A 43,990-nucleotide genomic window follows, 5' to 3' on the forward strand; every position below is an offset into this window, starting at 1 on the left:
TTGATCCAGCTGCCGTTTGTCGGAGCGCTGGCGTACCTGGTCACCAAGCTGGTGCCGGGCAAAGGGGACGAAATCGAGTACAAAGCCAAGCACCTCGACCCAATCTTTATTCAGCAGTCCCCGGCGATCGCGCTCGACCAGGCGAAGCTCGAAACCCTGCGGATGGCGGAATACGCTGAAAAAGGTTTGAAGCAAAGTGAGTCCTATCTAGAAACCAAGAACAAAAAAGACGCGGAAAACATCGTCCGGTACGAAGAAGCCGTAAACAATCTGGACAAAAACATTACGGATTATTTAACCCGCATTTCTTCTAGATCTCTTTCATCCGAAAGCTCACGTCAGCATTCGGTTCTGATGGATACTACGAGAGACATTGAACGTGTGAGTGATCATGTAGAAAATCTGATGGAGCTCGTGGATTATCAGGTCACTAATAAGGTAACCCTCTCCACTGAAGCATACAAGGACTTGAATCAGATGTACGAATTAACCATGAGCACATTTTCTCAATCAATTGAAGCACTCGGGCAGGATAACCACGAAATTGCCAGTCAGGTACTGCAGCAGGAAGAAGAGATTGACCGGCTTGAACGGCAGCTGCGCAAAAAGCACATTCTGCGCCTTAATGAAGGCCAGTGCTCCGGTTCCGCCGGCATTGTATTTGTGGACTTCCTAAGCAACCTCGAACGGATCGGTGATCATGCTGTAAATATTGCTGAAACCGTGCTCGATGATGATCACAAAATGAAAGAAAGCAATTAATAAGCAGGCAGCGCCCTTACAGTTTGGGCGCTGCTTTTTTCGCGCAAATAACCACTTTCAATAAACCCCTTTCTTTCTTCGTGAAGTGTACTACCTTTATTCCCTTGCATATTTACCATTTTTAAACAGGTGAACCATATATCATCTATTTACCTATTGTAAAAGCTATAAAAATCCAACATACTGAATTTAGTGATAACTATTAGAAAGAGGGGCTTGAAATGAAAAAGAAAAATAGTACAGATTGTCCAAAAGTATTGGCCGAGCTGGATGAAAAACAAGCGCGTCTCGATAAGTATCGGAAAGAAATCAGGGAAGGCAACAATAAAGATGTGAAAGACCTTGATGATTTAAACAAAACTCTTCAAAATAAAAAAAGTTGAACGAAATTTTATATACCACTGTAAATTCAGCGTCTTAAATATAGAAGCGTTTAATTGATACAGCTTTCGATTAAAAAGAGCAGGTCTGCTTCTTCTGGGCAGGACCTGCTCTTTTTGGTATTATTATTTTTATATGCTCTGTCTGCACTCTGTTTCATCCCTGTGATTTTTTATTAAAACCTTTCACAGCAGTAACATTCACCTTTCCTTTAAAAGGAGCGATCAAAGCTATGTGGCATTTTATCAAGTTGTATTTTGGCCTTGCAGTCGGGCTCGCGGTCTTTTTTGCTCTTGTGCTGTTAGCTGCCGGTGCCTACGGATAAACCCCCCTTTTAAAATTTCCCCGCCCAGGCTACGTAGAAAAGCCTTTTAGATGTCTCCCACAGAGCTCTAAAAGGCTTTTTTCTAATGATTGTTCGCTTAAGCATTAGTCCTGCTTATGCAGCTCCATCTCAATATTAATTTTCACATCTTCGCCAACAAGCACCCCGCCTGTTTCAAGCGTAGCGTTCCATGTTAAACCGAATTCTTTCCGGTTAATGGTTGTCTGGCCGCTGAAGCCGGCTACTATGTTTCCGCTCATCGGATCTTTACTTTGGCCTTCAAACGTAACATCGACCGTAACTTCTTTGGTTGTGCCTTTAATCGTAAGATCTCCGGTCACGTCATATTCACTTTCTCCCGTTTTTTTAATTTCCTTGCCGACAAACGTCATGTTGGGATAGTTTTCAGCATCAAAGAAGTCTGCCGACCGTAAATGACCATCACGGTTTTCATCACTGGTATTAATACTCGCTACATCGATTACCACTTCGATTTCTGCGTCTGTTAAGTCTTCCACGTCCACCTTTAACGTAGCGTCAAATTTGTCAAACGTGCCTTTCGCTTTTGAGATCATCATGTGCTTTACTGAAAATCCAATTTCACTGTGTACAGGGTCCACGGACCAGACTGTTTTTGCCATAAGTAACTCCTCCTAAAAATTCATTCAATTAAATCCATGAAGCTACAACTAGTATAAAGGTATCAAGTCTTTAAATCTAGTATCCTGCTTTGAAAATAATAAATATTCCGTCATTTTCAAATGATTTTTCTTTATCTATCAAGACTATTTTTGTCTTTTATTCTCATTATGTTTTACACTAATTGTGAAGTCAGTCGTATATTTCATCTCAGATATAATGGCACTTCGCAAGCCTTTTTCGTATGAAACACCCTATATTAATATCGAGAGGAGACTTTACGATGAAATTTTCTGTATCAGCCCTTTTTCTTGCCTCATTTGTTTTTCTGACCGGTTGCGGCGGCAGTGACGGAGGAAATGGATCCGAAAGCACCAGTGAAAACGCCGAGGCTCAAACAATGGAGGTCACCGCTACTGACTTTGAATTCGACCAGGAGGAATACACCGTTAACGCCGGAGAACCTGTAAACGTCAGCTTAACGAGCCAGGAGGGCGGACACGGTCTTGCTATTGACAACTTTGATGTAGACATTCAGGGGGAAGGAGAAGCAACGTTCACCCCGGAAGAACCCGGAGAGTATAACATTTACTGCAGCGTTCCATGCGGTGAGGGACATGCAGATATGACCGCCACCCTAATTGTTCAGTAAGCCGGAGCTTACCGGCCTATTTTTACTTTTTCTGCAAAAAAAGCCGCCGTGCCTAAATATAGGCACGGCGGCTTTAATTTTAACCATATTTATTCTTTAATTGGAAGCGGCGCTTCAGGGGAAACCAGCTTCTCTTTACGCAGTTCCTGCCAGAAAGCTGCAGGAATATCGGCGTTTAATGCTTCGAGATTGTCCTGAATACGCTGCGGACGACTTGCTCCTGGTATAACAGCCGCCACTGCCGGATGAGCGGCTGAAAACTGCAGGGACGCTGCAATCAGGCTCACATTGTGACGTTCAGCAATGGATTTCATCTGCTCGACACGGGAAGCAATTTCCGGCGGGATATCCGAGTATTCGTACGTGGAACCGCCGGCGAGCACGCCTGATCCGTAAGGTGCTCCGACCACAATGCTAACATCCTGCGCCTCCGCTTCCGGCATCAAGCGCTGAAGCGCACGTTCGTGGTTAAGCAGCGTATAACGGGTAGCCTGCAGGCTGATATCCGGATTGGAATCTTCAAGGTCGAGAGCGAGCTCAATCGGCTCCGTCCGGTTTACTCCAATCCCCCAGGATTGAATAACGCCCTCTTCCCGTAGTTTGGTCAGCTCACGGAATGCGCCTGTTCTTGCCTCTTCAAATTTAGCGAGCCATTCGTCTCCCTGAAAATCCGGAGAAATGTCATGCACATACACAAAATCAATCCGGTCCATCTGCAGGCGCTCAAGGCTCTGCTCAATCGACCGGCGTGTGCCTTCCGCAGTATAATCATCAATTACTTTATTTTGGCGGCCATTGGCAAACAATCCTTCTTTTTCTTCCGTTTCTTCAGAAATATAGCGGCCGACTTTCGTACTTAATACAAAATCGTCGCGGTTATGCCTGGCCAGCGCTTTGCCTAAGCGCAGCTCCGCAAGCCCTGCTCCGTAAAAAGGTGCAGTGTCAAAATAACGGATGCCGTGTTCCCATGCTGTTTCAATTGTTTTTAAAGCTTCCTCTTCTGGAATATCACGGTACATATTCCCAAGCGGCGCGGTGCCGAAGCCGAGTTTTCCTTCCTGCTTCAAATTAATCATAAATTTTGTCCTCCTCTATAAAGGTATATTCATTATTTGCAATTAAGTGGCCGCTCCAACGTATCTCACCTGTAACGACCCAGGTTCCTGCCAACGATCACTCTATTTTAGTTACCTTTCACAGTAAGATTTAAACATCGATGCCCAGATAGATATTATACGTATCCCGATATCAGATTTTCATCCAAAATTTCTCATGAAACACTTGAATACATAGTTCTTCAGCCGATATTATTATTAAAACGACATCATTTGGAGGTCATCTATGAAGAACGGTTGCGACGTTTGCATGCCCGGCCATCAGGGCTATACGTTTATTTTTGAAAACGACCAGTCTCCTGCCCTGCTCACCCCTTACTTTAGTGAATACGGCGAAAACCAATGGCAGGAAGTAAATAATCGTATGGTATGGATGGATGAAACCATTGCTTTTGATTTGCTGGATTACCTGGAAGTTCATTATAATCCCGAAGAAATTTTTATTTTTCCGGCAAAAAAGAATAATCCTTTGGAAGATGAAGCGAACAAACAGCCGCTTCGCTCCCTCCACGCTTACAAAGAAGCAGGCTGGATCGATGATATTATCGATCAGGAACAGATACAGTCACATTATCAGCCTATCGTCCGGCCAGATAACGGAAGCTATACTATTGTTGGGCACGAGCTGCTTTCCCGCGGAAAAGCATCAGACGGAAGCATGATTGCCCCATTCTTTTTGCTCGAGGCGGCGCGCATCCGCCACCGGCTGTTTGCGCTTGACCGCGCCTGCCGGATCGTTTCTGTCAAAAATGCAGCCATCATTAAAGACAAGCTCATTTTTATCAATTTTATTCCGACCGCTATTTATGTGCCTGAACACTGTTTATCGACCACTATTTCCCTCATCAATGAAATGGGCATTGCACCGGAAAACGTAGTATTTGAAGTTGTGGAAAGCGATGAAGTGCAGGATATTGATCACCTGAAAAGTATACTCAATTATTACCGGCATCACGGTTTCAAATATGCTTTAGACGACGTAGGCACCGGGGCCAATGACCTCAAAAAGCTATCTTACCTTGAGCCGGATATTGTTAAACTGGCCAGAGAATATTCCGACGGCGTAAGCCGGGACCCCGAAAAACAAAAAATCGCAGCGTCGCTGCTGCAGGTAGCTGCCTATACCGACTCTCAGCCACTTGCTGAAGGAGTCGAACATAAAGAAGATGCCGATTACTTAGCCGACATGGGCTACGAGCTGTTTCAGGGATATTATTTCGCTAAGCCGCAGGAGCAGCCTCTGGATTCCCTTTCTCACACCGTTAATACAAACCATTGATCTTACAAAGCATGTGCCCCGCACGTGCTTTTTTCTGTTTCTGGCACTAATGAGTCTTTAGATGCGGAAACCACCAACACATTTTCGCTGCTGTTTTAATTCTTTAGACACAGGGAAGAGCATTGGGCGAGTCATTTTATAAAATAAACCCTCACATGGAAGGAGTGCTTTTCTCATGAAAAGACTGGAAGGGTATACGTCTATAATTACTGGTGGAGCAGGAGGCATCGGCAAAGCTACTGCTAAGAAATTTCTTCAGGAGGGCGCCAATGTGATGCTCGTTGATATGAATCAGGAGGCGTTGGACAGCGTTAAAGCTGAACTCGATGAGTATGGCCCGGTAGAAACAACGACGGCCGATGTTACTAATGAAGATGATGTGAAAAATTATGTAGATCAGACAGTGAATCAGTTTGGCACGGTAGATGTCTTTTTTAACAACGCAGGCATCGAAGGCAAAGTAGCTCCTATTCCGGAACAGACCGCAGAAGATTTTATGAAGGTAATGAACGTTAACGTCCTGGGAAGCTTTCTCGGATTAAAATACGTTATGCCCGTCATGGCGAAACAAAACAGCGGCAGCATTATTAACACCTCTTCGGTTGCCGGTTTAATGGGGACGCCGGGCGTCAGTCCTTATACTACCTCTAAACACGGTGTGGTTGGGCTGACTAAAACGGCGGCTCTTGAAGTGGCAGATTCCAATGTGCGCGTAAACTCCATCCACCCGTCGCCGGTAAACACCAGAATGATGCGTTCGCTTGAAAAAGGATTTAATCCGGACGATGCCGAGTCCGCCCGTACCGAGCAGGAGCAGGCTATTCCAATGAACCGCTACGGAGAGTCTGAAGACATCGCAAACCTTGCTTTATTCCTTGCCTCTGACGAATCAAGCTTTATCAGTGGTTCCCAGTATCGTATTGATGGCGGTATGGCCGCCCAGTAAAAAAACCTTTCTCTATACAAATGGACCCTCCGGCTTCAGTGCCAGGGGGTCTTTTCATATTAATACCATTTGGATAGCTTATGACCAGGCTTAAATTATACATCAATAAAGCGGCTGCCCTTTTCTGTCACCACCGGATCCACATATTCCACTTTTTCTTCCTCGTCTGTTACTTTTTCTGCTTCTAGCATCGCTTCTTTGATCAAATAATCAAAATGCGCTTCTTCATTGGGGTCATCCGGGGAAATTGTCCCCTGTTCTTTAGCGGCAATGCGGGCAATCAGCAGCAGCTCTTTCAGTAAATCGTTATCCATACAGACCCTCCTCCTTTATCTCCGTGTTGGATGAACAGAAATTCTCCGTGCGTCTGTCTTAACTCTGATGTTCTTTTTGTTCGATGTTTAATTGATGCACCGTGCGCACCAGGTCATTTTTTTGATCGTTAGCTTCGTCCGGGAAAAAGACCCCGTACATGCAGCCGCCGTTTTGTTTTTCCTTTCGTTTTATATGACCGTGAAGGACAAAATTTTTATGAAGAGAGCGAAAGGAAAAAGTCAAAAGCACCCGGTCTGTGACCGGCAAATTCAAACGGGAAAAGAAACGCATGCCCCCGCCGGATAGATCATGGATCGTCATGTCACCTGCCGCGCTGTTCACGATAGTATTGTCCATCCGGTAAATGAAAAAGGTTCCGTGGAGTGGATGATCTTCGAAATAGTAGCGTAGGTTTTTTCTTGATTCCGGCATACCCTTCTCCTTTATCTTTGCGTGAAATAAGTGCGGTATTAATAGTATATAGGCTCTGTCTTTCGATTTCAAAAATGTTTTTAGTGCAGTATGCCGGGCCGTTCACCTTCCATTCAGTCCTGCTCTTCTTTGAAATAAAGATTGACTTTATCTATGCTCCGGAATATGATTAATATAGAATAAAAGGGGAGTAGCTTTCCTGCATCTGCATCGTCATGACGGGCTTTAACGCCCCGGTGCTGATGGTAGTTACCAGACTATAAGCGAGACCTTTTCTTCTCCGCAGCAATTTCGGGGGAGGGAAAGGTTTTTTTGATGCCTTTTCCTTCGAATCAATCAGGGAAAAGGCTTTTTCCATGCCTTTTCTCATAAGGGGAGAAAAGAAATGGATATAGGTTTATTGATGGAATACAGCTGGGTTTTGGTTATTCTGGTCCTGCTTGAGGGTGTACTGGCAGCTGATAACGCGATGGTTTTGGCGGTAATGGTTAAGGATCTGCCTGAAAAACAGCGTAAAAAAGCTCTTTTTTACGGGTTGTTTGGCGCTTTTCTTTTCCGGTTTGGATCGCTGTTTATCATCAGTTTTCTGGCGGGGGTATGGCAGGTGCAGGCTATCGGTGCGGCCTACCTTCTTTATATCGCTATTAATCATATTATTAGGCATATGGTCCGCCACCGCCAGCAGCAAAACGTGACTGCTGACGCACAGGAAACTAAATCGCCCGGCTTCTGGAAGACTGTTTTTAAAGTAGAGCTCGCAGATATTGCGTTTGCCGTCGATTCGATTCTTGCAGGAGTTGCTCTCGCTATTACTCTTCCAGCCTCCGGTCTTCCGGCAATTGGCGGTCTTGACGGCGGAATCTTCGCGGTGATTTTATTCGGCGGATTAATTGGAGTCGTCATTATGCGTTTTGCCGCCGGTAAATTTGTTACCCTGCTTGAAAAACGTCCAGGCCTTGAAATAACCGCCTTCGTTATCGTAGGGTGGGTCGGTGTCAAACTCGCAGTTTACGCTTTGAGTCACCCTTCCCTGCACATTATTCCGGAAGCATTCTCTCATTCACCGCTGTGGAAGGCTTCCTTTTATATTGTCCTCGTTGTGATCGCGGTCAGCGGTTGGTTTTTATCCAGTCCGAAATCAGCAGATGAAACGGTGAAAGAACGTTAAACATTAATGAAGTACAGCTTCACACACAACCTCAGGCCCCTTTAAGCAGATGAAAGCTTAAAGGGCTTTTTTTAATAGCCCTCTTCCATTTCTGAAGTTTAGTTATATAGACTGAAGGTAAAAAGACAGATAGAATGGAACTTTTAATTTTACGGCTGACGAGAGCCGAAGGAGCCTGTTTATGCCATATTTCACTTCAAAAAACACATCACTCTATTATGAACAGCGGGGCCAGGGGCCCGTGCTTGTGTTTATTTCCCCTCCCGGTCTCGGCTGCGCGGCTTTTGAGCAGCAGCACCCGCTGGAAGACCAGTTTCGGGTTGTTACCTTTGATCCACGGGGAAACGGCAGAAGCGAACGCAGTGAAGCCGCTGACGGCACCATCAGACAGTGGACGGAGGATATTTACGCCCTTATATCTCATCTTGGGGCTGACCAGGTTATTCTTTGCGGCTATTCCTTTGGCGGCCTGCCAGCTCAGGAATTTGCTTACAAATATCCCGAAAAGACGAAAGCGCTCGTATTAATCAGCAGCTTTCCCAAAGTACGAACGTTTCTGTTGGCCGGAAAATTCCGCCTTGGCATTTGGAGCACGTATGAAAACCTGCTCGGTACACTTGGCAAAGGCCTTGCCTTTTCTCATACCAAAAAGCAGGACCAGCAGGCACGCATCGAAAAAAATATTGAGAACAGCGATCCCGGCATTATGGAGCAAATGTACTTGAATGGCAGGCATTATGACAGCACCGGCTTTCTCCCTCATATTACCTGCCCCGTGCTTACGATATTTGGCAGCAACGATGTGTTTGTAAAAAAGCATCAGCATGATTTTAAATCCCGGCTCCCTCACATGCAAAATGTGCATATTCAGGGAAAGGTACACCAGCTTCCTACCAGAGCTGCCGGCGAAGTGAATGCCATCATCAGAAATTTTGTTAACAACAATGTCTATGCAAAAACTCAAAAGGATGTTTATTGAAAAAGCATAAAGGATATATGTTTATAGTTCATTCTTACTTTGAATATTGAGCACGGCGGTAATGGTTGGATAATAAGCTAACCCATGAGCCAGCAGAAGAAAGCTTTTTCTTTGCTGACTCTTTTTTTAATTTCCTGAACCATTGCTTCCATATTTTAAACAAAAAGGAGTAGATATAATGAGTAACACATCATCCAGAAAAACACTGCCGATTATTGCCCTATCAGCCGCTGCTATCGGGGGAGGCGTCTACTGGTATACGAAAGGCTCAGGAAGTACCAGCAACAATGATAGCAGCAGCGAAGGCATTAAGGATAAAGTAAACAAAGCGAACCAGGAAGTCGACACAGAGGAACTGAAAAGCCGCTTTCAGCGCACAGTGGAGCTTGCTAAGCAAGTAACGACCCAGCTGCAGGAGATTTACAATGATTACGGCAAAGACATCATTGAACAAATCCAGCAGGTGAAAAAAGACTCTGAAGGCGTCGTATCTACAGCTAAAGAAGCTGGCGATGAGCTGAAGGATGTAGCTGACACAGCTAAAGAAGCCGAGCAGGAGCTCGAAGGAGTCAAGGATCAGGCAAAACAGGGCGCAGAGCAGGTTTCTTCTTCTGATTCTTCCTCTAATAATTCCAGCGCCTCTTCTTCTGAAACTAGTGGCAGCCAAAATATCCAGGAGTCTCCGGAAGAAGAAATTAAGCGCAAAGACAACCAGGCCGATATTGAGCCGCAGGAAGAAGGAAAAAACCAGCGTGACCCAAATAGCAATAGCTAAGCTTTTCTCCGCGGAGAAAGCAAAAGATTTTCTAAAACGAGTTAAACCACCGGGTACGGCCCTGGTGGTTTTTTTATGCCCCGCTCATATATCAGTTTTTTCCGCATACTTTCCGTCGTCTACATGCGTAACACCAAATGGCTCTTTTCCGTGGCCGTTATAGTATACATCCAGATCATGAAATATACGGTGAATCGTTTCTGCCGTTTGCTCTTCTTCTAAATCAGATTGCTCTTTCTGCTGAAAGCGTTCATTCCAGCCGGCAGCATTGCGAAGATCCCTCGCTAAATCCCGATTGTCTGTCTGCGCAGCCAGTGACTTCAGCTTTTCTATTTTTTCTTCAGGCTCCTGAATGTTTTCTGCATCCACCATTTTTTCACCACCGTAGCCCGTCAGGTCATTCCATCGGTCATGCCGGGCAGCAATATAATTTTTCATTTCCCCTTCCCGCTGTACTTTCTTTTCTGCTTTTGTCAGCTGGTGCTCCTTGTCTGCCTCTTTTTCCGAGTTATTTTCTTCCTCCTGCTCTGCTCCGGCTGTCTGTTTTTCCATTTCTTCAAGCCATGGATACACTACATAAATGCTGAGCACTGCGGTGAAAATGAAGATCCCGGCTGCCAGCAGCGTGACACGTCTTTTCATAAAATTCCCCCTGCTGTATCTGTACATAAACAGAATAAAACCGCCGGATATAATAACATCCCGCGGTTCCAGTATTATGTATTCATATTTATTTTATCATACATAAAATACCATTTTAAGGATTCGTTTTTCACCCAAGAAAAAACAGGCAGAGTTTCTGCCTGAAGACTTTTGGGACTACTCCCCGGCCTGCTTAGCATTCTTTAGGAGGATAGTCTTTTTAAAATACTCCATTTATCCCGTTTGGAAACGTAGGCCCGCTCCTTAAACACCTGGTAGTTGTTTTTCCGTACTGATTCCAAAATGGCCTGATACATATAAGCAGCGCCTTTGACGGGATACCTTGCATCCTTTGGATACTGTTCAACAGATTCAAGTGCCTCTGTATACAGCTCTTCTGCCCGTGCGGCAGTATCCTCCCACGCCCGGACAAATGAGGAATCAAGGCGGTGCTGGTGAAGATCCCTGGTGGTATAGCCATGCTTTTCGAGTATTTCAACCGGAAAATATATGCGCCCCCGCTCCAGGTCTTCACCTACATCGCGAAGGATATTGGTCAGCTGCATCGCCTTTCCAAGGGCGATAGCGCCCGGCTTCAGATGTTCAAAACGCTCGGGGGAAAGGATCGGCAGAAGCATCAGCCCTACAGTGCCTGCTACATAATAGGAATACCCTTCAACTTCTTCCAATGTGTAATAAAAAATTTTTTCCAAATCCATATACTGGCCCTGAATCATATCTATAAAAGGCTGTACTTCCATATCGAATCGTTCGAAAGTATCCCTCAGGGCAATCCATTGCAGGGACGGCTGATAGAATGGATCGCGGAGAAACTGATGAAACATCGTTTCAAATTCCTTTAATTCCTGCTCCGGATTTTCCCCTTCATCCACAATATCATCGACGGCCCGGCAAAAAGCATAAACGGCCCAGACGCCCTGTCTTTTTTCAAGCGGCAGAATATCAAATGCCTTCGAAAAAGTTTTACTGTGCATTGCAATAATACGATGACATTCTTCGTATGCTTCTTCTAACGTTGATTTCATACTTCTCATCCCCTCTCCCGCGTTTCAGAAGCCAAGCGATGGCTGGTCCCCTGCCGAGTGTATATCAGAACATATCCTGCTTTCTCCCTGTCCCGAGATGCTCCGCTAACAGTTTTGCTCCCTGCATGACAATTGGGACACCGCCACCGGGGTGCGTAGAAGCACCCACAGCGTATACGTTGCTGTAGGAGAACGGCTTAAGCTGCGGCCGGAATGCACCTGACTGGGCAAAGCTCGGAGCTATGCCAAAGCTGCCTCCTTCATACAACCCGTATCTGCCGGCGTCCTGAGGCGTCCGGACCTGCATCCACTGAATCGAAGAACGTAGGTGCGGGAATCCTTTTTTCTCGACCGTCTCTAAAACAGACTGAATAAACTCTTCCTGCACCTCCCAGTCGATGTTATCTCCTGATGGTACGGGAACGAGCAGATACAGTACACTCTTACCTTCCGGGGCGAGGGCAGAGTCTATTAAAGACGGGTGGAATGCATAAATACTTGGCTCTTCTGGTAATTCCTTAGTTTCAAAAACCTGCTTCATTTGGTGGTCAAAATTGCTGCCCATAAAAAACTGGTGAATAGATGCCTTTGTATATATTTTGTCTAATCCTAAGTAAATTAGCAAGCATCCTGATGAAGAAGTATATTTTTTTTGTGATTTATTTTCCACCAGCTGTTCTGCTGCCGGCAGCTCGCAGTTGCAGATGAGCCGTTCTGCCGGCTCTACCCGCTTATCCGTTTTCAGAGCAGTAAAAGTCTTTCCCTTCGCCTGAATGCTTAATGCTGTTTCTTCAAACCGAAAGATCACTCCGCGACGATCCAGCTCTTCTTTAATTTTTTCAATCAGCATCGCATAGCCTCCGTGGATATACCAGATGCCGTGATACTGCTCGCTGAAGGAGACCAGGGAGTAAATACCGGGAGTGGCGGCAGGGTTGCCGCCAATGTAGAGCGTCTGCAGGGAATAGGCGTCCCGGAGCCGGGGATCGGTAAAGTAATCGGCCACCTGGGTTCTAACCGACTGATAAGCTTTCATCTGCCACAGGGAACGAATATTGGCCGCCGTGAAAAACTCGCGTTTGCGCATAAATGACCGGGATAAAAAATCCTTTTCCCCCTGGAGAAAATTTCTCTTCATATCGTGCATAAACCTTTCAAAATTCTCTTCTTCCCCCGGAAAAGTCCGGGCCAGCTCTTCTTTCTGTTTTTCAGGATCACTCCATTTGTAAAATTCCGTGCCATCGGCGAAAACCATCCGGTACAAAGGGTCAATCCGCTCCATTTCAAGCACTTCCGGGTCCATCCCTGCTTCAGCAAGTATCCCCTTAATAGTTTCGGGCAAAAGAACGATGGTCGGTCCTTCATCGACTTTAAACCCGTCCTGCTTCACCCATTTGATTCTTCCGCCTGCTTCTTTATCTTTTTCCACTATTGTTACTTCTTCGCCTGCCTGAGTTCTGTAGAGAGCTGTCACAAGACCGCCGATACCGCTTCCCACGATAATATTTTTCATTGCGCCCGCTCCCTGGAATATTTGGCCGTCAGTGCCTGAGCAGTAATCCTGCCGGATACGATAATCGTCGGCAGACCGCTTCCGGGATGCGTACCTCCACCCACCAGCCAGCAGCTTCCAACATCCTCGAACTTGTTATGAGGACGGAAATACATCATTTGATTTAATCGGTGGGATAAATTGAATACAGCCCCTTCGTATACGTTACTGTCGAGCTGCCAGTCTGTAGGCGTATAAATTTTTTCCACCTCAATGTGGTCCCGGAGTCCCTTAAACGGCGAACGGCTCTCCACCTGATCAAGCACCAGGTCCCGGAAGCTGTCTTTGTTATTCTCCCAGTCGATGCCGCTCTGGTTGTTCGGAACCGGGGCAAGCATATAAATTGGCGATTTTCCGGCAGGCGCCAGCGTGTCGTCGGTAACAGCCGGATTATGAATATAGATTGACGGATCGTCCGAAACAATTTTTTCATGAATCATTTCTTCCACATTTTTTTTATAATCATTAGAAAAGACGATAGAATGGTGGGCCGCGTCCGGATAAGTAGTGTCAACACCGGCATAAAGCATAAACGCGGAGCAGGAATAGTCTTTTTTAGCCACTTTTTCTTTTTTCCACTTCTTCAAAGGCTCATCGAACAATTCGGTAGCTGCATAGGCGAAATCCGCATTCACCACCACCTCGTCTGCTCCAAACACTTCTCCGTTTTCAAGCTCTACACCCACCGCCTGCTGTTTTTTCGTACGGATTTTTTTAACTGGCGTGTTCAGGTAAAGATGGCCGCCGTCTTCTTCAAATGCTTTAGCCATTGCTTTTGGTATCTGGTTCAATCCTCCAGTAGGATGAACAATACCGTATTCATGCTCCATATAGGAAAGAATGCTGAAGGCCCCCGGGCAGTCCCACGGTGACATTCCTAAATATTTGGACTGAAAGGTAAAAGAAAGCTTCAGCCGCTCATCGGAAAAATACTGGCTCAACACGTCATACACAGACTTGCCGAGCGCCAGGTGCGGCAGGGCTTTAAGCGTTCGGGGCTTCATATAGTCAAGCAGCGACCCGTGCTCATGCTCAAGTACCGGCAGAAGCGCATCCCACCGTTTACCCAGATCATGCATAAAACGGTCATATCCCTTTTCATCGCCCGGAAAGGAAGCAGCGATCCTTCGCTTCATTTCCTGCTTATCGGAAGTCGGCCGGAAGCTTGAATCTTCGAAAAATAATTCATACATCGGATCCAGGTAGTTCCACGAAATATAGTGAGCCAGATCCTTTCCGGTTGCCGAAAAAATTTCCTCAACAATATGAGGCATACTTAAAAATGTCGGACCCTTATCAAAGCGGTAGCCGTCAACGTCCACGTGGGACGTGCGTCCGCCTGGCTTATCATCCTTTTCGAACACACTTACCTGAAAACCCTGACTCTGCAGCAGCATGGCAGCGGTAAGTCCTCCGGGGCCCGCTCCAATCACCGCAATTCGTGTCTCTCTCACTCCAAAAAGCCCCTCTCTGTCAAAACCTTATATGCATGTCCAAAGTTTTATTCCCGTTTTTTTGCATTCTCAACCTGCCCAAAAGCCCGGGAAAATAGACATTGTAAAAGCATAAAAAAAGACCTTTCAGAAAGAAAGGCCCCGTTCAACTGCTTCTGCTGTATAATGCAAGCACCCGATCCACCTGCGCCCCGTACATTTCCCCGAACACGTTTAAATGGACGAGCAAATAATATAACTGATAGAGAGGCATCCGTTCTTCAAATTCAGCTTCCACCGGCTGGATGGTTTCATATGCTTCATACGTCCGTTCAGAAAATCCTCCAAACAGCCGTGTAAAGGCAAGATCAAATTCGTAGTCTCCATACCAGCAGGCGGGGTCAATCAAATATGGACGCCCTTCTTCTCCTGTGAGCCAATTGCCGGCCCAAAGATCTCCGTGCAGCTTAACCGGCTGCCGGTCGTCGGGTATCCATTCTTCGAGATGGTCCAGAATATAGCGCAGGCGGCGGGACCGTTCGTCAGTCAATTTGCCCAGGGATCTGGCGATTTCCATCTGCGGCCGCAGGCGGTGATCCCTTACAAAACGCACCCAGCTTGTTTCCCAGGAATTCTCCTGCGGCAGCTCCCCGATAAAGTTATCCTCCTCAAGGCCGAAATAATATCCGGAGGATTGATGAAGATTGGCCAGGTCGATGCCCAGCCACTCGTCCGTGCGGCTGTCCCCTCTTCCCTGAATAATATCCATAATAATAAATTTCTTCGACCAGTGTAGTACATCAGGCACATGCACCGCTTCCGATTCACGCAGAAATTCGAGCCCGCGTTTTTCCTGGCGGAAAAAATCATACGGCGCCTCTTCATTCCATTTCAAAAAATAGGAGCGCTTGTTTGTATCCACCCGGTAGGCAGAGCTGATGCTTCCCCCGGAGAGGCCTGCTATATTGGTTACTTCTGCCTGCGGATCCACGTATCGTATCGCTTTTTGAATATGCTCCATTATACATTCTCCTGCTCTCTGATCCATTGTAATAAATGAAAGGTACTCGTATTAACCAGTTCAAACACGTGGTCGAAATTATTATCGAAATAAGGGTCAGGGACGTCTTCACTCCGACGCTCAGGGTGAAAGTCCAACAGTTTCCATACCCTGCCGTCTTTAGTGGAAACGTGAAAGTCCTGAAGCATCTCAAGGTTCTGTTCATCCATAGCTACAATATAGTCGGCTTCTTCTCCGGACTGCACGACCCGGGCGGTTCCCGGACCGGCATGAATACCATGCTGTTCGAGCACACCAATCGTTCCTTTATGCGGAGGCGAGCCTGCATGCCAATCACCGAGACCGGCTGAATCCACGCTGATTTTATTTTCCACTCCTGCTTCCTGCAGGTGCTTTTGCAAAAGCGCTTCTGCCATTGGCGAACGGCAGATGTTTCCTAAACAGATGAATAAAACCTTTATACTCATAGATGCCCTCCTTTATCCGTAGAGATGTATAATCATGCCTTTTATTTCCCCGGTCATATCGAGAAGGGAGAGGGGCTCCTGTTCCTGCTGCAGCATCTGGTCTGTCATTTCCACTAATTTTTTATCAATCTTTTCAATCAGCTGATGGGTTTTGAGCCGTCCGTCGCTGCCAAACGACCTTTCTTCATGCAGGTTCAATCCGTAGTCCTTGAGCTCTGTAATAATTTCTCTTACAAGGCGTTTATATTCTTTTAACTCTGGAATGGTCTGGTGCTCCATCAAACGCCTGCCCTGCTGATCGAGCTGTTCGAGCATGATACCCATCTGCCGGTTGAAAGTTTTGGACTGTTCGGTCTGCATCATTTCCGAAAACGGATTCTTTTCGGCTTTTCTCTCCTTTACACTGGGGAGCGGTGATTTAATATTTCCCTGAAGACGATGAATATCCACGCGTATACTGTCCTCCTTTACGCGTCTTCTGCCGGTCCAGTTACAATGGCCGCCATAAACGCTGGTACTTTCACAAATTCTTTTATAAGCAGCCGTTCTTCCGTAGTGTGGATATTTTCATACCCGACGCCCAGATTGATGGTAGGTATGCCGTAGCCGGAAATCACGTTGGCATCGCTGCCGCCTCCGCTCTGTACAGTTCTCGGCTCCACATCGAGCCGGTTTGCGGCCTGCACAGCACGCTGCACCACATCATCTGATTCAGCCAGCACGTATCCTTCATACATTGGCTGTATGTCAATAGATGCCTCGGCGCCCATTTCTTCTGCTGCTTCTTCGAAAGCCCCGCGCATCGCAGCTATCTGTCTGCTCAGCTTATCCGGTTTAAAGGAGCGTGCTTCAGCAGAAATCACGACTTCATCACATACGACATTTGTCTGCGTGCCTCCGGCAAAGCTTCCGATGTTGGCTGTTGTTTCTTCATCAATTCGTCCAAGCGGCATCTTAGTCACTGCTTTAGAAGCAACACTGATGGCTGAAATGCCTTTTTCCGGCTCCACACCTGCGTGCGCTTTCTTTCCGTAAATAGTCGCGTGCATTTTCGTTTGGTACGGCGCTGACGTGACGAGCGTGCCAACCGGTCCGTCACTATCAAGCGCATAACCCATATCGGCGTGCACAAGCCCGGTATCAAGATGCTTTGCGCCCACAAGGCCGGACTCTTCCCCGACTGTGATGATAAACTGAACATCACCATAAGGCTCATCTTCTTCCTGAAGTACTTTTATCATTTCAAGCATCGCCGCAATCCCTGCTTTGTCATCAGCTCCGAGAATGGTTTCCCCGCTTGAAACGATATATTCATCCTGCACTTCGGGTTCAATACCTTTCCCCGGTTCGACTGTATCCATGTGAGAGGTGAAATAAATTGCCGGCTTTGTGCTGTCTGTACCTTTTAACGTACAGACCAGGTTTCCTGCTCCGTGTCCTGTCAGGGCTTTGGCATTATCTTCTTTTGTCTCGAGGCCAAGCTGTTGGAATTTGCGTTTGATGACATCTGCGATTTTGGCTTCATGCTTCGTTTCCGAGTCTATCTGCACCAGTTCGATAAATTCCTGTATTAAACGTTCCTGATTTGCCATCACTATTATAACTCCTTTGCGGGTTGCTTAGGTTTATTATATATTTTTTTGCCTGCTGTGTTATAATTTGAGCATCAGTTTTTATTGAAAGCGGGGGTTAGAATGCAGAAAGTCATTATTTACATTATGATCTTTGCGCTTGTCGGCAGCAGCCTGTTAATGGGCGGAGCGGTGATGTTTTAAATAAACGTCAATCCTTGTATGTATCGGATAAAGCAGAACTTGCGGGTTTTCATACCTACTTGTTCTGCTTTTTATTTGTTTCTGCGTGCCATCTGTCTGTTTAATCGTTTGCCCGATATTGTATGCGTACGCTTCGGATCGGGCTTAAACATTTTTTTAATGAGCAGGTATTCTTCAATTTCATACAAAATATAAAACAGAGAGGAACGTATTTCGAATTCATGCCTTGTTTTAGGCAGCTCCATCTGCTGAATTTCATACTTCATTTCGTCAAGACGGTATAAAAAATAGCCGGCAGTATTACCCGGGGAAACAGCGTCGCTTAATTCATCCATATAATCAGCCATTTTATGGCCCTGAGGCACTGACTGATCAATCGAAGAAATAAACGGCAGGATACTCTCGAGTACCGAGAACTGTTTTTCCCTCATACGGAAATAGTGATAAAAGTAGTCGTCATCCCGGAGGAAGTGGTTGTCTATATCTCTCAGGGCTTTTCCTTTAGCTTCATCAATAATCTTCGCTGCATCCGAAAATTCTGCCCCGTCCCAGATATTATCTCCAAAACGAAGGTAGTTTGCGTATTCCTCCCAAATTTTGCGAAAAGCGTCTTCAAGGCTTAATTGGTCCTGGGCCAGACTTTTTTCACTGCTCGGCATATAAAGGTTCATAATTAAAGCTACCCCAATGCCGATAAAAATAATCGCGAGCTCGTTCATCCAGATACCTGCGCTTACCTGTTCTTCTGTATAAAGGTGCAGGACGATAACACTGCTTGTGACGATACCCCGGGCAGCGTTTGCTGCTACGCTGAGTGGAATACTGATGAGAAAGAGTGCAGCGATGGCCACCGGATTATAGCCTATCAGTTCAAAGAATACACTAGCGACCCCAAGCCCAATCACACAGGAAACGAGTCGTTCAATGCTGACAGTCAGAGAGCCCCTTTTAGTCGTTGTAATACAAAGAATGGTAATGACACCTGCTGATATGTAATAATCCAGCTGCAGCAGCTGGGCAATGTATACGGATATAGCCGTGCCTACTGCTGTTTTCAGCGTCCGATATCCAATTCGGAATCTCCCCATCTAAAAAACCTCTCAGTTTATTCATTCGTTCTTATATTATATCGTAAACACAGGCAGAGGGAAACTGACTGGCGCCTTTCATCCCGGCAGCGCCCTCTTCTGCATTCGTACCAGCCTAAAAACAAATAAAAAAGCAAAGGAATAGCTCCTTTGCTTACACATTTATTCATTGGTGCGCCTACCAGGACTCGAACCTGGAATGCGAGAACCGGAATCTCGAGTGATATCCCTTTCACCATAGGCGCTTTTGTCATATGTTTTAACAAGACAATGAATACTATACCAATGAACGAATATGAAAGTCAACCCATTTTTTAATTACACTTCCCCGGGAGAGCCTTCGAGCATTTTTTCAAACTGTTCGTTGATATCCTCTTCACTGTACCCTGCTTCCTGAAGTCTTTTAGTAAAATGCTGGGAATACACTCTGGAACGTTCCTGCATCTTTCCGAACTTCTTGGACTCCTGCTTTTTTTTCGTCCGCTTCTGGCGGTCTTCCGCATTGGACATGATGCTCTCGGTAATAAACAAGGCCTTCCACACCTGATCTTCTTCATAGCCGGATGCGTTTGCATCAAGTTCATCGATGACGTTTTGGTAGTAATCACGGAACTCTTCGTACGAAATCTCTTCATTCATGTTTAAGTATTCCTGAATTTTTTCATAATGCGTCTGAATCATTTGTCTCCGCCCTTTTCATTTATGTATTCCGAAACAGTATACCACGAATATAAAGCTGAGCGTCAAGGCACTTCCCTGCCATTTCTTATTTTTGCAATTGACGTTTAAATCAAAAGCTCCAGAGGGAAGAATCCTTAATAGATCTTACACGAAGAAAGAGGGATAGCATATGGCAGAAGTAACATTTAAAGCTAACGTAGGAGAACCGCAGACAACAATCGCTTCTAATGGCAAAACACTATGGTACAGTGTGACAAAAGAGGAAGGCCCTTCAACAAAAAGTAATGACTATCGGGTTGGTTTTGAAACTTCCCAGGAATTCGAGCCGAAAACAAGCGAAATTGTATTTCCGGATGTTGATACTACTGTAGAGCAGGACGGCAACATCTATCATTTGGAAAAATAAATTCTACAGGCTCCTTCTTTAGGAAGGAGCTTTTTTTTACAAAAAAAAGCGCCCCCGGAGGGCACTTTTTATTTTGTGCAGTATTGATCGAAAGCTTCTTCGAGTTTTTGAACAACCTGAATCGGCTCGTGGCCTTCAATTTCATGACGCTCAACCATGCGCACCAATTCTCCGTCTTTTAAGAGCCCAAACGATGGGGACGACGGCGGGAATCCTGTAAAGTAAGAACGGGCCTGCTCGGTCGCTTCTTTATCCTGACCTGCGAACACGGTCACAAGCCGGTCCGGCTTCGTATCATAATTTGTCATGTAAGCTGCTGCCGGACGGGCAATGCCTCCAGCACAGCCGCACACGGAGTTTACCATAACAAGTGTCGTGCCTTCCTTGTTCAACACTTCATCAACTTCTTCCGGGGTACGAAGAGACTGGTAGCCCGCTTCTTCGATTTCATCCCGGGAAGCTTGTACTATATCATTAACGTAAAAATCAAAATTCATTAAAATCCTTCCTTTCCTTCACCGAATACCTATATTGTAGCGGATAAGAACAGGAAATCACAAGTGAGAAGCTTGAAAAGTTATTCGTTCAATGCTTTTTCAAGGTTATCGATATTTTGATTCATTAATGATACGTAGCTCGCGCCATCAGCAATCTCTTCATCGCTGGCTGATTCGAGATTATTCAGCGTATACACTTCTGCTCCGATTTCTTCCTGAAGAACATCTGTGGTGTCAGAAGGGATGTTTTCCTCCACCATAATGGCGTTCAGGTCATTTTTTTCTGCTGTGTCGATGATATTGTTAATTTCCTGCGTGGAAGGTTCACTCTGGGCGTTTACGCCGTTAACAGCAATTTCTTCCAATCCGTATCGTTCTTCCCAGTACCCATATGCTGCATGGGAAACAATAAATTGATTTTTACTGCTTTCATTCACAAGAGTCTGGAACCGCTCATCTAATTCATCGAGCTCCGCCGACAGTTCCTCATAATTACTTTCATAGGCCTGCTCATTATCTGGATCCGCCTCTACCAGCTGGTCTTTAATCACGCCGGCTGCTTCTTTCGCCTGAACCGGGTCGATCCATACGTGAGGGTCCGTACCGCTGTGGTCGTGCTCTTCCCCGCTGTGGCTTTCTTCAGCATGCTCAGCGTGTTCTTCTTCAGATTCGCCCTCCTCATGATCATGGGCTTCCTCCTCGCCGGCCGCCTCTGCCACCCTGGCTATCTGTACATCCTGATTACCAATAGTACTCTCCACTTCGTCGGCAAACCCTTCCATCCCGTTTCCAGTCATAACAAACATATCTCCCTCCGCAATGTTTGTTAGTGTCTGCGGCGTTGGGTCATATGTATGCGCATCCGACCCTGCAGGTACGACGTTTTCTACATTCACATGATCGCCGCCGATCTGTTTTGTGAAGTCTTCCCAGGCAAAAAGTGTGGTGTACACTTCGAGCTTTTCCTCACCTTCTGTTCCCTGTTCTTCCTGAGTATCTGCTGAACCACATGCGCTTAAAGAAATAAAGGCTGCCCCAGCTGCCCCTAAAACAAATAGTTTTTTCATCATTGCACCTCTTTATCGTAATGATTACGTTTTGTATGTACATTGATTTTAGCGCAGAGGAGTCCGTTTGTAAATAAGAACGATTCTTTTTTATGCCCAAAAAAGAGGGGCTCCCTCGGGGAACCTCTCTTAAATGTTTTCGGTGCCTTTATAATTTTCAAGCCGCTGCTTTAAATCAGCTAAAAACCGTCCGCACAGCAGGCCGTCCAAAATCCGGTGATCCAGGGAAAGACACAGGTTAACCATGTAGCGTATCGCTATCATATCCCCCTGCATGACAACCGGTCGTTTTACGATCGATTCCACAGAAAGAATGGCTGCCTGCGGGTGATTAATAATCGGCATGGACTGCACCGAGCCGAATGAACCAGTGTTGTTCACCGTGAACGTCCCGCTTCTCATTTCTTCTGCCTTAATGGTCCCCTGGCGGACTTTAGTGGCCAGAGACTGCATATCCCGGGCGAGACCTCGGATGTTTTTTTCGTCTGCCCGTTTGATGACCGGGACATAAAGAGCTTCCTCGCTGGCCACAGCCATCGACAGATTCACTTCCTTGCGCTGAATAATCCGGTCCCCGTCCCAGGTGGAATTAAGACTCGGAAACAGCTGCAGGGATTCGGACACAGCCTTCATAAAAAACGGCAGATACGTCAGCGAAAAGCCTTCTTTTTGTTTAAACTCGTCCTTCACACTGTTCCGGTACGCTACCAAATCCGTCACGTCTACTTCAATCATTGTCCAGGCGTGTGGAATTTCCTGCTTGCTTTTCACCATGTTGTCTGCAATGGCTTTTCTTGCTCCGGTTACCGGAATAATAGTGTCGCCTTCACGCTCCTCCTGATTTTCAGAAGGCTTTGTTGAATAGATTGGAAATGGCGAAGGTGCAGCTTCTTCCTGTTTGGTTTTTTCTGCTCCTTCCCGGATCGCTTTTTCAACATCTTTTTTTGTAATGCGCCCCTGTCTACCGGAGCCTTCAATCTCTTCAAGCTCCAGACCGTTCTCCTGGGCGAGACGCCATACCACCGGCGAATACCTTTTTTTCATCGACTTCTCGTCCTCCCCGGCTGTTTGTTGTGCCGGAGCCGTTTGTTCCGTTTTTGCAGAAGGCTTCTCAGTTTCTTCTGCCGCGGCCGGCTGTGCTTCTTCTGTTTCCACGTAGCATATGAGCGTGCCCACAGCCACTGTTTCGTTTTCTTCAGCGACGAGTTCGCTGATTTCGCCTGTATAAGAGCTCGGGATCTCTGCACTCACTTTATCCGAAAGTACTTCTGCGATGGGGTCATATTTTTTTACTTTATCGCCCGGTTTTACAAGCCACTGGGATAGCGTGCCTTCGGTGACACTTTCCCCGAGCTGCGGCATGGTTACTTCTTTGCGCATCCTTGATACCCTCCTAAAATTCCGCCAAATCTCGTATCGCTGTCGTGATTTTATCCGTGTTCATTAAAAATTCTTTTTCAAGTGTCGGAGCGTAAGGCATGGCCGGAACATCGGGAGCAGCCAGTCTCCGGACCGGGGCATCGAGATCAAATAAATTGTGTTCGGAAATGATGGCCGACACTTCACTCATGATGCTTCCTTCGAGGTTATCCTCGGTGACAAGCAGCACCTTTCCTGTTTTAGCTGCGGCTTCTTTGACTGCTTCCTGGTCGACTGGATAGACGGTTCTCAGATCCACCAAATGCACATCAATGCCTTCTGCGGCAAGTGTATCGGCGGCCTGATTGGCCAGATGCACACACAGTCCGTATGTAATCACGGTGACATCAGTGCCTTCCCGTTTGACCGCCGCTTTTCCGATTGGCACCGTGTAGTCTTCTTCCGGTACCTCGTCTTTAAGCATCCGGTACGCACGCTTATGCTCAAAAAACAGCACCGGGTCGTTATCCCGGATCGAAGCCTTCAACAGCCCTTTCGCGTCATAAGGGGTGGACGGAATCACGACTTTCAGTCCCGGCGTGTTTGCAAACAGCGCCTCTACTGACTGGGAATGATATAGGGCGCCGTGCACTCCGCCGCCAAACGGTGCCCGGATCGTAATCGGGCAGTACCAGTCATTGTTGGAACGGTACCGGATTTTCGCTGCTTCGGACACAATCTGGTTGACTGCCGGCATAATAAAGTCTGCAAACTGCATCTCCGCTACCGGGCGGAGGCCGTACATCGCAGCTCCTATGCCCACTCCTGCGATCGCTGATTCGGAGAGCGGAGTGTCGATGACGCGCTGGTCTCCGTAGGTGCTGTGCAGTTCTTCGGTGGCACGGAAGACCCCGCCCTTCAGACCGACATCCTCGCCCAGTACGAACACATTTTCATCACGCGCCATTTCTTCTTTCATCGCTGTATTGATTGCCTGAATATAAGACATGACTGCCATATTAGTTCCCTTCTTCCTCGTAAACATACTGCCCAAGCGTCTCGACAGCCGGGTATTCTGCTGCTTCAGCGGCATCCGTGGCGGCATCCACTTCCTCGCGAATCCGCTGCTCCATCGCCTGCTCTTTGTCTTCGGTAAGTATCCCTTCTGTCCGCAGGTAATCGGCAAAAGCTACAACTGCATCGGTCTGCTTTTCCTCATCCATTTCTTCGACACTACGGTACAGTTTGTCGTTATCATCGCTTGAATGAGGTGTGAGTCTTGCCACAAGCGCTTCCACAAGGCTCGGACCTTTACCGTCCCGCGCACGGTCCACCGCTTCTTTCATTGCCTTATACACCTCAAACGGACGCGTGCCCTCCACGGTTACTCCCGGCATGCCGTAGCCCTTTGCACGGTCAGCAACATGCTCGCAGGCGAGCTGTTTACTGAGTGGCACGCTAATAGCGTATTTATTGTTTTCACAGAAAAACACGACCGGAAGATCATGAACGCCAGCAAAATTCATACCTTCATGAAAATCTCCCTGGTTGGAGGAGCCTTCGCCAAACGTGACCATCGTAACAAAATCCTTGTTTTTCATTTTAGCTGCCAGTCCGAACCCGGCAGCATGTGGAATCTGAGTAGTTACCGGAGAGGACTGGGTCACAATACGGTTTTTCCGCTGGCCGAAATGGCCCGGCATCTGCCTGGATTCAGAGTTGGGATCTCCCTGTTTAGCAAAAGCTGCCAGCATCAAGTCCTTTGCAGTCATTCCAAATGCCATGACGAGACCAAAATCACGGTAATACGGGAGCAGGTAGTCCTTATCACGGTCAAGTGCCATAGCTGCAGCCGCCTGCGCCGCTTCCTGGCCCTGGCAGGAGACAACAAAAGAAATTTTGCCGGCACGGTTCAGCAGCCACATCCGTTCATCAAGACGTCTCGCCTGCAGCATAATTTCATACATTGTGAGCGCTTCTTCGTCGCTTAAGCCTACTTCCCGGTGAGTACTGTATTCCTGAATCATTTTCGTTCCTCCTCGTTATTTCACCCGTGGTGAATAGCTTTTCCGTCTACAGCCAGGGCACCTTCAGCATAAATTTCCGCCAATGTCGGATGCGCATGCACGGCTCCCTGTATTTCAAGGTGTGCAGCATTCATATAGACTGCAAGTGCTCCTTCATTGATCAATTCGGTCGCTTTTTTTCCAACAATATGAACGCCGAGCACGTCTTCAGTGTCTTTATCTACAATCATTTTCATAAATCCTTCCGGATCACTTTCTATTAGCGCCTTGCCTATCGCCTGAAAAGGAACGGTGCTTGTTTTAATATCCAGCCCGGCATCTTCGGCTTCACGCTCTGTCCAGCCTACGGAAGCCATTTCAGGATCCGAGTAGACACAGGAAGGAACGTGCTTATAGTTAAGGGGCTCAGGGTGATTTCCGAGCATATGCTCTACAGCAATGATGCCTTCCCGTGAGGCCACGTGAGCGAGCTGCATGCCGCCGATAACGTCGCCGATAGCGTACATATGCGATTCCTTCGTCTGGTACATGTCGGACGTCTGGATGAAGCTGTTCTGTACTTCGACTTCTGTATTGTGGAGCCCCAGATCTCCCGTGTTGCCGTTTCTTCCGACAGCGACGAGCATCTTCTCAGCCGCCAGTGCCTCTCCGGTTGCTGTACGGGCCGCTATTTCTCCGTTTTTCGTAAGAGACGAAGGGTCGAGCTGTGTATTTGTATAAACACGGACCCCTTTTTTCTTCAAGCGTTTTTCCGCCTCTTTTGACACGGCCTCGTCCATCATCGGAAGCAGGCGATCGCCGAGTTCCACCATCTGTACCTCTACGCCGAAATCCTGAAGCATTGAAGCCCATTCCACGCCAATAACTCCTCCTCCGACAATAACGATTGACGAAGGAAGCTTTTCTGCTTCGAGCAATTCCTCGGAGGACAAAATGTATTCGCCATCAATATCGAGTCCTGGCACCGTCGCCGGACGGGAGCCTGTGGCGAGCATAATCTGTTTGGGCTGCAGCATAATATTTTCTCCTTCTGTTTCTGTCTCCACTGAAATGGTGCTTGCCGTTGGAGAAAATATGGAAGCCCCGAGTATGCGCCCGTGTCCGTAATATACATCCACCTGGTGCCTAGAGAGCAGATGCTGGACTCCTTTATGTAATTGTTGTACCGTCTGGTTCTTTTTTTCGCGTACCTTTCCGAACTGCAGGCTCACATTGTCTGCTTCTACGCCGTAGTCCAGACTTTCCTGCATCATTTTATATACTTCTGCGCTTTTTAAGTACGATTTACTTGGTATGCATCCACGGTGCAGGCAGGTGCCTCCGATGTCCCGGGCTTCTACTACCGCCGTCGATAATCCTCTTTTTGCTGCATGCACAGCGGCCACATATCCGCCGGTACCAGCTCCTAATATGACCAGGTCATATTCTTTAGCCATAAAAATTCCTCCTGCGGGCTTTCACCCAGGATTTTATTCATTTATCTCTACTTTATTTTAATGGATTTTTCCGTTTCATCATAGCACGAAAATAGATCTGGTGAAGAGAAGTTTTGGCATTTGGAGATTATTATAGCACATCCTTTTGATCAGCCGTAAAACAGACCCTGGTGCTAAAATAAAAAAAGCAGCGCTCAGGCTGCTTTACCGGTTCGTTAAAATGTGCCGCGAGTGGGGCAGAAACTGTTTCCTTGAACGCTTGATGGATTCAATGCGCTCTTCGGCCAGCCGATTGGCGGCCTGGAACGATGGGATTCCGTCGCGTCCCGCAATTTCAAACACTCGAACAATATTATCGTAAATACCGTCAACTTTCTTCATAGCTCTCTCGCGGTCGTACCCGTAGAGCTCGTCGGCGATGTTAATTACGCCGCCTGCATTGATAATGTAATCCGGGGCATAAACGATGCCACGATCCTCTAAACGGATGCCGTCCTCTTCCGTCTGCAGCTGATTGTTCGCTGCTCCTGCTACAACTTTTGCCTGAAGACGGGGAATGGTGCGTTCATTCAATCCGCCTCCCAGCGCACACGGGCTGAAAATATCGCATGGAACATCGTAAATTTCTTCCGGCGCCACTGCTGTTGCTCCGTAGGTGTGAACAGCACTCTCCACTGAAGCTTCCCGGATATCCGTTACAATTAATGAGGCTCCTTCTTCATGAAGAAATCTGCACATTTCAAATGATACGTGCCCCACGCCCTGAACTGCTATCGTTCGGCCGGCAAGGCTGTCGGTATCGAAGGCTTCCTTCGCCGCTGCTTTCATGCCCTGATACACACCCCGTGCGGTGACCGGTGAAGGATTCCCGCTCGAACCAGAAGCAGAAGAAAGGGAAATTCCGGTCACAAAGTTCGTTTCTTCGTGGATAATATCCATATCATGCTCTGTCGTACCGACATCCTCTGCCGTAATGTAGCGACCGGCAAGACCTTCAATATAACGACCGAATGCACGAAACATCTCTTCATTCTTATCTGCGCGGGCATCTCCTATAATCACAGCTTTTCCTCCGCCAAGATTCAACCCGGCTGCTGCATTTTTGTACGTCATCCCTTTGGCGAGACGCAGCACGTCCTCAAACGCTGCTTCTTCATTCTCATACGTCCACATCCTTGTGCCACCTAAAGCCGGGCCGAGGGTCGTATCATGTATCGCAATAATTGCCTTTAATCCTGAATTCCGGTCCTGGCAGACAACTACCTGCTCATAATCGTGCAGCTCCATACGTTCAAACAATTCCATTTTTCGTTCTCCTTTTTTTGTAAATTCACATTTATATCTGCTCTGTGCGAAGCCGATCGGCTACTACTGCGATAAATTCACTGTTTGAAGGCTTGTAGGGCAAGGCACCGTCCTGGCTCCAGCCGAACAGATCGGATATTGCCTGCGTATGGCCGCGGTCCCATGCAACAACAATGGCATGTCTTAACGCCCGTTCGACCCGGCTTGGCGTCGTCTGAAATTTCCGGGCAATTTCAGGATACAGCTGTTTGGTGACCGCGTTAATCATCTGCATATCATCCACCACAAGTTTCACTGCTTCCTGCATATATACATAGCCTTTAATATGGGAGGGAATACCAACATATTGAATAATATCCTTAATACGTTCTTCCACCGACCGACGGCCAGAAGATTTTTCCGGCATATCCTCAATCAGCACCTGGGAATTCAGGCTTTCTCTATGCACATCCCGGATATTTGCCATCAGTGCTTCCATATCAAATGGCTTTAAAACGTAATAGGCAGCCCCGAGCTCCACCGCTTTTTTTGTTACATCCTCCTGACCGAATGCAGTTAACATAATAACTTTCGTGTTAACAGTATGTTTATTTTTTAATGCCGTTAATACAGAAAGCCCGTCCCGATGCGGCATAATAATATCAAGGAGTAAGACCTCCGGCCGTTTTTGTTCCACTACCTCGAGCGCCTCTTCCCCGTTATGGGCCGTCCCTGCTATTTCCATGTCTTCCTGTTCTTCTATATGTTCAATTAATACTTCGACGAGTTCTTTGTTATCGTCGGCCACTACGACCCGTATCATTTCTTTCCGCTCCTTTTGCCGCAGGCTCTGCCACGTTCCATTTTCCTTTCGACATTATTTTACCATAGCGTGTCGCATAGAAAAAGACAACTTCAGCAGTTGTCTTTTTCAGGCGGACACATTCTATTGGGGCTACACATTGCTTTTAGCTTTTTCAGCCATTTCCAGCAGTTCAGTCGCATTTTCTCTTGTCAGTGCCGTCACTTCGACTCCCGAAATCATCCGGGCGATTTCATCGATTTTATAATCTGACGTTAACGGTGTAACGATCGTTTGGACTCTTTCTTCTTTTTCTTCTTTTTGAATATACAAATGGCTGTCTGCCATTGCAGCTACCTGTGGCAGATGGGTGATGCAAAGTACCTGGGAGCCTCTGGAAACCAGATGGATTTTTTCCGCAATCGCCTGGGCAACCCGGCCGCTTACACCCGTATCAACCTCGTCAAAAATCAGGGAAGTAACGTGCTGGAAGCCGGAAAGGATCGTTTTCAATGCCAGCATGATCCTGGAAATCTCCCCGCCGGAAGCTACTTTTGCGAGCGGCTTTAACGGCTCACCCGCATTGGCTGAAATAAGGAACTCAATCTTGTCTGCTCCCTTTTCATTAAATACCCACGTTTCCCCCTCCGGCGTCTGATAGGTTTTCCCCCGGCTGAGAGGTGAAATCTGCACTTCCATTGTAGCCTTCTCCATGTATAGTGCCTGAAGCTCCTGCTGCACACTGCCGGCAAGCGAATGACCCGCCTGGCGGCGAAGATCGGTTAATGTTTTTGCTTCGGCAATCAGCTCTTCGGCTGCCTGGGAAAGCGCCTGCTCATATTCGGCGATTCGCTCTTCTTTATTGGCGAGTGAATCGATTTCCTCTTCGATTTTGGAGGCATACACTAAAATTTCTTCAACGGAATCTCCGTATTTTCTTTTCAGCTTATTCAACTCATCGAGCCGGTTTTCCACTTCGTTTAACCTCTCAGGGTCAAACGCCATGGAATCAGCTTTGTCCCGAAGCGTAAACGTTGCCTCTTCCATCATGTAATAAGCCGAGCTGATTGATTCGGAAAGCTCTCCGAGATCTGTATCGATTTCTGCGGCTTCTTCCACGCTCGATACGGCCATACCTGCCCAGTCGAGGGCTTTCCCTTCACCGTACAGGTGATCATAGGCTCCCCGGATCGCCTCAAACAGTTTTTCGCTGTTGGCCAGAATGTGACGTTCTTTTTCCAGATCTTCATCTTCACCAGGCTGAAGGCCGGCGGCCTCAATTTCCTGAAGCTGGTATTGAATAAAATCCAGCCGGTTTGCTGTTTCCTGGTCACTTTCCTTCAGCTGCTTTAATTTGGCCTGCAGCTGTCCAAAACGGTAGTAGCGTTTTTGATAGTCTTCAAGCGCTTCTTCAAGCTCCGTTTTCCCGAACCGGTCAAGCATCTGCTGATGACGTTCAGCATGCATCAGATCCTGATGTTCGTGCTGGCCATGGATATCTACGAGGCTGTGGCCTGTTTCCCTCAATACAGCAAGCGTCACCAATTTACCATTGATGCGGCAGATGCTCTTGCCCTGATGCGTAATATCCCGGCGCAAAACGACCATATCATCTTCAATATCAATGCCTGCGGCCTCTAATTTTTCAACTGCGGGGTGGTTATCCTCCAGGCGGAACAGCCCTTCCATTTCTGCCCGTTTTTCTCCGTGGCGTACATATTCAGCCGATCCCCTTCCACCGATAAGCAGGCCGATCGCATCAATGATGATGGATTTTCCGGCACCCGTTTCACCGCTTAATACTGTTAATCCATTTTCAAATGAAACGGTTAACTCCTCGATAATGGCAAAATTCTTGATGGAAATTTCTTCAAGCATTTCTGTACCCCATTTCCAATTAGCGTTAAAGCATTTCTAAAAATCGGTTTACAATCTCCGGCGAATTTTCCTTCTGCTTGCATATAATGAGAATCGTGTCATCCCCGCAAATGGTTCCCATAATATTTTCCCAGTCCAGATTATCAATGAGTGCACCTACAGCATTGGCGTTGCCCGGCAGTGTTTTCATGACAATTAAATTCTCCGAATGATCAATGCCGACAAAGCTGTCCACGAGTGCCCGTTTTAATTTCTGCATAGGGTTGAAGCGCTGATCGGCAGGCAGGCTGTACTTGTATCTGCCATCAATCATCGGCACCTTCACAAGGTGAAGCTCTTTAATATCCCGTGACACCGTCGCCTGGGTTACGTTGTAGCCGTCCCCCCGGAGTCTCGCTACTAAATCATCCTGCGTTTCTATGTCTGTATTTGAAATCAATTCCCTGATTTTTATATGTCTTTGTCCCTTATTCATCCCGAAACCTCCCGTGCAAAACTACTTTCATCATAACTATTTCATTATAATTATACAAGTTTATGAGTAAATAGCATGCCATGATTTAAAAATTCTTTCAAAACCATGAGTTAAACAAAAAAAAAGCCGAAGGGTATCGGCGTTTACGAAGGTTCCAGTTTTTTCTTGAATGATTCATGTGCATCACGAACTACAGCTTCTATTTGCTCTTCACTAAGAGGAGACGGCTTATCGCTTAATACCGAACCATACAGCAGGTATTCAATATTGCCGTCTCCCCCGGTAATCGGTGAAAAATCGAGCGCTTCCGGCACTAAGTTATAGCTTTCGGCTGACTGAATTGTTTTTTTCAGTACTTCCCTGTGCACCGCGGGGTCCCTGACAATGCCTTTTCTGCCAACCTTTTCCCGTCCCGCTTCAAACTGCGGCTTGATGAGTACGCAAAAGCCGGCACCTGCGGCCAGCACCTGCGGCATCACCGGGAAAAGCTTTTCCAGAGAGATAAAGGAGACGTCAGCGATCAGCAGCCCGGGAAGCCCGCGCGTCAGCTGACTTTTATCCAGGTACCTGAAATTCACTCTTTCCATCACCTCTACCCGGGGGTCCTGGCGAAGCTTCCAGGCGAGCTGATTGTAGCCGACATCCAACGCATATACCATAGAAGCCCCGTTTTGCAGCGCGCAGTCGGTGAAGCCCCCGGTAGAAGCTCCGACATCGAGCACCACAGCGTCCTGCAGCTCCAGCTGAAAAGACTCAATAGCTTTTTCCAGCTTTAATCCGCCCCGGCTGACGTAGGGCATCTGCTTTCCCTTCAGGCGTAAAGCTGCCTCATCACTTATTTTTGCGCCGGGCTTGTCCACCACTTCATCATCTGCCAGTACAAGACCTGCCATAATTGCCCGTTTAGCTTTTTCCCGGGAATCAAATAGTCCCTTCTGCACTACCAGCGTATCAATGCGTTCTTTATTCATCCGCGGATATTTGTTCTTTCTTTACTGGTCATCGCCGCCACTTTTTCCGCTACTTTCTCTGGCGTGAGGCCCAGTTCTTCATAAAGCTCCGGCACACTGCCATGCTCTACATAGTAGTCGGCAATGCCCATCCGGCGGATTGGAAGCGAGTCATGCTCATGGTCGGCCATATATTCAAGCACGGCACTTCCGAAGCTGCCCTTCAGTGCTGCTTCTTCGACTGTCAGCACCGGCTTACCTTCTTCAGCTAATTCTTCGAGCATTTCATCATCAAGCGGCTTGGCTGAACGGGCATTAACGATACGGACATCTGTGCCCTGACTGCTTAACAAAGCAGCTGCCTCCTCTACGATTGGAAGCATTGTTCCAAACGAGAGGATCGTACAGTCCGTCCCTTCACGGACGATTTCCCATTTGCCATAAGGAATCATTTGAAACTCTTCATCCATCTCCACTCCGAGGCCGTTACCACGCGGATAGCGGACAGCTGTCGGGCCATCGTCATTATGGAAAGCCGAGTACAGCATATGCTGCAGTTCATTTTCATCCTTCGGCATCAATATTTTCATATTCGGTAAATGCCGCAGGTATGCAATATCAAACACGCCCTGGTGCGTCTCTCCATCAGCGCCGACCAGTCCTGCACGGTCAATGCCAAAGAGCACATTCAGATTCTGGCGGCAGACGTCATGAACAAGCTGGTCGTAGCCCCGCTGCAAAAACGTGGAGTACACGCCGAACACCGGCTTCATTCCCTGCGTGGCAAGCGCTCCAGACATCGTCGTAGCGTGCTGTTCGGCGATGCCTACGTCAAACATGCGATCCGGGAATTTGTCCGCAAACGTGTCGAGCTTCGTACCGCCGGCCATAGCCGCTGTTATGGCCACCAGACGCGAATCCTGTTCTGCTATTTTTTGCAGGGTATTGCTGAATACGGCACTGTAGGCAGGCGCGGCTGCCGGTTTTTTAATTACTTCACCGGATTCAATTTTATATGGCCCAAGACCGTGCCACGTTCCTTTGGCATCCTCCTCCGCCGGGGTGTAGCCTTTGCCTTTTTTGGAGAGGACATGCACAATCACCGGTCCGTTAGTGTCTCTGGCATATTTAATGTTAGCGTGCAGGTCATCGAGATCGTGACCATCCACTGGACCGAGATACGTAAATCCAAGCTCTTCAAAAAACATGCCGGACAGAACCATCTGCTTCATGCTGTCTTTCATCCGGTCGGCATAGGAAGCAAGCTTCGACCCGAACGCAGGAATTCTGCGCAGCATATGGTCGACGTCTTCTTTCGTTCTGCGGTAAGTACCGGCTGTCCGAATACGGCCGAGCATACTGTGGAGTGCCCCTACGTTCGGAGAAATCGACATCTCATTGTCGTTCAGAATAATAGTAACGTCCGTCTGTTCATGCCCGATATGGTTAAGTGCTTCGAGAGCCATACCGCCAGTAAGGGCTCCATCACCAATAATAGCTGCTACTTTGGCATCTTCGCCCTTCAGCTGATTCGCAAGCGCCATTCCCTCTGCCGCAGACAGCGACGTCGAGCTGTGGCCTGTCTCCCATACGTCATGTTCACTTTCTGAGCGTTTAGGGAAGCCGCAAAGCCCCTGGTACTGGCGCAGCGAATCAAAGCGATCCGCGCGTCCAGTTAAAATTTTGTGCACGTAGGACTGGTGCCCGACGTCCCAGATGAGTTTGTCTTTTGGCGTGTTGTACAGCTGGTGCAGGGTGAGCGTTAATTCCACTACTCCGAGATTGGGACCGAGATGGCCGCCCGTAACGGATAATTTTTCAATTAGAAAAGCCCGTATGTCTTCCCCGAGTGCTTTTAGCTCTTTATCATTGTATTCCTTCATGAATCCAGGGTCTTGGATCGTTTCCAAGTTCATTTAAATCCCCCTACCTGCTATGTTTTTCTGTTGATGACTTCCATCTTCTTTTCTTTGGAATCAGCTTAATTTTTAACTTATTTTCAATAAAATACAAGACTCTTCCGACCTGAAAAACAATATTATTCGCATACGTAATCGCTAGTGTTTTCCCAAGTGCTTTCCCGCTGACTGTGAGCGCTGCCACGACAGCGGTGAATATAGTACTTAGAACCAGCTGGCCGTTGGAGCTGTTATTTGTGCCAATGGTCATACCAAGCTGCACAACAACTGCCGAGCTGGCCGTCCCGCTTACAACCCCGCTGATATCGCCGATCACGTCGGCACAAAAGTTCGCAACCCGGTCGGCGTTCCGCTGAATAAAAACACTGTGGGAGGCCCCGGGAACTTTTTTAGCGGCCATTGCATTGAATGGTCTCGGCTTTGCCGCGGTGGCAGCTACACCGATCACATCAAAGATGACACCGGTAAATACGATGATCAGCACGACTACCATGCCAATCGCCCAGCCAACCCCCGAAAGCACTGCTGTCGAGACTACCGAGAAGATTGCTGCAAGTATCAGGGTAACAAACCCAATTAACGTACTCCACCGGAGTGATTTTTTCCATAAACTATTCATCTTCACTTATCACCAAATTCTTTGTTTTTATCATAACGTACATCTCATTCTTTTAATATCATTTTGTGCTCTGGCCTGATTGTTTATACCCTAAATAACATACATTTAAGCTTTTCTCTGCTTTCCCCTCAAACACTCACGTAAAAGAAAAAAGCGCCTGTCAGCGCTTCTTCAACTACTTATGTATAAAGTTGAATGGTCGCCCGGAGCGTAAACCTTGTGGCTTAGGTCCAGTAGGATTTCCCACCAGGCAGCCAATTCGTCGCCGAATCGGTGGTTTCCCTTTAATGCCTGGTGAACGCCGTCACCGGCAGTTCGACTGAATTACCACTCAGACCACACTGCAATCCACTCCGGACGTGCGTCAAACAGCCTAGGGGTTTTCCCCGGCAGTTCCGTGCCACTTTCTTATCCTCTTTTGCAGAACAAGTTTCAGTTGTTGGGTCCCATACCAGTTGGCCGACCGGTATGATACCAATTGAACGACCTCCCCACTGTTCCACTCAAGGCAGGCTACGCTGTCGAAAGGCCTTCCCTTGGCCCTTGCAACAGGTCTTACCGCGGCATGCGTCCGGGACGGTATCCGTCTTCCAGGATGACCCGGATGCATAACCGCAGCCTCCACGGCGAAAGGGTTCGCGCCCACATGCCATTGTGGATCGCCCTTACGCCTTAACTCCCAGCACCGACCCAGGGCTGGGCGCCGCAAGCCGACGCCAGGAACTTCATCGATGTGCCCTTCAGCGGATTTTTAGGCCCGCCTTCGAAAATGGAGAACCGACTAGGATACTGCACCATTCAACTTTTCAAAATTATTTTAGCATGGTTTTTCTGTCCTGAAAACTAATTCGTTCTGCTTTAGTGATTACGCTGACCAACATATTGGAGAAATGCTGTTAAAAGGGACGTGTCTACCGTCATGCGCCCGAGCAGCTTTTCCGCCTGTTCAATATGATGGGCGAGTTTCTCTTTTGCCCCTTCAAGCGTCAGCAGCTTTGGATACGTGCTTTTTTCTTTCGTTTCATCGCTTCCGGAGGACTTTCCCATTTCCTCGAGAGAGCCCTCTACATCCAGAATGTCATCCTTAATTTGAAAAACGAGACCGAGTTCCCGGCCAAATGCACGCCAGTTTTCCACATCTTCGTCTGCAGCTTCTGCTATCAGCGATCCGGAAACTGCTGCGTAGGTCAACAGATCTCCCGTTTTATGATGATGAATGTATTCGAGCTCCTCCAGGGTGAGAGACTGCCTTTCCCCTTCGAGGTCGGCCATCTGACCGCCAACCATGCCTTCGCTTCCGGAGGCCTCAGCCAGCTCCTGTACCAGCTGCAGTCTGGCAGCGGCAGAAGCCGGCCGGCCGGCTTCCACAATCCAGGAAAAGGCTGTCGTCTGCAGAGCATCCCCTGCTAAAATGGCAGCGGCTTCCCCGAATTTTTTATGATTCGTCGGCTGTCCCCGGCGCCAGTCATCATCGTCCATCGACGGCAGATCATCATGGACGAGCGAATACGTATGAATCAGCTCCACGGCAGACGCGGCCGGAAGATCCTCTTCTTCCACCGGGCGGTAGCATTGCAGCACAGCCAGTGAAAGCAGCGGACGCACGCGTTTCCCTCCTGCTTCGAGAGAATAAAGCATCGCTTCTTTCAGCGTCTCCGGCGTTTTTAATGCACGTACCCGGTCAGTCAGAGCCCGGTCGACAGACGGCCGGTATGTATCGAAAAAATGCTGGAGGTCTGCACTCATTCGCCCGGTTCCTCGTTTTCAAGCGGTGTTACCTCTCCGTTCTCATCCACAATTTCGTCCATCTGCTTTTCAACCTTCTGCAGCTTTTCATGACACGTGTTGGAAAGCGTCATGCCCTCCTGATACATCGTGATCGCTTTTTCCAGAGGCACTTCGCCTTCCTCGAGCCGTTCTACGATCTGCTCGAGCTTTTCCATCGCCTGTTCAAAAGTTTGTTCTTGTTCTGCCAAGATTACCGCTCCTTTTCCGGACGGGAAAGTGCCTCAAAGCCATCTTCCCCTTTTTCTTTAACTTCACATTGCAGATACCCATCCGTCATATACATCCGCAGGCTGCTTCCTTCTTCTGCCTGGGCAATCGAAGACAGCACCTTATCATTTTCGTCGTAAGCAACATTGTAGCCGCGCTGTAAAATAGCCAGCGGATTGAGCAGCTCAAGCGCCTGCAGTGATTTTGCAAAAGTGGCTTTTTTCCGCTCCACCTGCTGATTCATCGCTTTTTGCAGCCGGGCCCGCTTTTCGTGCATCCGCTCGCGTTCAAGTTCGATTAAGCGCTCGGGGTGCTGGCGCATAAGCCGCTTTTCTGTTTCTTCAAGCTTCTGCCTGCTTGTTTTTATCGTCTGCAGCGCCTGCTTTTCAAGCCTTTCCATCATCCGGTCAAGATCCTGTTCTTTTTGCTCAAACAGGCGGGCCGGGTATTTAAATGCATACGAGCGACGGAGCTTGGCAAGCCGGGTGCGCTGCTCCTGTATTTTATAATTCATCTGCCGGTGCAGGCGATTCTGCAGCTGCCGGACTTTTTCTTCGAGTTCACTGATCATCGGGACAGCTATCTCAGCAGCCGCTGTTGGCGTCGCTGCCCGCACATCCGCAGTAAAGTCGGCAATCGTAACATCTGTTTCGTGTCCCACAGCGGAAATCACCGGCACGCTTACGTTCCGGATGGCTCGTGCCACCACTTCTTCATTAAACGCCCACAGGTCTTCGATAGAGCCGCCTCCGCGTCCAACGATGACTACATCTGCGCTGGTCATTTTTTCGACTCTCTCAAGAGCCCGGGTGATCGACCCCGGCGCCTGTTCCCCCTGCACCAGCACAGGGAACAATGTGATTTTCACCGGGGGAAAACGTCGCTTCAGGGTGGATACAATATCCCGTATGGCTGCACCGGTCGGCGACGTAATTACGACAATATGCCTTGGGATGGGCGGGAGAGAACGCTTATTCTCCGGTGCAAACAGCCCTTCGGCCTCCAGCTGTTTTTTCAGCTGTTCAAAGCGCACGTACAGCTGTCCGATCCCATCCGGCTCCATCGCGTTCACATACATCTGGTACTGCCCGAAAGGCTCATACACAGAGACGCTGCCTGTTACGAGAACCTTCATGCCGTTTTCCGGAATAAAAGAAAGATTTTTGTTTTTTCCGGCAAACATAACCGCCGATATTCTCGCCTGCTCGTCCTTCAGGGTGAAATACATGTGACCCCTGCTGTGCTTTTTAAAGTTTGAGATTTCTCCGCGGAGCCATACTTTCTGCAGCCCCGGATTCTGTTCGATAGAACGCTTGATCGCACCCGTCAGCTGGGAAACGGAGAGCCATTTATCTGCAGGTGACTGCATGGCCTTATGCCTCCTGCCGGTGAAAACGTTTAGCAGATTGCAGTGTGTTGTAGAGGAGCATCGTAATCGTCATCGGACCGACGCCTCCCGGTACCGGCGTGAGGTATGAGGCTTTCTCGCTCACTTCTTTAAAATCAACGTCTCCGCAAAGCTTACCGTCCTCCTTGCGGTTCATCCCGACGTCTATCACGACAGCTCCCGGTTTAACATCTTTTCCTTTAACGAATTCCTGCCGGCCGATGGCCGCAATCAAAATATCTGCCGACTGCATGTAGGACTCCAGGTCTTTCGTGCGTGAGTGGCAGTGAGTAACCGTAGCATTTTTATTTAAAAGCAGCTGACCCATCGGTTTACCGACGATATTGCTTCGTCCGAGAACGACAGCGTGTTTGCCTTCAATTGAAACCCCGGTGTATTCAAGCATTTTAATAATGCCGTATGGAGTACAGGGAAGAAACGCCTCCTGGCCGGTCATCATCCGGCCGATGTTAATGGGATGAAACCCATCTACATCTTTATCAGGCGAAATGGTTTCAATTACTTTTTTATCCGAAATGTGATCCGGCAGCGGCAGCTGCACCAAAATTCCGTGGATATCTTCATTGTCGTTATAATCCTTTACAATCTGCAAAAGTTCTTCTTCAGTAACCGATTCCGGCAGTTCTTTTAATTCTGAATGGATACCGACTTCTTTAGACGCCTTCTGCTTTCCTTTGACGTACGACCTCGAAGCCGGATTATCTCCTACTAAAACCACGGCAAGGCCCGGTATTTGCTCTCCGTTATTCCAGGAGGCGACCTCCTGCTTGATTTCTTCACGCAATGAAGCTGCTACTTCTTTGCCGCTGATCAGTTGGGCACTCATTCGCTCTCTCTCCCTTCACGCTCACAATCGCTTAAAATATTCGACAACACGCCGTTGACAAATTTCCCTGCCTCTACACCACCGAATGCTTTGGCCAGTTCAATGGCTTCATTGACGCTGACATGCAGTGGAATATCAGGTACATATAACATCTCATGAACGCACTCTCTTAAAATAGCCCGGTCCACGTTCCCAACCCGTTCAAGAGTCCAGTGTTCAAGCTGATCTACGAGCCGTTCATCAATTTCTACTAGGTGTTCCCATACGCCATGCACCGCAGAAATCAGAAATTCATCTGCTTCTTCATCCTCGAGCATGGAATTTTTTATTGCCTGGTCTGCATCAACATCTGTAATATCCATCTGGTACAGTGCCTGTACGGACCGAAGCCTGGCTAAACGTCGATTCATTTCGTGTTCTCCTTTTCTCCTATGTACCCGGAGCCGTATTCGTAAATGAAAGAAGGACGGCTGCCCCGAAAAACGGTTGCGGGAGAGCCCCCCTGTTCATTTTTCCTGTTCCTGTAACGGCTGCTCTTCTTCAGGGAACTGCAGGCCGATAATGTGTACGTTCACCGCATCGATGTGAATATCTGTCATGCCCCGTACGGTCTGCTGAATGTTTTCCTGTACCTGCTTAGCCGTAACGGGCACAGAGCTTCCGTAATGAATCAGCATGCTGATCGTTACCACCGCCCCGCTTTCAGTCAAGTCTATCTTCACACCTTTGCCGTATGATTTCCGGCCGAGACGCTCTGCTACATCATCTGCGATGCTGCCCTGCAGGTCGTATACCCCTTCGACTTCGAGCGCGGCAATGCTTGCCACTACTTCAATCACGTCCCGGGCGATCTCAATATTTCCCAGGCTTTCTTTTTCTTCGCCTATCGTAAGCAGCGTGTATTCGCTCACAGCGCTCCCCGCTTTCTATGCAGCATGATTTTATTCGTCCTGCTCCGCCTCTGCTTCTGCTCTTTCTTTTTCTTCCGCTTCTTTCTGCTTTTGTACATATTCGTATTTATATTGGCGGAATACGGGATATTCAGAAAGATTATCAGGGATTTTTCCTTTTTCAAGCAGAATCAATTTGACAATATCCTTATTCCGGGCCATATGATATTTTTCTCCGTACTCATTTTCTTCAGCAAACTGTTTAATGCTTTGGTAATCTTCTTCCTGAATCGATACCGTATATTCATGGCCGGGTTCTCCGTACTGGTGCTCAAACCCTATTTCAAATTCCACGATCTGTATTTGGTCGCTTTTCATATTGCGGGTCTGTTCAAGTACCGCTTTTGCGCCTTCCGTTAAATCATTCCATTCCATATAATAGCCTCTCTTTCCGTATTACCGCTCAAAATTCCATTCCATTATATCACGGTGATTCTGCAATTTCACCGGTCCGGAGCCACCTGCGTTTATTTGTTCAAGAAAAAACGGCCTCCCCAATGGCAGGCCGTTAGTTTTTAGGCACGGGAGGCGTATGAGCCGGTCCTTGTATCGACCACGATCCGCTCGCCTTCTTCAATGAAAATAGGGACCTGCAGACGATAGCCGGTTTCTACCACTGCCGGCTTGGATCCTCCGGACTGAGTGTTACCTTTAATACTTGGGTCTGTTTCTTTGACTTCAAGCTCTACCGTGTTAGGCACTTCAACACCAAGTGTTTCAGTCCCATAACTGGTGATGGACACTTCCATGTTTTCTTTCAGAAAGTTTAATTCATACTTCAGCTGATCGCTCGTCAATTCCATTTGGTCAAACGTCTCCATATCCATAAATGTATGCACATCACCGCTCGCATACAAATACTGCATTTTCCGGCGTTCGATGTGGGCATTATTCACTTTTTCACCCGCGCGGAAAGTTTTTTCCTGAATGTTACCCGTACGCAGACTGCGGAGTTTGGAGCGGACAAATGCTGCCCCTTTTCCAGGCTTTACGTGCTGGAATTCGACCACTGTCCAGATATCGCCGTCTGTTTCGATGGTGAGTCCTGTTTTAAAATCATTAACTGAAACCATAAACGTTCCTCCACTCTTCAATTGATCGATTATTACTATATCACAGCTGTGCGTTTTTTTATACGCGCTCCCGGTTAATTGCCGACAATCGTCAGCTCTTTTGCGGAGTAGCTGAGCTTCCGGATGCCTGTTTCGGTAATAAGAACGTCGTCTTCTATTCGAACGCCGCCAAGCTCCGGTACATAAATCCCCGGTTCAATGGTAATCACCATGCCCGGCTCGAGCTGCACATCGCTTTTCGGGGAAACGCCCGGCTGTTCATGCACTTCCATACCGAGTCCATGCCCGAGACTGTGGCCGAAGCGCTCGCCGAAACCTTCTTTATTAATATGCTCCCGCGCGATCGCATCTGCTTCTTTTCCGGTCATTCCCGGCCCAATCTGCTCCACGGCCTTCACCTGGGCTTCATATACGGTTTGATATATTTTTTTCAGGTCGTCATTGGGTTCACCGACAGCGAGGGTTCTTGTAATGTCCGAGCAGTATCCGTCCACATAAGCCCCAAAATCAAGCGTCACCAGCTCCCCATCCTCTATCACTTTATCGGAAGCGATACCGTGAGGAAGAGCGCCTCTCCAGCCTGAAGCAACGATAATATCAAATGAAGATCCCGCTGCCCCGTTTTTTCTCATGTAAAATTCCAGCTCGTTACTTACATCAAGCTCGGTCATGTTCGGGGCAATGATCGATTTAATGTGTTCAAACGCATCCTCAGCAATATTGACCGCTGTCTGCAGCTTTTCCACTTCTTCTTTAGATTTGTACGCCCGCTGCTTTTCCACGATTCCCGATACCGGAGAAAGGGATCCGCTTAATTTTTCTCTCATATCTTCAAACTGTGCATAGGTTACATGCTGCTTTTCAAATCCGATGGAGGTCACTTCTTCACTCTGGGCGATCTCTTCGACCATATCCCATGCCGAGCCTTTCTGCTCCACCACCTCGAAATCAAGGGCTTCATCGTTAGCCTGCTCCACATAACGAAAATCCGTAATCAGCCGGGCCGATTTTTTTGTGATAACCAGCGTACCGGCCGAACCGGTAAAACCACTCACATAACGGCGATTATAAGGGCTTTGTATCACTAGAGCGTCGAGCTTTTTATGTTCAAGGTCTTCCCGAATACGTGCTGTGATTTCGTGCATTACCGACACCTCTTTTTCGATTAACTTTGCTTCCCTGTTTATCGTAACACAACGCCCGGAAGGGAAACAGGCATTAGGAGGGTGGAGAGATTCATTTATATATCACGTGTATTTTCGTTAGAATATGGGAATATTAATATTACTGTGAGAGAATGTTTAAAAGTAGCGCATTTCAAATCTTTATTGTAAAATTTAAGTACTATTTCTATTAACACTCTATCCCCCCTACCTCCTTATGCCTCTGCAGAAAGTTTCACCGCCTCACCCAGCGGGTATGGAAGTAAATCTTCTCAAGGAAGCTGTTTGATTTAGCAAGAAGGATATCAGGGTATCTCTGATTTTTACTATTTAATGTACTATACTATTTGATTAATTTTCGATATAACTGTCCCTGCCCGCTGATAACGCATGAAAATTTTAACGAAACGAGAGGTGTGTTCCATGCAGCAAGCGCTGAAAAATCCCATTGCCACTGTTGTGCTGGGACTTGCCATTTTAGGGGTGGGTTACCGGCTCGTAACAGACCCGCTTGGTCTGCTTCTCTATCTTGTTATTGGTGCAGCTATCGCTGTTGGATTATATTTCCTTTTCACAAAAGTTATCATGAAGCGCGCGATGATGAACCAATACCAAGCCGGCTCTAATGCTGCTTCGGGACGGCCTGGGGCAGCGAAAGGAAATCAGGCGAAAAATTTCAAACAGGCCCAGAAGCAGCAGAAGAAAAAATCCGCTAAAAACTCCAGTAAACGACGAAACGATGCAAACCTGAAAGTAATTCAGGGAAACAAAAACCGAAAAAAAGATCGGGCGTAAAATAAACGCCTGATCTTTTTTATTCATACGAACGCTGAATGTCGCTCAGCGCCTGCACACGTTCATCATCCTCTTCAAAATACTGAAGAACATCTCCAATACGGTCAATCGCATCCCAGCTGAGATGATGTTCAATTCCTTCCACATCGGCATATATTTTGTCCTCTTCCACACCGATAATATGTAAAAACTTCTCAAGCAGCTCATGCCTGTAAACCAGACGCTTCCCTATTTTATTTCCTTTTGAAGTCAGCACAAGTCCCCGATACCGTTCATAAATCAGATATTCCATCTTATCGAGTTTTTGGACCATTTTTGTTACCGAGGAAGGATGCACTTCCAGCGTCTCTGCAATGTCTGAGACACGCGCATAACCTTTTGATTCAATCAGTTGATAGATCCGCTCTAAATAATCTTCCATACTAGGAGTCGGCATCGAGACCCTCCAATAAATATGATAAAAACCGTCACACAAAAAAATTGGCTTTCTTCATTTTAACGAAACTATTTCTAAAAAACAAACCTTCTTTTTCTTATTATTAACCCATATTTCAAAATTGCCCCTAAGAAACTTTTTTGTTTTCTGAATAATTCTTTCCCTTTTGAAGGGCTTTTCTTTTTTTCGCATCTGCAATCTTGTACAATATAAAGTATTGAAGGAGGCAGCATTCATGAGCTATGTGATGTATAACGAATCCATCATCCCAAAAGAGGAAGCCGCTATTTCATTTGACGACCGCGGCTATTATTTCGGCGACGGTATTTATGAAGTAATCCGGGTATATAACGGGAAATTATTCCTCCAGGAAGGTCATCTTGAGCGTTTTCAGGACAGTGCCTCTAAACTTGACCTGGCAGTTCCCTATTCCCCCGATACTATGAAATCGCTTCTCCGCCGGTTGATTGATAAAAACGGGCTTACCACGGGCTATATTTACTTTCAGCTGACCAGAGGAATCCAGGCCCGGGATCATTTGTATGAACGCGGCAATGCCCCTGTACTAACCGGTTTTACAAAAGCGGCCGAGGTGCCGTTTGCTAAGCAGTCCGACGGTATTGATGTGTACGCCACTGAAGACATCCGCTGGCTTCGCTGTGACATAAAGACCATTAACCTGCTCGGAAACGTCCTTGCCAAACGGGCCGCAGAGGACCACCACTGCGCAGAGGCCCTCCAGCACCGCGGAGACGTTATTACGGAAGGCTCTTCCACTAACGCCTTTATTGTTAAAGATGAAACGATTATTACCCATCCGCAGAGCAATTATATTCTCGAAGGTATCACTAAACGCTATGTACTTCAGCTTGCAAAGCAGCTGAATATTCCCGTTGAACAACGTCCGTTTACTATCGGGGAGGCCCAGGAGGCTGACGAAATGTTTATGACGAGCACTTCGATTGAAATTGTGCCTGTGCGATCCATTCAGGGCTCATTTGAAGCCGGATACGGAGACTCTCCCGTAACGAGAGAGCTGCTTGGAGAATTCCGCCGGGAGGTAGAACTATTCGAAGCGGGGGATACCCAGCCGCTTGTCACCTATAACTGAGTATTTATATGCGTAATCAACAAAAGACCGCTCCGGAGCGG

The 43,990-nt window shown here is 47.5% G+C and carries 49 protein-coding genes and 1 tRNA gene; 12 read left to right on the plus strand and 38 right to left on the minus strand.

Annotated features, from left to right (window positions below):
• The coding region (locus tag ACTRXF_RS14175; protein ID WP_474279571.1) for a Na/Pi cotransporter family protein at positions 1-762 on the plus strand (762 nt) is incomplete at its 5' end.
• A 221-nt stretch (positions 763-983) separates the two neighbouring features.
• A complete protein-coding gene (locus ACTRXF_RS14180; protein WP_474279573.1) occupies positions 984-1,145 on the plus strand; it encodes a hypothetical protein in 162 nt (53 codons plus the stop codon).
• Between the two features lie 427 nt (positions 1,146-1,572).
• Here ACTRXF_RS14180 and ACTRXF_RS14185 read toward each other — a convergent pair whose 3' ends face one another.
• Positions 1,573-2,109 carry a YceI family protein gene (locus tag ACTRXF_RS14185; protein ID WP_474279575.1) on the minus strand — a complete coding sequence of 179 codons (537 nt, stop codon included), beginning with the start codon at positions 2,107-2,109 and terminating at the stop codon, positions 1,573-1,575.
• Positions 2,110-2,390: 281 nt separating this feature from the next.
• Here ACTRXF_RS14185 and ACTRXF_RS14190 point away from each other — a divergent pair, with 281 nt between their 5' ends.
• A complete protein-coding gene (locus ACTRXF_RS14190) occupies positions 2,391-2,759 on the plus strand; it encodes a cupredoxin domain-containing protein (RefSeq protein WP_474279577.1) in 369 nt (122 codons plus the stop codon).
• An 89-nt stretch (positions 2,760-2,848) separates the two neighbouring features.
• Here ACTRXF_RS14190 and ACTRXF_RS14195 read toward each other — a convergent pair whose 3' ends face one another.
• The gene (locus ACTRXF_RS14195) at positions 2,849-3,835 is read right to left on the minus strand and encodes an aldo/keto reductase (RefSeq protein WP_474279579.1); all 987 of its coding nucleotides are present in this window, start codon (positions 3,833-3,835) and stop codon (positions 2,849-2,851) included.
• Between the two features lie 265 nt (positions 3,836-4,100).
• Here ACTRXF_RS14195 and ACTRXF_RS14200 point away from each other — a divergent pair, with 265 nt between their 5' ends.
• Positions 4,101-5,153, plus strand: a complete 1,053-nt coding sequence (locus ACTRXF_RS14200; RefSeq protein WP_474279581.1) for an EAL domain-containing protein — start codon at positions 4,101-4,103, stop codon at positions 5,151-5,153.
• Between the two features lie 175 nt (positions 5,154-5,328).
• The gene (locus ACTRXF_RS14205) at positions 5,329-6,099 is read left to right on the plus strand and encodes an SDR family NAD(P)-dependent oxidoreductase (protein WP_474279583.1); all 771 of its coding nucleotides are present in this window, start codon (positions 5,329-5,331) and stop codon (positions 6,097-6,099) included.
• A 95-nt stretch (positions 6,100-6,194) separates the two neighbouring features.
• Here the strand turns inward: ACTRXF_RS14205 and ACTRXF_RS14210 are convergent, their stop codons facing one another.
• Entirely contained in the window at positions 6,195-6,413 is a 219-nt protein-coding gene (locus ACTRXF_RS14210) for a hypothetical protein (RefSeq protein WP_474261865.1), read from the minus strand.
• A gap of 58 nt (positions 6,414-6,471) precedes the next feature.
• Positions 6,472-6,846 carry a PilZ domain-containing protein gene (locus ACTRXF_RS14215; protein WP_474279585.1) on the minus strand — a complete coding sequence of 125 codons (375 nt, stop codon included), beginning with the start codon at positions 6,844-6,846 and terminating at the stop codon, positions 6,472-6,474.
• 385 nt (positions 6,847-7,231) lie between these two features.
• Here ACTRXF_RS14215 and ACTRXF_RS14220 point away from each other — a divergent pair, with 385 nt between their 5' ends.
• The 3 genes from ACTRXF_RS14220 (at position 7,232) to ACTRXF_RS14230 (ending at position 9,768) form a co-directional block, all read left to right on the plus strand.
• A complete protein-coding gene (locus tag ACTRXF_RS14220; protein WP_474279587.1) occupies positions 7,232-8,014 on the plus strand; it encodes a TerC family protein in 783 nt (260 codons plus the stop codon).
• 181 nt (positions 8,015-8,195) lie between these two features.
• Positions 8,196-8,993: an alpha/beta fold hydrolase gene (locus ACTRXF_RS14225; RefSeq protein ID WP_474279589.1), complete on the plus strand. Its 798-nt coding sequence runs from the start codon at positions 8,196-8,198 to the stop codon at positions 8,991-8,993.
• 178 nt (positions 8,994-9,171) lie between these two features.
• Entirely contained in the window at positions 9,172-9,768 is a 597-nt protein-coding gene (locus tag ACTRXF_RS14230) for a hypothetical protein (protein ID WP_474279591.1), read from the plus strand.
• Positions 9,769-9,852: 84 nt separating this feature from the next.
• Here the strand turns inward: ACTRXF_RS14230 and ACTRXF_RS14235 are convergent, their stop codons facing one another.
• The 8 genes from ACTRXF_RS14235 to ACTRXF_RS14270 all read right to left on the minus strand — a co-directional run bounded on the left by ACTRXF_RS14235 (position 9,853) and on the right by ACTRXF_RS14270 (position 17,521).
• Positions 9,853-10,410 carry a hypothetical protein gene (locus ACTRXF_RS14235; RefSeq protein ID WP_474279593.1) on the minus strand — a complete coding sequence of 186 codons (558 nt, stop codon included), beginning with the start codon at positions 10,408-10,410 and terminating at the stop codon, positions 9,853-9,855.
• A gap of 203 nt (positions 10,411-10,613) precedes the next feature.
• A complete protein-coding gene (locus ACTRXF_RS14240) occupies positions 10,614-11,456 on the minus strand; it encodes a phytoene/squalene synthase family protein (protein ID WP_474261859.1) in 843 nt (280 codons plus the stop codon).
• Between the two features lie 64 nt (positions 11,457-11,520).
• Positions 11,521-12,969 carry a phytoene desaturase family protein gene (locus tag ACTRXF_RS14245; protein WP_474279595.1) on the minus strand — a complete coding sequence of 483 codons (1,449 nt, stop codon included), beginning with the start codon at positions 12,967-12,969 and terminating at the stop codon, positions 11,521-11,523.
• Positions 12,966-14,462 (minus strand): phytoene desaturase family protein, encoded by a 1,497-nt coding sequence (locus tag ACTRXF_RS14250; protein ID WP_474261857.1) that lies wholly within the window; start codon positions 14,460-14,462, stop codon positions 12,966-12,968. Before ACTRXF_RS14250 ends, ACTRXF_RS14245 begins: the two co-directional genes overlap by 4 nt.
• Before the next feature lie 145 nt (positions 14,463-14,607).
• The gene (locus tag ACTRXF_RS14255) at positions 14,608-15,462 is read right to left on the minus strand and encodes a fructosamine kinase family protein (protein WP_474261856.1); all 855 of its coding nucleotides are present in this window, start codon (positions 15,460-15,462) and stop codon (positions 14,608-14,610) included.
• Entirely contained in the window at positions 15,462-15,929 is a 468-nt protein-coding gene (locus ACTRXF_RS14260; protein WP_474279597.1) for a low molecular weight protein-tyrosine-phosphatase, read from the minus strand. The genes ACTRXF_RS14255 and ACTRXF_RS14260 overlap by 1 nt, the downstream gene beginning before the upstream one ends.
• A gap of 12 nt (positions 15,930-15,941) precedes the next feature.
• Entirely contained in the window at positions 15,942-16,379 is a 438-nt protein-coding gene (locus ACTRXF_RS14265) for a YaaR family protein (protein ID WP_474279599.1), read from the minus strand.
• 17 nt (positions 16,380-16,396) lie between these two features.
• The gene (locus ACTRXF_RS14270; protein WP_474279609.1) at positions 16,397-17,521 is read right to left on the minus strand and encodes a M20/M25/M40 family metallo-hydrolase; all 1,125 of its coding nucleotides are present in this window, start codon (positions 17,519-17,521) and stop codon (positions 16,397-16,399) included.
• A 102-nt stretch (positions 17,522-17,623) separates the two neighbouring features.
• Here ACTRXF_RS14270 and prli42 point away from each other — a divergent pair, with 102 nt between their 5' ends.
• A complete protein-coding gene (gene prli42 / locus ACTRXF_RS14275) occupies positions 17,624-17,704 on the plus strand; it encodes a stressosome-associated protein Prli42 (protein WP_156847924.1) in 81 nt (26 codons plus the stop codon).
• 71 nt (positions 17,705-17,775) lie between these two features.
• Here the strand turns inward: prli42 and ACTRXF_RS14280 are convergent, their stop codons facing one another.
• The 3 genes from ACTRXF_RS14280 to ACTRXF_RS14290 form a co-directional block, all read right to left on the minus strand.
• Positions 17,776-18,792, minus strand: a complete 1,017-nt coding sequence (locus tag ACTRXF_RS14280; protein WP_462867683.1) for an aromatic acid exporter family protein — start codon at positions 18,790-18,792, stop codon at positions 17,776-17,778.
• 170 nt (positions 18,793-18,962) lie between these two features.
• Positions 18,963-19,037: transfer RNA gene (locus ACTRXF_RS14285), tRNA-Arg, on the minus strand.
• A gap of 73 nt (positions 19,038-19,110) precedes the next feature.
• Positions 19,111-19,473 carry a hypothetical protein gene (locus ACTRXF_RS14290; RefSeq protein WP_474279601.1) on the minus strand — a complete coding sequence of 121 codons (363 nt, stop codon included), beginning with the start codon at positions 19,471-19,473 and terminating at the stop codon, positions 19,111-19,113.
• 169 nt (positions 19,474-19,642) lie between these two features.
• Between ACTRXF_RS14290 and ACTRXF_RS14295 the strand changes: the two genes are divergently transcribed.
• Positions 19,643-19,879 (plus strand): hypothetical protein, encoded by a 237-nt coding sequence (locus tag ACTRXF_RS14295; protein WP_474261852.1) that lies wholly within the window; start codon positions 19,643-19,645, stop codon positions 19,877-19,879.
• 68 nt (positions 19,880-19,947) lie between these two features.
• Here the strand turns inward: ACTRXF_RS14295 and ACTRXF_RS14300 are convergent, their stop codons facing one another.
• The 22 genes from ACTRXF_RS14300 to ACTRXF_RS14405 all read right to left on the minus strand — a co-directional run bounded on the left by ACTRXF_RS14300 (position 19,948) and on the right by ACTRXF_RS14405 (position 41,589).
• Positions 19,948-20,376: a BrxA/BrxB family bacilliredoxin gene (locus ACTRXF_RS14300; RefSeq protein ID WP_022793566.1), complete on the minus strand. Its 429-nt coding sequence runs from the start codon at positions 20,374-20,376 to the stop codon at positions 19,948-19,950.
• An 80-nt stretch (positions 20,377-20,456) separates the two neighbouring features.
• On the minus strand, positions 20,457-21,443 hold the full coding sequence (locus ACTRXF_RS14305) for a metal ABC transporter solute-binding protein, Zn/Mn family (protein ID WP_474279603.1): 987 nt from the start codon (positions 21,441-21,443) through the stop codon (positions 20,457-20,459).
• 129 nt (positions 21,444-21,572) lie between these two features.
• Positions 21,573-22,823, minus strand: a complete 1,251-nt coding sequence (locus ACTRXF_RS14310; RefSeq protein WP_474279605.1) for a dihydrolipoamide acetyltransferase family protein — start codon at positions 22,821-22,823, stop codon at positions 21,573-21,575.
• A gap of 13 nt (positions 22,824-22,836) precedes the next feature.
• Positions 22,837-23,820: an alpha-ketoacid dehydrogenase subunit beta gene (locus tag ACTRXF_RS14315; RefSeq protein ID WP_474261849.1), complete on the minus strand. Its 984-nt coding sequence runs from the start codon at positions 23,818-23,820 to the stop codon at positions 22,837-22,839.
• A gap of 1 nt (position 23,821) precedes the next feature.
• The gene (locus ACTRXF_RS14320; RefSeq protein ID WP_474279607.1) at positions 23,822-24,829 is read right to left on the minus strand and encodes a thiamine pyrophosphate-dependent dehydrogenase E1 component subunit alpha; all 1,008 of its coding nucleotides are present in this window, start codon (positions 24,827-24,829) and stop codon (positions 23,822-23,824) included.
• A 20-nt stretch (positions 24,830-24,849) separates the two neighbouring features.
• Positions 24,850-26,265 (minus strand): dihydrolipoyl dehydrogenase, encoded by a 1,416-nt coding sequence (lpdA, locus tag ACTRXF_RS14325; protein WP_474261847.1) that lies wholly within the window; start codon positions 26,263-26,265, stop codon positions 24,850-24,852.
• A gap of 204 nt (positions 26,266-26,469) precedes the next feature.
• A complete protein-coding gene (locus ACTRXF_RS14330; protein ID WP_474261846.1) occupies positions 26,470-27,570 on the minus strand; it encodes a Leu/Phe/Val dehydrogenase in 1,101 nt (366 codons plus the stop codon).
• 31 nt (positions 27,571-27,601) lie between these two features.
• Positions 27,602-28,372, minus strand: a complete 771-nt coding sequence (gene spo0A, locus ACTRXF_RS14335; RefSeq protein WP_474261845.1) for a sporulation transcription factor Spo0A — start codon at positions 28,370-28,372, stop codon at positions 27,602-27,604.
• A gap of 132 nt (positions 28,373-28,504) precedes the next feature.
• Positions 28,505-30,229: a DNA repair protein RecN gene (gene recN, locus ACTRXF_RS14340; protein WP_474261844.1), complete on the minus strand. Its 1,725-nt coding sequence runs from the start codon at positions 30,227-30,229 to the stop codon at positions 28,505-28,507.
• A 25-nt stretch (positions 30,230-30,254) separates the two neighbouring features.
• Positions 30,255-30,704 carry a transcriptional regulator AhrC/ArgR gene (gene ahrC / locus ACTRXF_RS14345; RefSeq protein WP_079476774.1) on the minus strand — a complete coding sequence of 150 codons (450 nt, stop codon included), beginning with the start codon at positions 30,702-30,704 and terminating at the stop codon, positions 30,255-30,257.
• A gap of 143 nt (positions 30,705-30,847) precedes the next feature.
• The gene (locus tag ACTRXF_RS14350) at positions 30,848-31,675 is read right to left on the minus strand and encodes a TlyA family RNA methyltransferase (RefSeq protein WP_474261843.1); all 828 of its coding nucleotides are present in this window, start codon (positions 31,673-31,675) and stop codon (positions 30,848-30,850) included.
• Complete coding sequence (gene dxs / locus ACTRXF_RS14355) at positions 31,672-33,570, minus strand: 1-deoxy-D-xylulose-5-phosphate synthase (RefSeq protein ID WP_474261842.1); 1,899 nt, start codon at positions 33,568-33,570, stop codon at positions 31,672-31,674. The genes ACTRXF_RS14350 and dxs overlap by 4 nt, the downstream gene beginning before the upstream one ends.
• A 10-nt stretch (positions 33,571-33,580) precedes the next feature.
• A complete protein-coding gene (locus ACTRXF_RS14360; RefSeq protein ID WP_474261841.1) occupies positions 33,581-34,192 on the minus strand; it encodes a hypothetical protein in 612 nt (203 codons plus the stop codon).
• Between the two features lie 858 nt (positions 34,193-35,050).
• Entirely contained in the window at positions 35,051-35,938 is an 888-nt protein-coding gene (locus ACTRXF_RS14365) for a polyprenyl synthetase family protein (RefSeq protein ID WP_474261840.1), read from the minus strand.
• Complete coding sequence (gene xseB, locus ACTRXF_RS14370; protein ID WP_322525944.1) at positions 35,935-36,171, minus strand: exodeoxyribonuclease VII small subunit; 237 nt, start codon at positions 36,169-36,171, stop codon at positions 35,935-35,937. The genes ACTRXF_RS14365 and xseB overlap by 4 nt, the downstream gene beginning before the upstream one ends.
• Positions 36,171-37,556 carry an exodeoxyribonuclease VII large subunit gene (gene xseA, locus ACTRXF_RS14375; RefSeq protein WP_474261839.1) on the minus strand — a complete coding sequence of 462 codons (1,386 nt, stop codon included), beginning with the start codon at positions 37,554-37,556 and terminating at the stop codon, positions 36,171-36,173. The genes xseB and xseA overlap by 1 nt, the downstream gene beginning before the upstream one ends.
• A 4-nt stretch (positions 37,557-37,560) precedes the next feature.
• Positions 37,561-38,421 carry a bifunctional methylenetetrahydrofolate dehydrogenase/methenyltetrahydrofolate cyclohydrolase FolD gene (gene folD, locus ACTRXF_RS14380; protein WP_474261838.1) on the minus strand — a complete coding sequence of 287 codons (861 nt, stop codon included), beginning with the start codon at positions 38,419-38,421 and terminating at the stop codon, positions 37,561-37,563.
• Positions 38,418-38,831 (minus strand): transcription antitermination factor NusB, encoded by a 414-nt coding sequence (nusB, locus tag ACTRXF_RS14385; protein WP_022793584.1) that lies wholly within the window; start codon positions 38,829-38,831, stop codon positions 38,418-38,420. The genes folD and nusB overlap by 4 nt, the downstream gene beginning before the upstream one ends.
• Before the next feature lie 96 nt (positions 38,832-38,927).
• The gene (locus ACTRXF_RS14390) at positions 38,928-39,332 is read right to left on the minus strand and encodes an Asp23/Gls24 family envelope stress response protein (RefSeq protein ID WP_474261837.1); all 405 of its coding nucleotides are present in this window, start codon (positions 39,330-39,332) and stop codon (positions 38,928-38,930) included.
• 30 nt (positions 39,333-39,362) lie between these two features.
• Positions 39,363-39,746 carry a hypothetical protein gene (locus ACTRXF_RS14395; protein WP_322525822.1) on the minus strand — a complete coding sequence of 128 codons (384 nt, stop codon included), beginning with the start codon at positions 39,744-39,746 and terminating at the stop codon, positions 39,363-39,365.
• A gap of 140 nt (positions 39,747-39,886) precedes the next feature.
• Positions 39,887-40,444 carry an elongation factor P gene (gene efp / locus ACTRXF_RS14400; RefSeq protein ID WP_474261836.1) on the minus strand — a complete coding sequence of 186 codons (558 nt, stop codon included), beginning with the start codon at positions 40,442-40,444 and terminating at the stop codon, positions 39,887-39,889.
• A gap of 74 nt (positions 40,445-40,518) precedes the next feature.
• Complete coding sequence (locus ACTRXF_RS14405) at positions 40,519-41,589, minus strand: M24 family metallopeptidase (RefSeq protein ID WP_474261835.1); 1,071 nt, start codon at positions 41,587-41,589, stop codon at positions 40,519-40,521.
• Between the two features lie 441 nt (positions 41,590-42,030).
• Here ACTRXF_RS14405 and ACTRXF_RS14410 point away from each other — a divergent pair, with 441 nt between their 5' ends.
• Complete coding sequence (locus ACTRXF_RS14410; protein ID WP_022793589.1) at positions 42,031-42,402, plus strand: hypothetical protein; 372 nt, start codon at positions 42,031-42,033, stop codon at positions 42,400-42,402.
• A gap of 19 nt (positions 42,403-42,421) precedes the next feature.
• Here the strand turns inward: ACTRXF_RS14410 and mntR are convergent, their stop codons facing one another.
• Positions 42,422-42,838 (minus strand): transcriptional regulator MntR, encoded by a 417-nt coding sequence (gene mntR / locus ACTRXF_RS14415; RefSeq protein WP_474261834.1) that lies wholly within the window; start codon positions 42,836-42,838, stop codon positions 42,422-42,424.
• Between the two features lie 235 nt (positions 42,839-43,073).
• Between mntR and dat the strand changes: the two genes are divergently transcribed.
• Complete coding sequence (dat, locus tag ACTRXF_RS14420) at positions 43,074-43,949, plus strand: D-amino-acid transaminase (RefSeq protein ID WP_474261833.1); 876 nt, start codon at positions 43,074-43,076, stop codon at positions 43,947-43,949.
• The last annotated feature ends 41 nt before the right edge of the window (positions 43,950-43,990 follow it).

The sequence above is a fragment of the Marinococcus sp. LNHM3E3-2.2 genome, from assembly GCF_056034385.1.

Bases quoted from the DNA above. Each gene is read 5' to 3' on its own strand.
- spo0A (WP_474261845.1), bottom strand. From the start codon at position 28,372: ATGATACGGGTCGTAGTGGCCGACGATAACAAAGAACTCGTCGAAGTA.
- ACTRXF_RS14220 (WP_474279587.1), top strand. From the start codon at position 7,232: ATGGATATAGGTTTATTGATGGAATACAGCTGGGTTTTGGTTATTCTG.
- ACTRXF_RS14215 (WP_474279585.1), bottom strand. From the start codon at position 6,846: ATGCCGGAATCAAGAAAAAACCTACGCTACTATTTCGAAGATCATCCA.
- ACTRXF_RS14310 (WP_474279605.1), bottom strand. From the start codon at position 22,823: ATGCGCAAAGAAGTAACCATGCCGCAGCTCGGGGAAAGTGTCACCGAA.
- ACTRXF_RS14305 (WP_474279603.1), bottom strand. From the start codon at position 21,443: ATGAAAAAACTATTTGTTTTAGGGGCAGCTGGGGCAGCCTTTATTTCT.
- prli42 (WP_156847924.1), top strand. From the start codon at position 17,624: ATGCAGAAAGTCATTATTTACATTATGATCTTTGCGCTTGTCGGCAGC.
- mntR (WP_474261834.1), bottom strand. From the start codon at position 42,838: ATGCCGACTCCTAGTATGGAAGATTATTTAGAGCGGATCTATCAACTG.
- recN (WP_474261844.1), bottom strand. From the start codon at position 30,229: ATGCTTGAAGAAATTTCCATCAAGAATTTTGCCATTATCGAGGAGTTA.
- efp (WP_474261836.1), bottom strand. From the start codon at position 40,444: ATGGTTTCAGTTAATGATTTTAAAACAGGACTCACCATCGAAACAGAC.
- dat (WP_474261833.1), top strand. From the start codon at position 43,074: ATGAGCTATGTGATGTATAACGAATCCATCATCCCAAAAGAGGAAGCC.
- ACTRXF_RS14350 (WP_474261843.1), bottom strand. From the start codon at position 31,675: ATGAATAAAGAACGCATTGATACGCTGGTAGTGCAGAAGGGACTATTT.
- ahrC (WP_079476774.1), bottom strand. From the start codon at position 30,704: ATGAATAAGGGACAAAGACATATAAAAATCAGGGAATTGATTTCAAAT.
- ACTRXF_RS14300 (WP_022793566.1), bottom strand. From the start codon at position 20,376: ATGAATTTTGATTTTTACGTTAATGATATAGTACAAGCTTCCCGGGAT.
- ACTRXF_RS14195 (WP_474279579.1), bottom strand. From the start codon at position 3,835: ATGATTAATTTGAAGCAGGAAGGAAAACTCGGCTTCGGCACCGCGCCG.
- ACTRXF_RS14210 (WP_474261865.1), bottom strand. From the start codon at position 6,413: ATGGATAACGATTTACTGAAAGAGCTGCTGCTGATTGCCCGCATTGCC.
- ACTRXF_RS14245 (WP_474279595.1), bottom strand. From the start codon at position 12,969: ATGAAAAATATTATCGTGGGAAGCGGTATCGGCGGTCTTGTGACAGCT.
- ACTRXF_RS14360 (WP_474261841.1), bottom strand. From the start codon at position 34,192: ATGAATAGTTTATGGAAAAAATCACTCCGGTGGAGTACGTTAATTGGG.
- ACTRXF_RS14255 (WP_474261856.1), bottom strand. From the start codon at position 15,462: ATGGAGCATATTCAAAAAGCGATACGATACGTGGATCCGCAGGCAGAA.
- folD (WP_474261838.1), bottom strand. From the start codon at position 38,421: ATGAGTGCCCAACTGATCAGCGGCAAAGAAGTAGCAGCTTCATTGCGT.
- ACTRXF_RS14260 (WP_474279597.1), bottom strand. From the start codon at position 15,929: ATGAGTATAAAGGTTTTATTCATCTGTTTAGGAAACATCTGCCGTTCG.
- ACTRXF_RS14270 (WP_474279609.1), bottom strand. From the start codon at position 17,521: ATGGCAAATCAGGAACGTTTAATACAGGAATTTATCGAACTGGTGCAG.
- ACTRXF_RS14190 (WP_474279577.1), top strand. From the start codon at position 2,391: ATGAAATTTTCTGTATCAGCCCTTTTTCTTGCCTCATTTGTTTTTCTG.
- ACTRXF_RS14235 (WP_474279593.1), bottom strand. From the start codon at position 10,410: ATGAAAAGACGTGTCACGCTGCTGGCAGCCGGGATCTTCATTTTCACC.
- xseA (WP_474261839.1), bottom strand. From the start codon at position 37,556: ATGCAGTCACCTGCAGATAAATGGCTCTCCGTTTCCCAGCTGACGGGT.
- dxs (WP_474261842.1), bottom strand. From the start codon at position 33,570: ATGAACTTGGAAACGATCCAAGACCCTGGATTCATGAAGGAATACAAT.
- ACTRXF_RS14315 (WP_474261849.1), bottom strand. From the start codon at position 23,820: ATGGCAGTCATGTCTTATATTCAGGCAATCAATACAGCGATGAAAGAA.
- ACTRXF_RS14295 (WP_474261852.1), top strand. From the start codon at position 19,643: ATGGCAGAAGTAACATTTAAAGCTAACGTAGGAGAACCGCAGACAACA.
- ACTRXF_RS14200 (WP_474279581.1), top strand. From the start codon at position 4,101: ATGAAGAACGGTTGCGACGTTTGCATGCCCGGCCATCAGGGCTATACG.
- ACTRXF_RS14185 (WP_474279575.1), bottom strand. From the start codon at position 2,109: ATGGCAAAAACAGTCTGGTCCGTGGACCCTGTACACAGTGAAATTGGA.
- nusB (WP_022793584.1), bottom strand. From the start codon at position 38,831: ATGAATCGACGTTTAGCCAGGCTTCGGTCCGTACAGGCACTGTACCAG.
- ACTRXF_RS14180 (WP_474279573.1), top strand. From the start codon at position 984: ATGAAAAAGAAAAATAGTACAGATTGTCCAAAAGTATTGGCCGAGCTG.
- ACTRXF_RS14330 (WP_474261846.1), bottom strand. From the start codon at position 27,570: ATGGAATTGTTTGAACGTATGGAGCTGCACGATTATGAGCAGGTAGTT.
- ACTRXF_RS14410 (WP_022793589.1), top strand. From the start codon at position 42,031: ATGCAGCAAGCGCTGAAAAATCCCATTGCCACTGTTGTGCTGGGACTT.
- ACTRXF_RS14280 (WP_462867683.1), bottom strand. From the start codon at position 18,792: ATGGGGAGATTCCGAATTGGATATCGGACGCTGAAAACAGCAGTAGGC.
- ACTRXF_RS14205 (WP_474279583.1), top strand. From the start codon at position 5,329: ATGAAAAGACTGGAAGGGTATACGTCTATAATTACTGGTGGAGCAGGA.
- ACTRXF_RS14320 (WP_474279607.1), bottom strand. From the start codon at position 24,829: ATGATTCAGGAATACAGTACTCACCGGGAAGTAGGCTTAAGCGACGAA.
- lpdA (WP_474261847.1), bottom strand. From the start codon at position 26,265: ATGGCTAAAGAATATGACCTGGTCATATTAGGAGCTGGTACCGGCGGA.
- ACTRXF_RS14290 (WP_474279601.1), bottom strand. From the start codon at position 19,473: ATGATTCAGACGCATTATGAAAAAATTCAGGAATACTTAAACATGAAT.
- ACTRXF_RS14225 (WP_474279589.1), top strand. From the start codon at position 8,196: ATGCCATATTTCACTTCAAAAAACACATCACTCTATTATGAACAGCGG.
- ACTRXF_RS14365 (WP_474261840.1), bottom strand. From the start codon at position 35,938: ATGAGTGCAGACCTCCAGCATTTTTTCGATACATACCGGCCGTCTGTC.
- ACTRXF_RS14230 (WP_474279591.1), top strand. From the start codon at position 9,172: ATGAGTAACACATCATCCAGAAAAACACTGCCGATTATTGCCCTATCA.
- ACTRXF_RS14395 (WP_322525822.1), bottom strand. From the start codon at position 39,746: ATGGAATGGAATGATTTAACGGAAGGCGCAAAAGCGGTACTTGAACAG.
- ACTRXF_RS14240 (WP_474261859.1), bottom strand. From the start codon at position 11,456: ATGAAATCAACGTTAGAAGAAGCATACGAAGAATGTCATCGTATTATT.
- ACTRXF_RS14405 (WP_474261835.1), bottom strand. From the start codon at position 41,589: ATGCACGAAATCACAGCACGTATTCGGGAAGACCTTGAACATAAAAAG.